This window comes from Candidatus Poriferisocius sp. (genome assembly GCF_965208355.1).
Classification (GTDB): domain Bacteria; phylum Actinomycetota; class Acidimicrobiia; order Acidimicrobiales; family Bin134; genus Poriferisocius.
On the sequence record NZ_CBDBOM010000002.1, the window covers coordinates 1 to 57,671 of the forward strand.

The 57,671-nt window shown below is 64.8% G+C and carries 44 protein-coding genes and 1 tRNA gene (1 of these 45 running past the window's edge); 22 read left to right on the plus strand and 23 right to left on the minus strand.

Going from position 1 to position 57,671, the window contains the following annotated elements:
• Positions 1-552, minus strand: a 552-nt coding sequence (locus ACOGXH_RS00110) for a YncE family protein (protein ID WP_419927086.1), incomplete at its 3' end; no start/stop codon positions are given.
• Positions 553-929: 377 nt separating this feature from the next.
• Complete coding sequence (locus tag ACOGXH_RS00115; RefSeq protein ID WP_419927087.1) at positions 930-1,121, minus strand: hypothetical protein; 192 nt, start codon at positions 1,119-1,121, stop codon at positions 930-932.
• On the opposite strand from ACOGXH_RS00115, the gene ACOGXH_RS00120 reads away from it, so the two are divergent.
• Together ACOGXH_RS00120 and ACOGXH_RS00125 are read left to right on the plus strand one after the other, a co-directional pair.
• Complete coding sequence (locus tag ACOGXH_RS00120) at positions 1,120-1,653, plus strand: transposase (protein ID WP_419927088.1); 534 nt, start codon at positions 1,120-1,122, stop codon at positions 1,651-1,653. The two genes, ACOGXH_RS00115 and ACOGXH_RS00120, sit on opposite strands and share 2 nt — an antisense overlap.
• Before the next feature lie 95 nt (positions 1,654-1,748).
• On the plus strand, positions 1,749-2,477 hold the full coding sequence (locus ACOGXH_RS00125; protein WP_419927089.1) for a hypothetical protein: 729 nt from the start codon (positions 1,749-1,751) through the stop codon (positions 2,475-2,477).
• 131 nt (positions 2,478-2,608) lie between these two features.
• On the opposite strand, the gene ACOGXH_RS00130 is transcribed toward ACOGXH_RS00125, so the two are convergent.
• From ACOGXH_RS00130 to ACOGXH_RS00150, 5 genes are all read right to left on the minus strand, one after another.
• Entirely contained in the window at positions 2,609-5,767 is a 3,159-nt protein-coding gene (locus tag ACOGXH_RS00130) for a cadherin-like beta sandwich domain-containing protein (RefSeq protein ID WP_419927090.1), read from the minus strand.
• 356 nt (positions 5,768-6,123) lie between these two features.
• Positions 6,124-6,969, minus strand: coding sequence for an ATP-binding protein (locus ACOGXH_RS00135; RefSeq protein ID WP_419927091.1), 846 nt, complete (start codon positions 6,967-6,969; stop codon positions 6,124-6,126).
• Positions 6,914-11,863 carry a cadherin-like beta sandwich domain-containing protein gene (locus tag ACOGXH_RS00140; protein ID WP_419927092.1) on the minus strand — a complete coding sequence of 1,650 codons (4,950 nt, stop codon included), beginning with the start codon at positions 11,861-11,863 and terminating at the stop codon, positions 6,914-6,916. Before ACOGXH_RS00140 ends, ACOGXH_RS00135 begins: the two co-directional genes overlap by 56 nt.
• Before the next feature lie 309 nt (positions 11,864-12,172).
• Entirely contained in the window at positions 12,173-13,117 is a 945-nt protein-coding gene (locus ACOGXH_RS00145; RefSeq protein WP_419927093.1) for an ATP-grasp domain-containing protein, read from the minus strand.
• The gene (locus tag ACOGXH_RS00150; RefSeq protein WP_419927094.1) at positions 13,084-13,401 is read right to left on the minus strand and encodes a hypothetical protein; all 318 of its coding nucleotides are present in this window, start codon (positions 13,399-13,401) and stop codon (positions 13,084-13,086) included. The genes ACOGXH_RS00145 and ACOGXH_RS00150 overlap by 34 nt, the downstream gene beginning before the upstream one ends.
• An 840-nt stretch (positions 13,402-14,241) precedes the next feature.
• Here ACOGXH_RS00150 and ACOGXH_RS00155 point away from each other — a divergent pair.
• From ACOGXH_RS00155 to ACOGXH_RS00175, 5 genes are all read left to right on the plus strand, one after another.
• Positions 14,242-14,931: a hypothetical protein gene (locus ACOGXH_RS00155; protein ID WP_419927095.1), complete on the plus strand. Its 690-nt coding sequence runs from the start codon at positions 14,242-14,244 to the stop codon at positions 14,929-14,931.
• Positions 14,928-15,365, plus strand: a complete 438-nt coding sequence (locus tag ACOGXH_RS00160; RefSeq protein WP_419927096.1) for a helix-turn-helix domain-containing protein — start codon at positions 14,928-14,930, stop codon at positions 15,363-15,365. The genes ACOGXH_RS00155 and ACOGXH_RS00160 overlap by 4 nt, the downstream gene beginning before the upstream one ends.
• A 469-nt stretch (positions 15,366-15,834) precedes the next feature.
• Positions 15,835-16,389 carry a hypothetical protein gene (locus ACOGXH_RS00165; protein WP_419927097.1) on the plus strand — a complete coding sequence of 185 codons (555 nt, stop codon included), beginning with the start codon at positions 15,835-15,837 and terminating at the stop codon, positions 16,387-16,389.
• Positions 16,390-17,013: 624 nt separating this feature from the next.
• On the plus strand, positions 17,014-19,797 hold the full coding sequence (locus ACOGXH_RS00170; protein ID WP_419927098.1) for a PKD domain-containing protein: 2,784 nt from the start codon (positions 17,014-17,016) through the stop codon (positions 19,795-19,797).
• A gap of 613 nt (positions 19,798-20,410) precedes the next feature.
• Positions 20,411-20,746 carry a hypothetical protein gene (locus ACOGXH_RS00175; RefSeq protein ID WP_419927099.1) on the plus strand — a complete coding sequence of 112 codons (336 nt, stop codon included), beginning with the start codon at positions 20,411-20,413 and terminating at the stop codon, positions 20,744-20,746.
• Positions 20,747-21,188: 442 nt separating this feature from the next.
• Here ACOGXH_RS00175 and ACOGXH_RS00180 read toward each other — a convergent pair whose 3' ends face one another.
• Together ACOGXH_RS00180 and ACOGXH_RS00185 are read right to left on the minus strand one after the other, a co-directional pair.
• Entirely contained in the window at positions 21,189-21,464 is a 276-nt protein-coding gene (locus ACOGXH_RS00180) for a hypothetical protein (RefSeq protein ID WP_419927100.1), read from the minus strand.
• 97 nt (positions 21,465-21,561) lie between these two features.
• Positions 21,562-21,918 (minus strand): helix-turn-helix domain-containing protein, encoded by a 357-nt coding sequence (locus tag ACOGXH_RS00185; protein ID WP_419927101.1) that lies wholly within the window; start codon positions 21,916-21,918, stop codon positions 21,562-21,564.
• A gap of 422 nt (positions 21,919-22,340) precedes the next feature.
• Here ACOGXH_RS00185 and ACOGXH_RS00190 point away from each other — a divergent pair, with 422 nt between their 5' ends.
• The 4 genes from ACOGXH_RS00190 (at position 22,341) to ACOGXH_RS00205 (ending at position 27,511) form a co-directional block, all read left to right on the plus strand.
• Positions 22,341-22,535 (plus strand): helix-turn-helix transcriptional regulator, encoded by a 195-nt coding sequence (locus tag ACOGXH_RS00190; RefSeq protein ID WP_419927102.1) that lies wholly within the window; start codon positions 22,341-22,343, stop codon positions 22,533-22,535.
• A gap of 443 nt (positions 22,536-22,978) precedes the next feature.
• The gene (locus ACOGXH_RS00195) at positions 22,979-24,730 is read left to right on the plus strand and encodes a hypothetical protein (RefSeq protein ID WP_419927103.1); all 1,752 of its coding nucleotides are present in this window, start codon (positions 22,979-22,981) and stop codon (positions 24,728-24,730) included.
• A 76-nt stretch (positions 24,731-24,806) separates the two neighbouring features.
• Positions 24,807-25,967, plus strand: a complete 1,161-nt coding sequence (locus ACOGXH_RS00200; protein ID WP_419927104.1) for an AAA family ATPase — start codon at positions 24,807-24,809, stop codon at positions 25,965-25,967.
• Positions 25,964-27,511, plus strand: coding sequence for a DUF2201 family putative metallopeptidase (locus tag ACOGXH_RS00205; protein ID WP_419927105.1), 1,548 nt, complete (start codon positions 25,964-25,966; stop codon positions 27,509-27,511). Before ACOGXH_RS00200 ends, ACOGXH_RS00205 begins: the two co-directional genes overlap by 4 nt.
• Before the next feature lie 173 nt (positions 27,512-27,684).
• Here ACOGXH_RS00205 and ACOGXH_RS00210 read toward each other — a convergent pair.
• The 14 genes from ACOGXH_RS00210 to ACOGXH_RS00275 form a co-directional block, all read right to left on the minus strand.
• A tRNA-Sec gene (locus tag ACOGXH_RS00210) sits at positions 27,685-27,780 on the minus strand.
• A 49-nt stretch (positions 27,781-27,829) separates the two neighbouring features.
• The gene (locus tag ACOGXH_RS00215) at positions 27,830-29,350 is read right to left on the minus strand and encodes an ABC transporter ATP-binding protein (RefSeq protein ID WP_419927106.1); all 1,521 of its coding nucleotides are present in this window, start codon (positions 29,348-29,350) and stop codon (positions 27,830-27,832) included.
• 57 nt (positions 29,351-29,407) lie between these two features.
• Positions 29,408-31,516 (minus strand): BMP family ABC transporter substrate-binding protein, encoded by a 2,109-nt coding sequence (locus tag ACOGXH_RS00220; RefSeq protein ID WP_419927107.1) that lies wholly within the window; start codon positions 31,514-31,516, stop codon positions 29,408-29,410.
• A 219-nt stretch (positions 31,517-31,735) separates the two neighbouring features.
• Entirely contained in the window at positions 31,736-33,934 is a 2,199-nt protein-coding gene (locus ACOGXH_RS00225) for a glycine betaine ABC transporter substrate-binding protein (RefSeq protein ID WP_419927108.1), read from the minus strand.
• A gap of 155 nt (positions 33,935-34,089) precedes the next feature.
• Complete coding sequence (locus ACOGXH_RS00230; RefSeq protein ID WP_419927109.1) at positions 34,090-36,423, minus strand: ABC transporter permease; 2,334 nt, start codon at positions 36,421-36,423, stop codon at positions 34,090-34,092.
• Positions 36,420-37,643 carry a quaternary amine ABC transporter ATP-binding protein gene (locus ACOGXH_RS00235; protein WP_419927110.1) on the minus strand — a complete coding sequence of 408 codons (1,224 nt, stop codon included), beginning with the start codon at positions 37,641-37,643 and terminating at the stop codon, positions 36,420-36,422. Before ACOGXH_RS00235 ends, ACOGXH_RS00230 begins: the two co-directional genes overlap by 4 nt.
• An 84-nt stretch (positions 37,644-37,727) precedes the next feature.
• A complete protein-coding gene (locus ACOGXH_RS00240; protein WP_419927111.1) occupies positions 37,728-38,627 on the minus strand; it encodes a rhomboid family intramembrane serine protease in 900 nt (299 codons plus the stop codon).
• A 2-nt stretch (positions 38,628-38,629) separates the two neighbouring features.
• Complete coding sequence (locus ACOGXH_RS00245) at positions 38,630-40,900, minus strand: arylsulfatase (RefSeq protein ID WP_419927112.1); 2,271 nt, start codon at positions 40,898-40,900, stop codon at positions 38,630-38,632.
• 7 nt (positions 40,901-40,907) lie between these two features.
• The gene (locus ACOGXH_RS00250; RefSeq protein ID WP_419927113.1) at positions 40,908-43,178 is read right to left on the minus strand and encodes an arylsulfatase; all 2,271 of its coding nucleotides are present in this window, start codon (positions 43,176-43,178) and stop codon (positions 40,908-40,910) included.
• Between the two features lie 30 nt (positions 43,179-43,208).
• The gene (locus tag ACOGXH_RS00255; RefSeq protein WP_419927114.1) at positions 43,209-44,873 is read right to left on the minus strand and encodes a flavin-containing monooxygenase; all 1,665 of its coding nucleotides are present in this window, start codon (positions 44,871-44,873) and stop codon (positions 43,209-43,211) included.
• A gap of 35 nt (positions 44,874-44,908) precedes the next feature.
• Positions 44,909-46,162 (minus strand): cytochrome P450, encoded by a 1,254-nt coding sequence (locus ACOGXH_RS00260; protein ID WP_419927115.1) that lies wholly within the window; start codon positions 46,160-46,162, stop codon positions 44,909-44,911.
• Positions 46,163-46,185: 23 nt separating this feature from the next.
• Positions 46,186-47,274, minus strand: a complete 1,089-nt coding sequence (locus tag ACOGXH_RS00265; protein ID WP_419927116.1) for an extracellular solute-binding protein — start codon at positions 47,272-47,274, stop codon at positions 46,186-46,188.
• A 77-nt stretch (positions 47,275-47,351) separates the two neighbouring features.
• Positions 47,352-48,572, minus strand: coding sequence for a cytochrome P450 (locus ACOGXH_RS00270; protein ID WP_419927117.1), 1,221 nt, complete (start codon positions 48,570-48,572; stop codon positions 47,352-47,354).
• 18 nt (positions 48,573-48,590) lie between these two features.
• Positions 48,591-49,376, minus strand: a complete 786-nt coding sequence (locus ACOGXH_RS00275; RefSeq protein WP_419927118.1) for a class I SAM-dependent methyltransferase — start codon at positions 49,374-49,376, stop codon at positions 48,591-48,593.
• Positions 49,377-49,428: 52 nt separating this feature from the next.
• Here ACOGXH_RS00275 and ACOGXH_RS00280 point away from each other — a divergent pair, with 52 nt between their 5' ends.
• The 11 genes from ACOGXH_RS00280 to ACOGXH_RS00330 all read left to right on the plus strand — a co-directional run.
• Positions 49,429-50,670, plus strand: coding sequence for an acyl-CoA dehydrogenase family protein (locus tag ACOGXH_RS00280; protein WP_419927119.1), 1,242 nt, complete (start codon positions 49,429-49,431; stop codon positions 50,668-50,670).
• Positions 50,671-50,743: 73 nt separating this feature from the next.
• On the plus strand, positions 50,744-51,343 hold the full coding sequence (locus ACOGXH_RS00285; RefSeq protein WP_419927120.1) for a sigma-70 family RNA polymerase sigma factor: 600 nt from the start codon (positions 50,744-50,746) through the stop codon (positions 51,341-51,343).
• 17 nt (positions 51,344-51,360) lie between these two features.
• Complete coding sequence (locus tag ACOGXH_RS00290; RefSeq protein WP_419927121.1) at positions 51,361-51,645, plus strand: hypothetical protein; 285 nt, start codon at positions 51,361-51,363, stop codon at positions 51,643-51,645.
• 60 nt (positions 51,646-51,705) lie between these two features.
• The gene (locus ACOGXH_RS00295; protein ID WP_419927122.1) at positions 51,706-51,882 is read left to right on the plus strand and encodes a hypothetical protein; all 177 of its coding nucleotides are present in this window, start codon (positions 51,706-51,708) and stop codon (positions 51,880-51,882) included.
• 18 nt (positions 51,883-51,900) lie between these two features.
• A complete protein-coding gene (locus tag ACOGXH_RS00300) occupies positions 51,901-52,986 on the plus strand; it encodes a zinc-dependent metalloprotease (protein ID WP_419927123.1) in 1,086 nt (361 codons plus the stop codon).
• Positions 52,983-53,906, plus strand: coding sequence for a tRNA lysidine(34) synthetase TilS (tilS, locus tag ACOGXH_RS00305; protein ID WP_419927124.1), 924 nt, complete (start codon positions 52,983-52,985; stop codon positions 53,904-53,906). The genes ACOGXH_RS00300 and tilS overlap by 4 nt, the downstream gene beginning before the upstream one ends.
• Before the next feature lie 4 nt (positions 53,907-53,910).
• A complete protein-coding gene (gene hpt / locus ACOGXH_RS00310; RefSeq protein WP_419927125.1) occupies positions 53,911-54,468 on the plus strand; it encodes a hypoxanthine phosphoribosyltransferase in 558 nt (185 codons plus the stop codon).
• A 106-nt stretch (positions 54,469-54,574) separates the two neighbouring features.
• Positions 54,575-55,279 carry an SAF domain-containing protein gene (locus ACOGXH_RS00315; RefSeq protein WP_419927126.1) on the plus strand — a complete coding sequence of 235 codons (705 nt, stop codon included), beginning with the start codon at positions 54,575-54,577 and terminating at the stop codon, positions 55,277-55,279.
• A complete protein-coding gene (locus ACOGXH_RS00320) occupies positions 55,276-56,022 on the plus strand; it encodes a hypothetical protein (protein WP_419927127.1) in 747 nt (248 codons plus the stop codon). Before ACOGXH_RS00315 ends, ACOGXH_RS00320 begins: the two co-directional genes overlap by 4 nt.
• Entirely contained in the window at positions 56,022-57,326 is a 1,305-nt protein-coding gene (locus tag ACOGXH_RS00325) for a CpaF family protein (protein ID WP_419927128.1), read from the plus strand. The genes ACOGXH_RS00320 and ACOGXH_RS00325 overlap by 1 nt, the downstream gene beginning before the upstream one ends.
• Positions 57,314-57,671 carry the beginning of a type II secretion system F family protein gene (locus ACOGXH_RS00330; RefSeq protein WP_419927129.1) on the plus strand. 530 nt of this gene lie beyond the right edge of the window, so 358 of the gene's 888 nt are visible here — the first part of the coding sequence; the start codon lies at positions 57,314-57,316; its stop codon lies beyond the right edge, outside the window. Before ACOGXH_RS00325 ends, ACOGXH_RS00330 begins: the two co-directional genes overlap by 13 nt.

Consider the following 57,671-nt stretch of genomic DNA (forward strand, 5'->3'; position numbering starts at 1 on the left):
CGACCGGCCCTCCAGCGCGTCGCCGGTCGCCGCGTCGAACGCGGCCAGCCCGCCCCCTGAGGGGTCCACCACCCACAGCGTGTCCCCGTCGGACCACACATCGCGCGGCGAGAAACCCGGCACGACCGTGCGCCCCGCCAACAGCGCGCCCGACACCAGATCGAACGCGAACACCCTCTCGCTGGCCAGATCGCTCACCCACAACACCGACCCGTCCCCGCCGACGCCCATCGGCATCCAAAACCCCACCTCGGCCCCGTCGAGGTCGCGGCCCGCGCGGCGCTCCCCCGCCGCCAGGCCATAGGCCAGCACCGCACCCGCCACCGGATCGGCCACCCACAGCGTCGCACCGTCAGACCACAGCGAATACGGCAGCACATGACCCGCGCCCAGCGAAACATCGCCGCCCGCCACCCGGCCCCACGCCGCGCCGCCGTCGCCCGAGCCGCTCCCAGCCCCCGCCGGCGCCGCCACACCCACCACCAACACCAACACCAACACCGCCGACCACCACCGACGCACCACACCGCGCACCACACCCCGAACAAACACTACGAACCCCCCAGCCAAACCGGACTGACACCATCATGCCAGCCCACAACCACCACCCGCCAACAACACACCCCAACCGGCCCGCCCCACCCGCGACAAAACGCCCCGCAGACCACGCCCGACACACAAAATTCCCGAGTGTCATTGTTGTGGTTGCCGGGGCCCTCGGCCTGGGGGTTACGGTCCGGTCCTGCGCTCGGCGGTGACTCCACAAGGTTTTGGCTTTGTGCCTGTTGTCAGACGTGTCGCGTCGAGTGTGGGGCCGGCAGGTGCGCTCCTGTCTTGAAGGGAACCTGATTTTCTCGACTCGGTTGTGACGAAGCGCCCCTGCCGATCCCGGACCACCGGAGCATCAATTCCAGCAGGAGCACATCATGTCATTTCCAGTCGGGGGCATCGACCCCCATCAGGACACATTCACCGTCGGCATCGTCGACTGCCACGGCGTCGAGACCTGCTGTGAGACGTTCGCGAACACCGCGGCCGGCTACGGCGCGGCGATCGATTTGCTCAATGCCCACCGCACCGAGCGGGTCGGCGTGGAGGGATCGGCCAAGTGGGAAGCGCATGTTGCGATCGCTCTGGCCGCCGCCGGGCGCGACGCGGGCACTTCGCGGGCGTCGAGCCCGGCCGCGCAGCGCCGCACGACGGCAGATCCGCCGCCTCGAGCGCCTCATCGAAGAGCTGTTCGACCGCCACGGCACCACCCTGCGCGACGAGCCGGGCATCGGACCCATCGCAGCAGCCACCCTGGTGTGCGAGGTCGGCGACCCGCGCCGGTTCGACCGCGAGTCCAAGTTCGCCCGCTGGTGCGGCACCGGCGCCGTCGCGCTCTCCTCAGGCGAAGGCAACTCAGACCCCGTCAAACACCGGCTCGACTTCCGGGGCAACCGGCGCATCAACTCAGTGCTCCACATCGCGTCGGTAACCCAGCAGCGCCACCAGCCCCAAGCCGCCGCCTACCTCGCCCGCAAGGCCACAGAAAACAAAACCCGACGAGAAGCCCGACGAGCCCACAAACGACAACTCGCCAACCGAGTCATCCGCCGAATGTGGCGCGACCAAAACACCCGACAACCGCCACTCAAACTCGCCGCTTGACAAGGGAGCCTCTGACAAGCCCAGTCCAGAGCCTGCGCAAGACCCAAGATAGATCGTTTGAGCCGGTACGCGTGAACTAGTACGTTGGACACACGATGCCGTTGCCCGCCAAGAGGACGCTCTCCCGAGTATTTCTGCTTTTGGGAACGATCACGGCAGTGCTGGCTTTCTTGGCCGGTGTTGCTGGCTCCCCGGCCGCAGCTCAGTCGGAACAGCCGTACAGATCCATCACCGAGGGCGAGACAACCAGCTTCAGTCTGCCGACGCCGCCAAGACAAGAGTGCGAGAGCGGCTGGAGCAGAGAGGGCAACAGCTGCATCTTGGATGGAATCGGGGAACGCACTCGGGAGGGCGGCGACGTCATCCGCCACGGCCTCAGGATCAGCGTCGGGGATTGCGGCGGGCCGCTGACCTACAGTCTCAGCTATACCGACAGCCAAGACAGCCGGATTTCGCTGAATGGGCGTCAGATCACCGTCGACACGTCAGCCGGATTCGACCCCGGTACGCCCTATGGCCCCCAGACAATCAGCATTGAGTATTTTGTCGACGGCACTCGAGAAGTGACCTACGAATATGTATCGGGTTCCTCCTCCTCCAGCGGCGCGTACAGCTTTTCGTGCACCAGAGCTGGCTTCGTCAGCGTCCTGGTCGAACCGAGGCAGCGCCAAGGAGTCTCCCAGGCAATCGCTCGCTACTGGCCGAACGACGGCCCCGGGCGCGATACAACTCCGCCTCCAGCGGGATGCCAGATTGTCGTCACCTACCATGCCAACAGCTACTCGATGTCCGGGTGCATCAGCGCGACCGAGAAGGCCACCTAAGAGGCCAACACCGGCGTCGATATCGACAGCCTGCCGGCCTGTCCCTCCGACGAAAGTCGGCCCGCCGCGGGAACCCGCTGCGTGGCAACCAACTGAGTCGAGCACGCACAGGCTGCGAACGCGCAGCCTCGCTAGCTGCTGGGGCCTCCGATGAAGATCTGGGCCGCCTTCGACACCGGCCGCCCATCGGCGGTGCACACCGCATGCTCGCCGTCACAGCCAGAGCCCTCGAACACCGTCACCGACAGCCTCCGGTCATCGCCGACCCTCACCGTGATGTCCCACAGATCGCTGCGACCCTCGACACGCTTGGCCTTGACCACCCGATGCGGGGACTGCACGAACACCCCACCGCCGTCGCGCATCGTCACAAAGCTCACCGCCAACGGCTCGCTGAACCGAACCCGAACCACCAAATCGCTGCCCGCACCCGAATGCGCATCAGGCACCCCCTCAAAACTCGCCGTCAACGGCGGCCCCACCGACTCGGCCCGCTGCTCAGTCTCGGGCTCGTCGGCCCGCTGCTCAGACTCGTCAGACTGCTGCTCATCGGACCCCAGCTCGTCGGCCTGCTGCTGGGCGTACGGCGAAGACGACACCACCGCCGTGACCTCATCAGTCCACGGCGACGCCGACACCTTCCCCCCCAGGCTGAGGAACCGCGCCCGCACCCGCACCTTGTAGGTCGCGCCCTCCTCCAGGCCCTCCAGCGTCACCGAGGACGCATCCGGCGCAGGCCACACGTTGCCCCGATGCGCCTCATCAGCCTGCCAATACGACAGATACCCCAGATCCTCCCGAGCCCACATCACCCGATACTCGAACGGCACCAAACCCGGCGCCGACCACGACACGCCCAACTCCCCCGGCGCACCGCTCGACAACACCACCGAACCGATCTCATCAGGCGCCAACACCCGCTGCTCCAACACCCCCAACGGCCCCCCATCAGACTCCGACTCCCGCTGTCCCTCCACCTCGGACTGCTCCTCGGACTGGGGCATGTTGAACACGTGGACGCGACGTGCGGAACTGGTCGTGAGCAGATGGCTGGCATCGCACCACGCGCCCCGCGGCGAGGTCGCGAGGACTGGGGAGTCCTGCTCGGGGAGTCGTGAACCGTCATCGAGGCTGTATGCGTATGTCTTGGCATCGCTCGTGTCAGTCACCCACAAGACCTCACCATCGGAGCACAGGCCCCACGGCGACGAGTTGCCGGCCTCGTTCAGGCCGTCAAGGTCCTTCGAGGGATCGCGTTGGCCCGTACCGAGCGTGTACGCGAACACCTTGTGGGCATTGGTGATCCACATGGTGGTGCCATCGGACCACATGCCCCTGGCCTCATTGTTCTCGTACGCCAACTCGAAGTCCTGGTCGGCCCGGCGGGTGCCGTCTGCCAGCGAATAGGCGAACACGCTGTCGTCGACCCAGTCGGCAACCCACATGGTGTCGCCGTCTGACCAGATGCCCCGGGGATCCCAGTTCCCGGTGAAGTTCCAGTCTTCGTCGTACGTTCGCAGGTCGACGATGTCCCGCTCGGGCAGCCGGGCCCCGCTGTCGCGGTCGTACGCCAAGATGACGCTGCGACTCTGGTCGACGACCCACACGATCGTGCCGTCGGACCACACGCCGCCGGCATGGGACGATCCCCCAGTGGTGGCGCTGATGTCGTCGAGCATGATGTCGAGGTTCGCCGCCCAGCCGTAGTCGCCGGCTGCGGCTCGATCGACCCTCACGCGGTAGACATGGGTGCGCTGACCGTCGGAGGAGTCCACCGTGACGTCGAACGAGGTGGTGCCGACGTCGAGGTCGATCTGGTAGCCGTCGGCAGCTTCGGCGTCAGGCGTGCTGATGGTGACCGAAGCGCCGAGGTCGGCAGGCGTGGCGGTCACCGTGGTGCGCGACACGCTGTTGTCCACGGTGCCGGCATGGTAGTAGTCGATGCTGTCGAAGACGCCGAGGTCGACATCGGTCAGCTCGAGCGCTGACAGCGTTGCGTCGCTGGACACCGTGGCGTGCTCCGAACGGGACAGCCCAACGGTATACGCGGTGGAAGCGTCGCCGTCGACCACCGAGACGGTTGCCGCGGCTGCGTCGGTGCCGATTGCGATCTGGTGGCCGTCGACGGTGTCGTCGGCGTCGGCGGGGCTGATCGACACCTGGGCGCTGCGCGACGCCGCCGAGGCCCTGAGGGTGACCGACGTGGTGCTCATCGGCAGGTGCAGCGAGTAGTGCCGCCGGCCGGGCCGGAACGAGCCGAAGTCGAACCCTTCGATCTCCAGCGTCGACAGCATCGCTGTCGGCGGCATGTTGTAGGCGTACACCTTGTCGACCCGGAAGTCGGAAACCCACATGGTGTTCCCGTCCGACCACAATCCGGCGGGGAGATAGTTGCCGATACCGGCGAGCGTGGTGGCCAGCGTGTTGAAGTCCTTGGAGGGCAGTCGTTCGCCGGTGGACAGGTCGTAAGCGAAGATCTTGCTGGCATTCCAGTCTGAGACCCACATGGTGTCGCCGTCTGACCAGAAACCCCCCACCGCGGTATTGCCTGCCTCGACAAGGGTCGTGAGGCTCTTGTCAGGGAGATGCTCGCCGGTCACCGCATCGAAGGCGGCGATGCTGTCGAGCCCGCCGTTGTGCAACCAGAAGGTCTCGCCGTCGGTCCACGCCTCGCCCGGCGACGCCGGCGAGTCGAAGGTCAAGCCGGGCAGCGGCGCGGCGGTGGCCGTGTCGAACGCATGAATCTTCTGATTCGAGGGGTCCAGGACCCACAGCGTCGTCCCGCTCACCGTCACTCCATAGGAGGCGCCGACATGCGGATGGGCCTCGGGGCTGATGTCCAGAGCCGGCCGACGTTCGCCGCTCGCCAGGTCGTAGGCGACGACGGTGGCCGAGAGCGGGCCGGCGACCCACATGTGGACTCCGTCGGATGCCACCGAGTACGGGTCTTCGATCTCCCAGCCGAAGAAGTGCTCCTCGGTGGTGTCACGCTCGAACGGGGCATCCGACAGCCGGGTCACCGTCAATGTGTACGTGCTGGGCTCGGCGTCGTCTGAGGGCTGCACCGCGATCTCGACGACGTTCGTGCCGACGGCGAGGGCGACCTCGTGCGCGTCGGTGTCGGGATCGGCGTCAGCAGGGCTGATGGTCACCGTGTCCGAGGGATTTGACGCCTCGGCGGTGACGACCGCCTCAGCGACGGTGGGACCGACCAGCGTCGTGTAGTCAGAGTACTGAGGGCTGCTGACGTGGAAGCCGGTGACGGAAACGCCTCTGCGGACGTGGCTCATCGAAAGCTGCGAGAGGGTCGCGTCGCTGCTCTGTGCCCAGGCAGGCCCCATTGCTGTCGCCAGCAACGCTGACCCCACAAAGCATGCCGCCAGCGCGCACATCGCGCGACGCGGCCGCCGTGGCCCTCGTCCTGCAGCAGAACCGAACAGCTGCCGAACGAAACTGCCGAAACTCGCATTGCTGCGACTGATCATGTTGTTCCCCGATGCCTCAGAGCCGCGATGCGCGCTGCAACCGCTTGAGTCTGCGGCGCGCTCGTGATGGCGATTCCTTGTGCTGGCGCACTGATGTCAGTATATTCTCGTCGGCGACAGGCAGGCCTGTATCAAGACGGCATGGACGTGCACAGCGATACTCAAGCGGTGAGCAGTGCGGCAGGGATGACAGCGATGCCGTCGGGTCGCCAGTACGCCTCGGGCCCGGTGGTAATGACTGCGGCATCGGCGAGCGTGGGTCCGATGCGTTCTGCAAGCCATCGCAGGTGACGGGTGTCGCTGTGGGAGGCGGTCTGGGTGAGTTTCACCTCCAGTGCCACGACGCGACCGCCTGCTCCTTGGACGATCAGGTCGACTTCGTGCTCTCCGCCCTGAGTGCGCAGATGGAACACCTTGGCCTCGTTCGCTTGCGCGTACACGCGCACCGACAAGGTGACCAACGATTGGAACAACGCGTTGAGCAGACTGGCGTCGCGGGGAATGCGCCAGTCGCTGTCACGCCCCTCGAGCAGGGCGTCGGCATCGGTCTCGAGCAGGCGCGCTGCGAGCGACAGTGGCCGCATGCGCACCGTGACAATTCTGCCTGCACCTGAGTGCGTCGGCGCCTGTGCCGGCGCTGCGGAGCCGGTCAGCAAGAACCGAGGCGTACGGGGGTCAGCGTCCACCGCGCGGCGCACGACATCCCACGACTCCGGCAACCTCTGCCACTCGTCGATGAGCACCAGCGGATGGCCCTTGGCAAGACGCGAGGGATCGGCGCGAGCGATGTCGAATTCGGCGATGTCGTCCAAGCGATGCACAGTGGTCGCCCGGCGCAGCGCAGTCTCGGTCTTGCCGACCGCCCGCGGTCCCTCCAACGCGACAGCGGGCAACTCGGCGCACAGTAGCCTTGCCGGGTCACCGTCGCGGCGGTCGCCGTCGGGCGACTGGCTAGCTGCTGGGGCCTTCGATGAAGACTTGGGCCGCCTTCGACACCGGCCGCCCATCGGCGGTGCACACCGCATGCTCGCCGTCACAGCCAGAGCCCTTGAACACCGTCACCGACAGCCTCCGGTCGTCGCCGACCCTGATGGTGATGTCCCACAGATCGCTGCGGCCCTCCACCCGCTTGGCCTTGACCACCCGATGCGGGGACTGCACGAACACCCCACCGCCGTCGCGCATCGTCACATAGCTCACCGCCAACGGCTCGCTGAACCGAACCCGAACCACCAAATCGCTGCCCGCACCCGAATGCGCATCAGGCACCCCCTCAAAACTCGCCGTCAACGCCGGCCCCACAGACCCAGACTCCGGCACATCAGACTCCGACTCCGACCGCTGCTCATCAGACCGCTGCTCGGCGGCCGGCGAAGACGACACCACCGCCGTGACCTCATCGGTCCACGGCGACGCCGACACCCTCCCCCCCTCGGTGAGGAACCGCGCCCGCACCCGCACCTTGTAGGTCGCGCCCTCCTCCAAGCCCGACAGCGTCACCGAGGTGGCGTCGCCGCCAGGCCACGCGTTGCCCCGATGGGCCTCATCGGCCTGCCAATACGACAGATACTCCAGATCCTCCCGAGCCCACATCACCCGATACCCGAACGGCGCCAAACCCGGCGCCGACCACGACACGCTCAACTCCCCCGGCGCACCACTCGACAACACCACCCCGCCGACCTCATCAGCCGCCGACTCCTGAGACTCCTCGGACTGAGACTCCTCGGACTGAGACTCCTCGGACTGCTGTTCCTCTGACTGCTGCTGGGCCGGCTCCTTATGCTTCTCAATGGGGTCGTCCCCGGGCACGAATCGCACATCCGGAGGCGGCGACGCCGCGGCCCGCTCGACGGTGACGGTGTACACCGTGGTTGTGCCGTCGGGCGCCGTCACCGTCGCCGTGATGGTGTTGGCGCCCTCCGCGAGGCCGACCTGGTGGCCCTCGGTGCCGGTATCGGCGTCGGCGGGCGAGACGACGACCTCGGCCTCGTCGTCGAACACCTCATAGGTGAGCGTGGCCGAACTCACCGTGGCGGCCACCGTCGCCGAGTAGTCCCTCGTCCCCTTGTCAAAAGTGCCGAAGTCAACGCCGCTCAGCGCCAGCGACGTCAACAGCGTGCTCACCGGCGCATCCACGGTCACGATGCTGTCGCTGCGGCTGTCGGTCACCCACATGGTGTGACCGTCAGACCACACTCCCTGCGGTTGGGTCAGCTCGCCGTTCGTCCCCCGGACGTCGACATCGCGCTGCGGCTGGCGATCACCAGTAGCAAGCTCATAGGCGTACAGCTTCGAGTCGTAGAAGTCGGGCACCCACATCGTGACCGTGTCGGACCAGAGGTCGCCCGGAGTGTCGTTGCCGTAGTGGTCGGGAGTATCGCGGCCGAAGTTGGCGAGCCGGACGAGGTCTTTCGATCGGATCCAACGCCCGTCGTCGCGGTCCCATGGCCCAGGAGACATGTCGAAAGCAAACAGCCGGTCGAGGTACCTGTCGGTGACCCACATGGTGTCGCCGTCGGACCACAGGCCCCACCCCCACCGAGCCAATGCGATCGCGATGTCGCTATCGGGCAGACGCTCCCCGGTGGCCAGCGAGTATGCGCGAGCGGTCTTGTCTTTGTGGATGATGATCCAGATCGTCTCTCCGTCGGACCACAGCCCGGTCGGCCAGCGGCCACTCTCGAAGTGGTCGAAGTCGCGGTCGGGCAGACGCTCGAGGGTCTCCAAGTCGAAGGCGAGCAGCGTGTCCGACACTCCGTCGACCGCCCAGAGGACCTCGCCGTCGGACCACACACCGCGCAAGCTCACATCAGTGCCCCCGACCCGGACCGCGCCGCGGCGATAGATGTTCACGGAGTACACCGATTTCGTGGACAGATCAGAGGACACCACGGTGATCGTGATGCGGTTGCTGCCCTGTGCGAGGCTCACTTGGTAGCCGTCGGCGTCGGTGTCGGCGTCGGCGGGGCTGATGGTCACTGTCGCGTTGGCGTCGGTCGCAGCAGCGGTGATGGTGGTCTGAGTGACGTCGTTGTCGACTTGGGCGCTGCAGGGGCAATCACCGGGGGTGAACGTGGAGGCGCCGCTGAAGCTGAGCGTGCTGAGCGATGCGTCCGAGGAAAGGGTCGCGACGTTGATTTTGACCACGTTCACGGTGTAGGTCCTGACCTGGGCGCCGAGCGTGACGGTGACGGTGACGGTGTTGGAGCCCAGCGACAGGTTGACCTGGTGGCCGTCAGTGTTGCTGTCGGCGTCGGCGGGGCTGACGGTCACCGTCGCGCCGGATTCCGTGGCGGCTGCGGCGACGGTGGTGGCGCTCACGGTGTTGGCGGCTGCGGCATTGTAGCTGTCGACGCCGCTGCGCAGACCGCCGAAGCTGACGTCGGTGAACGAGAGGCTCGCCAGCCGCGCACGCGCTGCCATCGGGTAGGGGTAGACGATGAGGTCCTCGCTGTCGAGCACCCACATGGTGTCGCCGTCGGACCAGATTGCAGCTGGATCGTCGTTGCCGACTCTGCCCAGCGTGCCTATCTCCAGGCTGGTGTGCCGGTCGGCGTCGTCGATGTCGTAGGCGTAGACCCTGTCGTCTTCGTCGTCGAGGATCCACATAACGTCGCCGTCGGACCACACGTCGCGGGGGTTGCTGTTGCCATGGCGCCTTCCGACACCCCTGATCTTCGTGCTCTGATAGCTGCCGGTGGCGAGGTCGATGATCACCACGCGATTGAAATCGCTGTCGGCGATCCACATGGTGGTCCCGTCGGACCAGATGCCCTCAGGATGAGGATTGGCGATTTCCGCTATGTTGAGCGACGGCCGGTTTGGTCTGGTTCCGTTGCGGTCGTGTGCGGGTCGGCGGTGGCCGGTGGCGGGGTCGTAGGCGTAGAGCCCGCCGTAGAGGCCTTCGAGGGCGTAGAGGTGCTCGCCGTCGCTCCACAGGCCTCCTCCTTCGAATCTGCCGTCGCGCAGGTCGTCGCCGTGGATGTCGTGGGCGTGGGTGAGCGGGAAGTCGCGGTCGGTCTGGCGTGCGCCGGTTTGGAGGTCGTAGGCGTGGACCCAGTCGGGGCCGGCGACCCACAAGACGTCGCCGTCGGACCACATGGAGGCGACGGGCGTGGTGTCGGGGTCGAGGCGGATGACGCCGTCGGTGTAGGCGCGTCCCACGCTGATCGTGTACTGCGCGGTGGCGGACAGGTCGGAGGAGACCACCGTGACGGTGACGGCGGTGGTGGCGCCCGCGGCGAGGCTGACCTGGTGGCCGTCGGTCGCGGTGTCGGCGTCGTCGGGCGCGATGGTGACCGACGCGTGCGGGTCAGCGGGCGTCGCCGCGACGGTGACCGATCCGACCGAGCTGTCCACCGCCGCGGCATAGGAGCGGGTGTCGGCGCTGAAGGCGCCGATCCCGACTGCGTCGTCGGTGTCGGTCTCGGCCACGGTGAGCGCGCTCAGCGACGCGTCGCCGGTGACGGCGGGAGCGTCGACCTGGGTGACGCGCACCGTGTACACCGCCGACGCGGTCAGATCCGACGAGGCCACCGTGACGGTGACGGTGTTGGCGCCCGCGCCGAGCGCTACCTGATGGCCGTCGTCGGGATCGGAGTTCGCGTCCGCGGGCGCGATGGTGACCGACGCGTCCGCGTTCGTGGGAGTGGCGGTCACCGTGGCAGAAGTGACCGTGGACGGCACTACCGCCGCGTAGCGGCGGTCGTAGGGGTCGAACGCGCCGATGTCGACGCCGCTCAGGCTCAAGGCGCCCAGCGACGCGTCGTCGTCGACCGCGCCGAGCGAGGAGCGCTCCACGGCCACGTTGTAGGTCTCGACCAGCGTCCCGTTGGCGACCGTCACCGTGATCGCGTTCGCGCCCGGCGACAAGTCGACCTGGTGGCCCTCGGCGCCGCTGTCGGCGTCGGCGGGCGCGATGACAACCGACGCTCCCGAGCCCGCCGCCTCCGCGGCTACCGTCGTCTGCGTCGTCGCTGACGGCACCCGCACCGAATAGGAGAACCGGCCCGCGGAGAACACCCCGAAGTCCGCGCCGCTCAGCGACAGCGACCGCAGCAGCGCGCTGTCGGGCATCCGGTACGCGAACAGCCTCGACTCGCCGTCGTCGTTCGACTTGCCGCTGTCGGCCACCCACAGCACCGCCCCGTCCGACCACAGCGCCGCCGGACGGCCATTGCCCGCGGCGGCCAACGTGTCGAAATCCCCAGCAGGACGCCGCGCGCCCGTCGCCAGGTCGTACGCGTACACCTTGTCGTCGGCCATGTCGGCCACCCACAGCACCGACCCGTCCGACCACAACCCCGTAGGACGGTCGTTGCCCGCCGCATCCAGCGAGCCCACATCATCATCAGGCCGGCGCTCACCGGTCGCGAGATCGTACGCGTACACCTTGCCATCCCAGTAATCGGCCACCCACAGCACCGAGCCGTCCGACCACAGCCCCCGCGGCCAATCGTTGCCCGCCCCGCCCAGCGTCTCGATGCCCAGATGCGGCAGATGAGCACCGGTGGCCAGATCGTACGCATACACCTTGGAATCGGCGCCGTCGGCCACCCACAACACCGACCCGTCCGACCACATCCCCGTCGGAAACGTGTTGCCCGCCCCCCGCAGCGAATCCACATCATCGCCCGGCCGGCGCACGCCAGTCGCGGCATCGTACGCGAACACCTTGTCCTCCACCAGATCAGCCACCCACAACACCGACCCGTCCGACCACAACGCCCCCGGATACTCATTGCCCGCCCCAGCCAACGAGTCGAACTCCGCATCCACCAACCGGGAAAACGCCGCAAGCCCCTGCGCACCAGCACCACCAAACCCAACCGGCACCAACACCCCAGCCAACACCAACACCGCCGGCCACAACCGCCACCCACAACCGCGAGCAAACATTCCACAACTCCCCGCAAAGCTGAACCGGCACGACTATACCAACCCACAACCGCCATCAACAGCACACCCGAACCAGCCCACCACACCAAACCGCGGACCCTCAGACCACGCCCGACACACAAAATCCCCGACAGACCCGACCACGCCCGACACACAAAATCCCCGAGTGTCATTGTTGTGGTTGCCGGGGCCCTCGGCCTGGTGATTAAAGTTTGCCTATGCCCGCTGGCGGTGTTGCGGCGGGCTGTTGCCCGTGTCTGCTGCGGACGGGGGTGGGCCCCTGTGCGGTGGGTGCTTTCTGTTCGGGGGCTAGCGGTCGGCTCTGCTCTCGATGGCGTCCGCCAGCCTGTCCAGCGGACAGAACCCGAGTTCGTCGTCGAATCCTGTGATCAGGTTCGAGTACGGGTTGAAATCGATGAACACCGGGGCGCCGGTGTCGGCGTCAAGCAGATACTCGGCGCTGGCGAAATCGGCTTCGGCGAGCCCCGCGGCGCAGACCGCGCGCGCCGCCGCGCCGGCGTCTGCCTCCGCCAGCTCCAGGGCGGGCTCGCCGGCGGCGGCGAGCCCGTCGATCGCGCAGTAGTTGAAGACGCCGCCGACGAGGCGCTGGCGTGCGCAGTAGAGCACCTGCGAGTCGAGGATCTCGATCCGGTAGATATAGCCGTCGGCGCTGTCGACCGCCTTTTGGACCACAGCCGTGCCATCAGGGCCGAAGTCCAGCCGCCCCGCGTGGATGGCCTCGTGCAGCTGCCGACGGCTCTCGTAGCGCTGGACTCCGCGTCCGGACCCGCCGGCGTTGGGCTTGAGCACAACGGGAAATCCCAGCCCCCCGGCCGCGGCGGCGGCGCCTGCTCCGCACTGCACGGCTATAGTCTGTGGCGCTTCGGCCCCAGCGCGACAGAACAGCGCCGCCTGGGCCGCCTTGGACGCCCCGATCTGGTAGGCCAGCAGCCCGTTCACAACACAGCACTCGTGCAGCTCCAGCCAAGCGAGAATGTTCCGCGCCGACGACATCGCTGCGGCCGCCGATCCGGGCCGCGACGGCATCGTGTTGATGCGGTTCACCCACACGTCCACCGCCGGCGGGCGGCCCGACACCTCCCACCGGAAATCGCCGACGTCGATCTCGAGCACCTCGTGGCCCCGCTCCACAAGGCGGCTGCGCAGGCCTTGAGACCAGGTCGGATGCTCAAAGATCAACGCGATGACCACCGAAAAGATCATACGAAAACCGCCATCGAAAACAAAAGACACGCAGGCCAAGGCGAACAAGAGCCACCTTCGCCGACCGGATAGCTGACCTCGTAGCCGAGTTCTTCCAGCAGCAGCTGAACGACGTGGTGCTGGAAGCTGGTCTCTATCCAGTTGCCCCTCGCCATGGTCACCTTCACTCCTGTTTCCGGAAGCGCCGGTGCCTTCTGGGATTGCGTCGCGATTGCGATGTTGTTCTCAGGCTGTGCCGTTTCTAGGTCGTGTCCGCTGCCGCCGCTGCATGACAACGCCAACAGCACCGTTTCAGCGACCACTACGAGCTTCATTTTCACAATTGGTCCTTTCTGGAATATGGCGGGGCGAAAGACTCCTGACGTGTAACCGTTTGTGTGTCCACGGGCCAAAGGTGTGTTGGTCTTGTTCGGTCCATTGCGTGGCGCAGGCGACAAGTGTTCGCCCTTCAAGTGTCAGGTGGGGCCGGCTGCAATGCTGTAGATGTTGATCCGGTCTTTGCCGTCGTCGAGGACCTATAGGTTGGTGTCGTTGGAACAGATGCCATTGGGACCGCCGTTGTCGGGGGTCAGATCGATCGGATCGGCCGTGGCGCTGGCAAGGGCCGTGCAGGCGCTTATCCGCCATCTGGGACCGACACCGCGACGATGATCAGGTCGCCTGTTGCAATTGCATCCAGCGCCGTTGCTACGTCGTTGGGGACTTTGAAGTCTGGTGGGACACCGGCACAACCGAGGCCAATGCCAAATCCACCCCAAATTCCTCCGCGAACAACCAAAACCCACCCTCGGGCGTCGACAAGATGCAATACGCCTGGCACTACGTGAACCACTAGCCGCCCCCTGCATTCCCCCGTCCCCGCAGGGCGGGCCTCGGCTAAGGGAAGAATTGGCGATGGTGGCGGGTTGGAGCCCCGGCGTCCGATTCCCAAGAGCGGTAATGCACCGGCGGCGTCAGCGGCCGGTTGCACAAGATTCCCGACAGACCCGGTCCAGAGCAGCTAGCCGGCGGCGCGGGTGATTTCCAAAGTGTAGGTGCGAGCAGTCACCTCATCGTCGTCGGTCAGCTCTACGAGCACGCTGTAGGGATTTCTGCTCAGAAGGCGTGACAGCCTGACATTGGACGGTGTCAGACTTATCGGATATGATAAGGAAGTGGTTGAGTTGAGCGAGACGATGCGACGGGTGCTGGTCTCGGCGGCTCGCCTTCAGTCGGTCGTTCCGGACGCTGTTCTGGTTGGAGGGTCGGCCGCAGCGCTGCACGCGGGCCACCGCGACTCCTTTGACCACGACCATGTGCTCGCAGATCTGGTCGATCGCTACGAGGCGATCCTGAGCGCGGTGGAGGCGACTGAGGGATGGGCGACGTCAGTGCGGGCCTCAAAGCCGCCGTTCACCATCATGGGAAGCCTCGACGGGATTGAGGCAGGGCTTCGGCAGATGCGTCGGATCCGACCGCTTGAGACGATTGAGGTCGCGGTCGGCACCGGCTCCGTGGTCGTCGCACCCACCGAAGCGGAGGCCTTGCGGGTCAAGGCCTTTCTGGTTGTGCAGCGCAACGCGGTGCGCGACTTCATAGACGTTGTGGCCCTGGCCGCCCACATGGGCGACGATGCGGCAGTGGCGGTGCTGTTGGACATCGACGCCTACTACGCCGACCGGTCAAACGAGCCATCTTCAGTTTTGACCTCGCTGGTAATCGCTCTCGCCGATCCCTCGCCGCGCGACACTGATGTTGTCGGCGAGCTCCCGCGCTACAAGGGCCTTGATCGGCGATGGCACCACTGGTCCGATGTGGTGCGCGCCTGCCAGGACATTGCCCTGCGCTTGAGCGGCGCGACATGAGCGCGCTGTATTTCCGCAACGTTGACGCCAGCCCTCGCGACGCCGTTGACACCTGGCCCTTTGAGGCGCTGGCCACAGTATTGGACCGCGGCCTTGTCGACGACTGGCGCCCTGTTTTCGCCGAGATCAGGAGGTCTCCGTGGGGACCGACAGCCCGCCGGGTTGAGCGCTACCTCGAATTCCGCGACCCAGACGGTGTCAACACGCTGTTCACGCTGGCAATCGAAAGGGCCCGCCAAGACCACGAACGCGCCGACCGGGACACGGCGGCTGAGCGCGTAAGGGCCGCCGTCGAGCGGTCCGGGATGACCAAAGCCGAATTCGCGTCGCAGGTCGGCACGAGCGCTTCCCGTCTCAGCACCTATCTGAGCGGCAAAGTCACCCCCTCAGCAGCCATGCTCGTGCGAATCGAACGAACCTCCAATTCACCCTGACCAACCCAGCCAAGCCAAGAATCCGGAGACTTGTCTGTCTTCCGCGGGCGGCGGGCCCACCGGACATCGCCGCCAAGGCGGCCTCCCGGCCAATCCACTTCAAACCCTCGCCTGGCTCCGGATGTGGACCAAGGCCTGGCCGGGCGGGCAGCGACGCCTCCGATGACCCGGGACTCCGCGAAGTGGCGGCTGCGGGCAGCCGTGTCAGGGTCCGGCGGCGCCGCGGCTGTCGGTCGGTCGGAGCCGGTCTGGATGCCTGCGAGGGCGCGGTTCGCCCAGGTTGGGGCCTCGAGTTGCAGGCAGTCGCGCCGAACGGCCCGGACGATTTATCATGGCATGAGAATCCAAGCGCAAAACGATGAGGAAAAGCGAGAACTGCGCCACTTCGACGAGATCCGCCCTATGGCCGTCAACGGCTGATTTGCAGGCGGATACGAATGAGGCCCGGTCAACTGCGAGGAGTAGCAATATGAGCGGAGACGCCCACCAAGCCGTCGCCGTCGCGGCGACATCGTCCAGTCCCGGCGCCCTCTCCGCGTTGCGGGGCGTTTGGAGCAGCCCAATCGGGCGCCGCGTCCGGCGCGGGCGGGGGCTGCTGGCACTGGCGGCCCTGCTGGCACTGGCGGCCCTGCTGGCAACAGCCGCGGCATGCGGTTCCGGAACGAACGCGCCCGCGCCGCCAACAGCCGTCCCGCTGTCACAGGAAGACTCTGAGCGTCAGCTCTGCGTCTCAGAACACGCGCTCATCGTGTGGGCTGGCCAGCGGCTCGAGGAGTCCGCCTACTTGGCCATCGAGCAGTACAACACGGGCGACACCGCCGCCGCGCAGGCCGCATACGACCAGACAGCCCGGGTCGCGGACGGCCTTCCCGAACTCGCCTTCCGGTTCGGCGAGCGCTGCGGGGAATACGCGCCGGGACTGGTCTCTGGAGTGGACGAGGCAGCTCAGTTCGCCAGCGCCCAGTGGCGAAGGCTGCGCGAGGGATGCGAGCAGGGGCCCGCGCTGGAGGGATTCAACTGCTGAACGCCGTCGTCTAAGCCCACCCCTGCTACATCGAGGTCCTATTCATCGGCACGCCCGGCTCGGGGCGGGGTGCGTTCACGATGACCGCCGCCGACGTCGAATGGGCTGCACAGCCAAACCCCGCAATCCGACACGAATATAGAGATACAATATGATCTTCATAGCATTGTACAGCCACATTTGAACCAGATATGAATTTGTCATATATTTTATGGGCTTCTGTTGAGGCGAGGGGCCACGGTGGCGGAATGCCAGCAAGGGCTCTGGTACCGGTCATCCAACCCCAAAAGGCCCACCGTGAAAGAAGTGCGGGACAACCCCCCTGTTCCAACCAAATTGCGAGATCGCCCGGAATGATCGCAGCGAGCCGTGCTCTGACTGGTCTTTTGGGGGCCGCAACGGCACCGGGCCTGCGACCCACAACCGGCGACAGCAGGCCGCGAATTCCCGGGCTCCGAGCGCGGCGGGAGGGGAGCCGCGCTGCGCCCGCCAGCAGGCATATTAACCGTGGCGGCAACGGCCGCATGTGTGCTGCCCGCCATAGACGGCAACACTCCTAGCAGATCGCGGCGCTCTCTGCGGAACACGGCGATGCCAGGACCGAAGCACAGGAAGGCGAACAGCTTGCGCGTACCACTGCTCGCACTCGCCGCCCTGTCGGCGTGGGCGATCCCGGCAGCCGCGCAACAGGCCCAGTGGCCGCCGGTGGCAATCGCCCTCGTGGCTGATGTGACCACCGACCAGCAGACCGGGGTGACCACCGTGACACTGGACGGCTCGAGGAGCTTCGACCCCCAAGGCAGCATCACCCAATACGACTGGGAGGTGATGACCGACGCCTACGCCGGGTTCCCTGTGGCCCAGTCCCCCGCCGACCCCGCCAACAACATCCCCGCAGGGCTCACCGCCGAGTTCAGGCTGACCCGACAGGCCCTGGCAGCCAAACAGGCCTACTCAATCGAGTTCAGGCTGACCGTGACCGACGACGGCACCCCCAAGGCATCCGACAGCGCCACGGTGACAGCCGACATCAACCAAAGCCCGACTGCAGAGATCACGGTGGAGGCCTGGCTGCCGGCTCCCCGCGGCGAGCAGTTCTACGGCTTCGACGACGACGGCGACGGCGAAGTGGACGAGAATAGCGAGCGCTACACCCGACAAGGCGTCATCCACGGGCCCGGAGAGGCAGACAACGCCGACAACGAATGGGACATCCGGGAGGGCTCGCTGCTGGTGGTCGACGGAACGGCCAGCTCCGATCCCGACGGCCCGCTCCCCGACAGCGCGTTCAGCTGGGAGCGCATCTACGCCAGCGACATCCCCACCGTCACCGCCTCGGTGCCCGACGACACCGACAGCCGCAAGACGCTCAGCACCGACGACGACCCTGACACAGCCGGAACCACCGACGACGAGACGATCGCCCCGCTGCCGTTCACCGGCGGCGTCCGGGCCGACCCCTACTACCTATACTACCGGCTGACGGTCACCGACGACCACGGCGCATCAGCCACAGAGGTGGTCAAAATCGTGGTCCGCGACGCCCACGCCGACCCCCAAGTGGAAATCGAACACCCCGAATCAGACCCCGCGGCATCCACCGCCGAGGACCGCAGAGCCGGAATACAGCCCGCCGGAGAGAACCGGTACGTCATCTCAACAGACGCCGCCCACGAAGGGGTGGCCCTCATCGCCGTCGCCACAGGCGACGGGGCGGCCCGCACCCGCCTGCTGGAGCACACCTGGTCGGGAACCGGCATCGAGCCCGGCAGGTCGAACCGGCCAGGGTCGAGGACCACAGCGACATTCACCGCCCCCGAGGGCACAAAGGAGGGCGACGCGTTCACCGCCGCCGTCGAGGTGGTCGACCCCGGCGGGCTCACAGGGTCGGTCGCAGTGGAACTGGTGGTGGCCGACAACTCCCCGCCCACCGCCACCGCCCCCGACGACATCGACACCCCCGACGGCATCGACGGCGGCTACCCGCCCTCCGATCCCCCCACCGGGACGGTGAGCCTGCGGGGCTTCGCATTCGACCCCGACGGGGACCCGCTCGCATACCGATGGATGCAGGTGCGCACACCGTCGGGAGCCCCCCTGGACGTGACCTACAGAGGCCCCCGGCTGTCGCTGAGCGGGGCGACCACCCCCACAGCGTCGTTCAGACTGCCAGAGGTGACCACCGGCACCCAGATAGTCTTGTATGTGCAGTTCACCGCCGCCGACCGATGGGGAGTGGAAGCCTCCGACACCGTGCAGATAACAATCCGCGACGGCGACGACGACCTGAAGGCCCTCGCCGGCACAGACCAAACAGCCCAACCCGGCGAAATCGTCGTCCTGAGGGGCAACTTCAGCTCCGGGCTGGTCCGCGCTGACGCCATCAGCGCGGTTACATACAGCTGGGCCTACACCGGCATCGACACCCACCCCCGCACCGAGCACCGCCCCCCGATCACCGACGCCGAGGCCGCCGAGGGATTCGCCTACGGCAAGTGGTTCCCCAACGCCGACGGCACCTACGACTCCGCCGCCGGCGGCCGGGTCGGCAACGCCGACTCTCGGTTCCCCTACTTCATCGTCCCCGAACCGGGCGGATTCAACAGCGTCAAACTCACCTTCGAGCTCACCGTGCGAAGCGGCGCCGACACCGACACCGACACCATCGCAATCACAGTGGTCAACACGTTCTTCTCCGGGACCATCGACAGCCCCGACTACTGCGCGAACCTGAGCCTGGGCGGCCCGATTACCCACCCAATGGACCTCGACGGCGACGGTACAGCCGACGTCTGCTCGCTGAACACCACCAGACGCGCCGCCATCGCCCGCCAATACGCCCTCGAAAAACTCGCCACCCTCAACCCCGACGCGCTCACAGACGCCCTCCACGGGCCCCCCGACGACCCCACCACCCCCGACGCCGACGAATCCGACCCCGCAAAAGGCGCCTGCCACACCGCCCCCAAAGACCTCGACGGCGACACGCCCGAAGCACTCGCAGCCGACATCTGCGCCCCCCAAAACGCCGCCCGACGCGACCTGCCCCAGCAGCCCGGACCCGTCGACCCGTCCAGGGCCGCCCGCTTCTACTCCTCTTACATTGACAGCGCCTTCTTCTGCGCCAACTACGGCCTCGGCGGCCCGCGCCTTTATGCCCACGACAGCGACGGCGACGGCACCGCCGACACCTGCGCTCTTCCCTACACCCGCCGCGAGGCCGCCGCCCGCCAAGCCGCCCTGGAGGCGGCGTTCGCCGGCCACCCCCAATACCCCGCCGCCCTGGCCGCCGCGTGCAGGGCGCTCGGCACCCTCGACTTTGGCGACCACCCCGCCGACCTCGCCCAAGACCACTGCAACCCCGACCACGGCCGGCCCAAGGGCCAGCCCCTCCCCACTCCCGGATGACCTTCAGCCCCGACGCGCCCGGCTGGACTGGCGCGGCCCCTTTGAGCCATAACAGCGGCGCCGAAGCCCCTGCGGAGACTAGTGCCCTTCGGCGATCCTTCCCACAGATCGCGCTGGGTGCTTGGCAAGTCTGAAAGCTTTCATTGTCGTGATGTGCTTCCTCGCCCATCGGGAATCGGCCGAGGCCGCCAGCTGCATCAAAGCACCCATGTCTGCCCCCGTGATTCGGGCGTTTGTCGTCCGGTTCGCCCCGGGCACGCAATGCCCGCCGCCGCGGCGCGCATCAGCTCCGCGGCGAGTACCGGAGGGAGGTCTTGTTCGGGGGTTGCGCGAAATCGATTTCCTCTGGTCACAGGGTCGAATGTTCGCAGGTTTGGAGTGTGGATCACGAGAATCTGGAGCGGATTTTCCCCAATTTTGGAGTGGATCGGTGTCTCCCCAGGTCAGCGGCTGCGCGAAGCCATGCGATTCAGGCCCAAAGGCACTGCCGGTAGCTAGCTAGGCGCTATTGGAGCTTATACGGGAAAGTGGCGAACCCCCCCCTGAGCTGGGGTTATTTTGCTCCGCAACACTTATATACATCATAGAGACAGATTAGAGAAAGAAAGGAAAAATGGACGGGCCGAACAAGCTGTCAGCGCGGCGGAAAACTGCAGTCATATACAAGCCCCTCAACAGTCAGACGCTGAACGGAATCGAGGGCGACATCGACCGCTGGGTGGACGATGAAGGGGTGCTCCATGTGTTCTTGGCACCAGAGGGGAAGTTCTACCGTCGTCACAACGGATTGCCCGCCCAGCGGCGGGTGTGTCTTCGGATGCCATCCGATGGATGGCAAACACCCGCTCGCGCCGGTCACGTCGACATGATAGTTGCCGCTGTTGTTGAAGTGCAGAAAAGCAAATGCTTCCCCGGTGCTCGCAGCCCCAACTGCTCCAGCAACCACTAGTCCTGATCCACCAGTGAGCAGGACGGATGCACCGTCGACGGCAACGCTGACAGCTGCTCGGGGCCAGGTACCAATGTCGGCGGACTGGAATTCGGGTGATGTCCATGGGCCGAATCGGGCGGACAGGACCACTGCTCGTATCCGGGGTGGGCCTCACCTGTTGTTGGACCTCTGCGGTGCAGTGGTGGTGAACGGTGTCGTGGGTGCCGCTGCCGTCCCTGTGGGGGCGGGGATGCGCTAGCGGCAAGTGGGGTATGTCGGCTCCGTGACATACCACGTCGGCGCGCAGTGTTCTGTGCTCGCTCCAGTGGGCAGTGCACCGCCGGTTCGTTCCCATAACTGTGGCTGACATCAAGGCCGACTTGAAAGAGCTTCTGCGGCGCTCGGCAGATGTCTAGCTATGTCTATAAGTCCCTTCCTCTTACTACGTCGATGACTCCGATCACGGCCCCTGCTGTCCAGGGAACCCTCCTACGTCAGCGCACAGTCCCGACATGTGTCCCATCGCCTCGGCGGTGTCGGCCTCGGACCCGAACGCGGTGCGGGCCGCCGCAGCAGCGGAGGCCAAGAACGCGGTCTCGGCGTTGTCGGGGTCGTGGTCTGCTCTTGCGTCGCCCGCTAGAGAGCCGAGCGCTGCGTGGAGGGCATCCAGAGCGCCGGCCGGTTCGTCGATGGCCGGGTTGAGTTGGGTGGTGACGTGTGGGGGGAGGCGAGTCATCGTGCAGCAACGGGAATTCGATTGTCGGTGGCAATTGCGATTGTTTCCCCTTTAGGTCGTCGGTCAGCCTGCTGGTGTCCAGGTCACTCGACGCTGTTCATGTCGGATCAGTCTCGGAGCGGCTGGCTCCTTTTGCCCTGCGGTGCTCGCTGCCCCATAGGTCGACGTCGAGAGCGCATTCGAGGCGGGCGATGGAGTCGGCGTCGGGCCAGGTGATGCCATGGATGATGTTAGTGATGGTGGTGGGGGAAACCCCTGAGGCCTGGGAGGCCTCCAATCCGGTGATGCGATGAGGATCGCCCGTGGACTTGTATCTGAGGGCTTCCCTGAGGCGCCGGGCGACCGCCTGCATCAAGTGGGCGGTGGGCGGCGCGTCGTCGCTGAGGCAGGCGTAAGGCCATCCGCCGTCTTCGGCCCAGTGGTTCGGCTTCTTCCTGCCACGCTGTCTGGGCACAGCCAAACCATACCGCTGGAATAGCGGCTGGAGAGACAATGGCCTTGCTCGGATGCCTTCTTTCGCCCAGGTGTTGACTTTTTTTATTTATAAAATATACTGGTGGAGACTTGCAAGCCGGGAGGCCGCACCGGTCTGAGACTTCCCTTCAGTCTCTAGAACCTCTGCATCGGGACGTCCTCTCGGCTGCAAATCGGGGGGCTGGCGTGCTGGCCGGGTTCCGGAAAGGGAGCCCGGCTGCATGCCGGCCCGCAAAGCTCGCCGACAGCGGAGCCCGGACCGGGATGCACGGTGGCCCACGCCGGCCCACTGTCCTCACACCCGGCCGGCTAGGACAGCACCTGTCCTAGGGTGGCCCACGCCGGCCCAGGTGCAATCGGAGCCGGCGATCGAGAAGAGAAGCAAGGGAACAGGAGGAATCAATGGAAGCTGAAGTTCAGATCCTGCGAATCGGCCAGGTGCTGTGCATGACGGGCCTGTCGAAGACGACGCTGTGGAGGCGTGTGCGTGCCGGAGAATTCCCCGCTCCGGTGCGCCTAGGCGGGCCTCGCAGCCGGGCTGTGGGTTGGCGGCGTGCTGATGTGGAGCGTTGGATCGGCTTGCTGGACGCTGCGTAAGCGCTGAGGCCGCCAGGTGTGGGACCACCCCTGGCGGCCTCCTCTCAATCGGTGTGTCAATTGATCGAGGAGAATCAACTCTATCTCTACCTAAGACTAAGGCGCCCTTTGGCGAGGGGACCGGGAATTCAAGATGGCGCGTGGAACTGCAATCTCATCGCTGCCGCTCACCACAGCCGTTCCACGACGACTTCCGCGCCCAGACCGCAGCCGGCTCACCGGGGCGACCGTTCCCGAATGCTGAAATCGCAAGACCGAAAACGAGAGGATCCGCATGGCTTTGCAACCGACAACTCCGCTGACTGCGTGCTCCCGGGCAATCCGAAGGATGTGGCCTCTCCGCCAAGATCTTCGCCGCTCCTATCCCAAAACCAGACTGCGGCTCCTAAGGTGCGGGAGACCGCTGTTCGCATTCGGCACCGGAAAGCGGGGCAGTTGCGGCCATGGAGGGTGAAGCAGCGCCCCGCAAAGCGGATCGCCGGGTTTTGGTGTGCGATGGAGTGCGGGCCGTGTTCGCCCGCCGGACGGACGGCCTGTGGGGCTTGGCGAACGAGGCGGAGTTGGCGGTGTTGGAGGGTTTGGGCGGGCCGTCGGAGCCGATTAGCCGCCTTCGGGGGATGGGGGCGGCGCTGGAGGCCGGTGTGGCGGGTCCGGGTGACATCGCCGAGCTTGGCCGCTGCCTTCGGCGTGTGGCGGCGAGCACAGAGGTGTTCGAGGCGAGGGTGCCCCCGCATCTGGCAGCAGCGGTTACGGTCGCGTGCGCGTGGTGGGACCACTACGCAGCGGCGGAGTGGCTGGGCTGGGCGGTGTCGGCGCGCCTGGAGAGCAACCTGTCGGCCGAGGCGGGGGTGGGGCCGGGCTGGCTGGGCTGGGAGATCAATGCGGGGCTTCGGCCGAGAAGGGCTTGGTGGAACGGGTGTGGGTGGCTGGCGGGCCTCGGCGAAGGGTTTTGGGAGCGGCTGGCCTGCCACCGCGACGAGGCCGTGCGCCTGTCGGCCGAGGCCAGCGACCCCGACACCTCCCCGGCCCGGTTGAAAGAGATGGCGAAATGGACGCTTTGGGAGGTCGCCGATCTAGTGTGCTCGCATCCGCGCACCCCGGCAGGGGCGTTGAAGCACCTGTGCCGGTTTCACACCCAGCATCGGCCCGTGTACCGCACAGCGCAGAACGCCTCGGCCGACCCAGCGGTGCTGCGGTGGCTGTTCAGGGGCCGGTATCGGGGGAACTCCGGGCTGGTCGGGGATCGGGTCCTGTGGCTGTTGGCGGTGAACCCGAACACGCCCCGCGACGTTTTGGGGCGGCTGTCGCGCTCTAAGGACAGCGGCGTGTTGAGCTGGGTGGCCTGCCACCCCAACGCCGGTCGCCGCACACTTGAGCGCCTCGCCGGGCACCCGCAATGGATTGTGCGCCGCCCCATCGCCTGGAACCCGTCCGCCCCCGACCGGCTCATCGCATGGCTCGCCGCCGACAGGCACCGCGGAGTCCGTGCCGTGGTCGCGGAGCGCCGCGGCCTGCCCGGAGATGTGCTTGAGCAGCTGGCCGCCGACCGCAGCCTTGTGGTGCGCGCCGCCGCGGCGGCCAACCTCCAGTTGTGCGAACACATGGTGCGGCGGCTGGCCGAAGACCCCCATCCCAGGGTGCGCGCCTCCATCGCCCGCCGGGCTGACGCGCCTGAAGATGTGCTGGCCGCTTTGACTGAGGACGCCGATCCCGCCGTCCGGAAGGCCTTGGGGAACAACCCGTCCGCCTCGCCCGAAGCGGTCGCTTGCCTGGCCGAAGACTCCGACCTCGGGGTGCGAAGGGCGGTATGCGCGCGCCCCGAGGTTCCCGAGGACACCATCGGGCGGTTCGCCTGTTCCGAGGACGACTGGCTGCGATGGGGCGCGGCAGCGAACACCTCCACCCCGCCCGACGTGCTCGAAGCGCTGGTCGGCGACTCCGACAGCCAAGTCAAAGACGCCGCGGCCCGCAACCCGAACATCGACGAGGCCGTGCTGGAGCGCCTCGCAGCGCACCGCGACAAGTACATCCGCCACTCGGTGGTCGAGAACCCGTCGGTGCCCGACCGGCTCCTCGAACAACTTTGCGAGGACGAATGCGCAGTCGTGTTCTCAGCAGCCGCCTACACCCTCCGCGAACGCCGCGCCCAAAACGCTGCCCGCGAAAGAGCGGAACCGCTGGTACCTGTCGCATGACACGACGCAGAACGCTGTTGCCCGCAGCAGCGGGGCCAGGACACGAACGACAACCAGATGAGGAAAGGAACAGGACATGAGCGACGAGCAAGACGAGCAACTGCCCGCAGGCGAGCTGATCGCCGAATCCCAACAGGCGGTGCTGGCCGCGATGCAGGTGCTCCTGGCAGCGAAAGTCCCGGTGCTTTTGTGGGGCGATCCAGGAACGGGCAAGACCGAGACAATCGAGCGGTACGCGGCCACAGCCGGGTGGCCAACGACGACCGTGATCGTCTCGCTGCACGAGCCGACCGACTTCGGCGGACTGCCCGTCCGCACAGACGAAGGGGTGGTGTTCGAGCCACCCGCCTGGGCGCGCCGCGTGGCTGAGAGCCGGGAACCGCAGTTGGTGTTCTTCGACGAGGTCAACACCGCTCCGCCCGGCGTGCAGAACGCGCTGATGCGGGTCATTCTCGAAGGCCGGGTCGGCCAACTCGAGCTGGGCCAGGACGTGCGGTTCGTGGCGGCGGCAAACCCGCCCGAGCACAACATCGGCGCGTGGGACCTGTCCGCCCCCGTCGCCAGCCGCTTCGCCCACTTGCGCTGGCCCGTCTCATTGGACGAGTGGAAGCGCGGCTACCTGTCGGGCTGGCCCGACACCGGCCCGCTCGACATTTCCACTGACGCAGCGCCGGACCCCATAGCAGTCGCCGAGCACAAAGCCACCCAGGCCGCGTTCCTCACAGCCAGGCCCGATTTGCTGTCCGCCCCTCCTCGCCAGGGGATCCCCGTGGGGGGGTTCCCCTCGCCGCGCACCTGGGAGCGCACAGCCCGCTGTTTGGCCATCGCCCACGAAGCAGCGGCCGATGAGGAGACCGAGCTGCTGGTCGCCGCCTCGCTTTTGGGAACCGGGGCCGCGGCCGAGTACCTGGCCTATGAGCACAATCTGGATCTGCCGGACACCGATCAACTCCTCGCCGCCCCGGCCCTATTCGCCTCTTTGGAGCGCTCCGACCAGCGGCACGCCGCGCTCAGCGCGATCGTTGCCCGCGCCGCCGCCCAACCCAGCACAAGGCTGTGGAAGAAGGCTTTCAAGGTGTGCATCGCCGCGGCGCGCCAGGGAGTGCCCGACATCGCCGCAGCCGCGGCCATGCGCCTCGTCGAAATCAAACCCGCCGGAGTGGGTCTGCCCCCCGGATACGAGGTGTTCGCCGAAATCGCGGCTCAAATCCCCGCCGATGGTGACCTCGCAGCATGACCGCCCAATCCCCGACTCCTCATCTCGGCCCCCAACTCGGACGGAGCGGCACGGACACGGAGGGCCGCCAGAAAGTGGCAGCGGCGAGGCTGTGGATCGCCCGGCACCGCCCCTACTATTCGGCCGCGCTGTTCTCCTGCCCGCTGCTGTTCACCGACCAGGCCGACACGTTCGCCATCGACGAAAAATGGCGCATTCACGTCAATCCGTCCGTCGCCGCCTCCCTCAGCGTCGAAGAGGCCGCCGGCTCGCTCGCGCACGAGCTGAACCACGCCCTTCGCGGCCATCTCGAGCGGGGCCGCCGCGCCGGTGTTCCCATCGAACTGCACACGGTCTGGAACCTCGCGGCGGACTGCGAGATCAACAACGACCTTCGCGCCGACGACTTCCCCCTGCCACTCAAAGTCGTCTATCCGGAGGACTACAGCCTGCCGCCATCAAAGATCACCGAGACCTACTACCGGCTCCTCCTCCAAAGCGCCGAAACCATCGAAATCCCCGCCATCTGCTGCCACTCGGCCACCACCGGCCACGACATGCCGCACCCCCAGCCCGGCCTCAGCGCAGCCAGAAGACAACACCTTCGCCGCACGACCGCCCACGCGATCCTAGACCACCAACACCAGCACGGCTGGGGGTCGACCCCCGGTGGACTCACCCGGTGGGCCGAACACACCGCCGTCCCGACCGCCGACTGGCGGCGCATCCTCGCCGCCGAACTGCGACGCGGCATCCAACGCCAACCCGGAACAGGCCACTGGACCTACACCCGCCCGCCACGCCGCCCCCAAAACGGCCCCATCATCGCACCCGGAACCAACCAGCCCGCAGCCGATATCGCCGTTATTATCGACACCTCCGCCTCAATGCGCGGAACGGACCTCCAACAAGCCCTCGCCGAGACTCAAGCCGTCCTAAAGCACACCGGCGGCCAGCACCCCATCACAGTCCACACCCACGACACCAAAACCCACACCACACAACACATCATCAACGCCAACAGAATCGAACTCGCCGGAGGAGGCGGCACCGACATGGCCGCCGCCATCCACACAGCCGCAGCCATACAACCCCAGCCCGCCGTGGTCATCGTCATCACCGACGGCTACACCCCCTGGCCCCCCACCAGACCACCCGGCAGCAACGCCACCGTCATCGCCGTCCTCACAAAACCACAAACTGTCCAACACGTCCCCGACTGGATCACTATCATCACCGCAACCGCCCCCGGCCCATTGGCCCTCGATTGCCAGAAGGCAGGTTCAAGACGCTCAGGCCAAGCTCTGCCCCCTCAGAGAGGTTTATCTCAACGCGCCCTTCGGGCCATTAGCGCCGTTCAAGTCCCGCCATGGCGCAAGCGCCTGACTCAACAGGGCTCGGGCATCGGCCGAATTTCTTCGGAAACCTCCCGCACCAGCGCAGCGTCATTGCAAGAGCGCCAAGCCATCTGCAGATTTGGTGCCCCAAGGCACGCCGAAGCGAGAATCTCTCCATTTGCCGGTCAACTCGATGAGCCGAGCCGCCTGCCGGAACTTGACCACTAGCCTGAGCCTAGGGCCTGGCGTGGGTGCTATGGCCGACCAGTGGTGCCATTCATAACCCTGGTCACCGCGGCGCGAGCGCGCCCACAGATTTCTCATGGCATAACAACAGTGGTAACAGAAGTGGTAACAGAAAGCCAACAGACATATATAAGTCCAGGTCACAAGCCTTTACGTGGCGGAGGTGGACGGGAATCGAACCCGCCGGACGGGGATCGCCCGTCCCACCCGCTTTGAAGGCGGGGGAGCCCACCAGGTACTCAGACACCTCCCAGGAAGAGGTCAGCCTACTGCCGTTTGACCTGAACAGCCCAGGCTTGCCTATCCCGCTATCGCCGCGCCCTCTGGCTCGCCCACGCCGCTCATAAGCAGGCCCACCTGCTCGACAGTGGCATCGGCCCGGTCCATTCGGCCCATTACCGAACCTTCGTACATCACCACCAACCGATCGGACAGGGCCATCACCTCGTCCAAGTCTTCGCTGATCAACAAGATGGCCTTGCCCTGCGTTCGCTGGGTGAGCAGCTGCTCGTGGATGTATTCGGCTGCGCCGATATCGATGCCCCGAGTGGGCTGGGCCACCAGCAGCATCTCGGCATCGCCGCTGAACTCCCGGGCGATCACCACCTTCTGGATGTTGCCCCCCGACAGCTTGCGGGTGAGGGTGCTGGTGTTTGGCGTGCGAATCGAATAATCGCCCACCAGTTGCTTGCCGCGGGTCTCAATGGAGTTGAGGCTCAACAGCCCGTATCGCGCGTACGGCGGCTGGTCATAGTCGGCCAAGATCAGGTTCTCGGCCACGGTGAAGTCGCCGATGCTGCCGTACTTCATGCGCTCTTCGGGCACATAGGCCAAGCCCATCGACCGCACCTGCTTGGGAGTGGGGGTCTTTACCGGTTGGCCGTCGATGAACACTTCGCCCGACTCAATCTCCCGCAACCCGACGATGGCCTCGGCCAGCTCTCGCTGCCCGTTGCCCGACACTCCCACGATGCCGACGATCTCGCCGGCCCGCACGTCGATGTTCACATCGCGCACCGCCAGCTCCTCCCGGTCGCCCCGGATCCGGAGGTTTCTCACCTCCAGTTTGGGATCGCCCGGTTCCTGTTCAGCGAGGGTGCGGGTGAACTCCACCGGGCGTCCCACCATCATCATGGCCAGCGACTCCCTGCTGGACTCCGCAGGAGTGGTGCGCCCGGAGACTTTGCCGTCACGTAGCACGGTGATTTCGTCGGATATCTCCATCACCTCGTTCAGCTTGTGGGAAATGAACACCAGTCCTCTCCCATCGGAGCTGAGCTGTCGGAGGGTTACGAATAAGTCGGAGACCTCGGGCGGGGTCAACACCGCAGTGGGCTCGTCCAACACCAGCAGCCTCACGTTTCGGTACAGCGCTTTTACGATTTCGGCCCGCTGCCGCTCTCCCACCGCCATCTGCCAGATATAGGCATCGGGATCGACATGCAGTCCGAACTCCTCAGACACCTCTCGGATTCGCCGACGAATCGGCTGGAGGTTGGTAAGGCTAAGCGGTGTGCCCAGCCCCAAGGCCACGTTCTCGGCCACGGTGAGGGTGTCTACCAACATGAAGTGCTGGTGGATCATTCCGATGCCGGTATGAATCGCCACTGATGGCGAGTCGATGTTCACTGGGGAGCCGTCGAAGGTGATCGACCCCTCGTCGGGTTGGTAGAGCCCGTAGAGGATCTTTACCAACGTGCTCTTGCCGGCCCCGTTTTCTCCCAGAAGGGTATGAACCTGACCCGGCAGCACCGTGAAGTCAACGTCTTCGTTGGCCACCACGCCGGGGAAGCGCTTGGTAATACCGCGCATCTCCAGCATCGGTGCTGGCCTCGGCGCTGCCGAGTCAGTATTCATACTTTGCTTATAGTCTGAGCGTTACTGCCCAGTGGAGATTGACCCGTCGGACAGACCGGCGATGGTGTCCTCGGCTGAGGCCAGCACGTCGGCGGGGATGTCCATGGCGTCGTTGAACTGGATCTCCAGTCCTCCGCCATCGAAGGTCATGATGAAGGTAGTGCCACCCAAGGTGCCGCCCTTAACCTGATCGACCACTTCAGAGAGGATGACCTCCCAGCGGTACACCTGCGAGGCCACCACGATGTCGTCACCGAGTGCGGTCTGGTTGGCCTGGGTGCCGAACCACAGCACGCCGTTCTCCTGGGCCACTCCGGTGGCGCCCACCACCATCTGGGCCGAACCGGTCAGCACGTCGGCGCCGGCGGAGATGTGCGATTGGGCAGCTTCCGCGGCCAGCGCTACGTCGGCAAATGAACCGGTGTAGACGATGTTGACCTCGACGTCGGGATTCTGAGCCGTGGCTCCTGCGGCGAACCCGTCGACATAGAGCTTGGCGTCGCCCACCTCGATCGGACCGATCACGCCGATCACGTTGCTCTCTGTGAGCTGAGCGGCCACTACGCCGTTGACGTAGCCACCGAGATCGGAGCGAACCGAGTAGGAGTTCACGTTGGGAAGACCGAAGGTGTCCACCGCGGTGCCCCAGGCAAACGATACGTCGGGGAAGTCCGGGGCGATCTCCTGTAGCGGTCCGCCGTACTGGGAACCGTGGGCGATAACCAGGTCGTAGCCCTCTTCGGCATAGCCCCGAATGGCTGCGGCAGCGTCCTCCACAATGAAGGTGCCGTCGGTGATGGCAAATTCACTGATGTCCCCTGAAGCCACGAGAGCGTTCACCGCGTCGAACATGCTCTGCGTGAACGCCAGGTCGTTGCTCGCGCTTGGTGCCACCACCGCAACGCGGAAGGGCGCCGGGGGCGGCGGCGGGGGTGCAGGCGTGTATTCGGTGGCGGCTCTGGCTTCGGCGAGCCAGGCGTCGACGGCGTCGCGGTTGGCGGCGATCCAGTCGGCGGCGTGGCGGTTCACGTCGTCGGTGGTGTTCTCGCCGCCGTCGTAGAGCACGTTCTGAAGCGCCACGTCGACCACGCTGATCTGCACCAGCTCAAACAGCCTCGCTGCCGCCGGATTGGCCACCAGGAAGTCGTTGTTGGCCGTCACCTTGATGTCCGCGGAGTTGCGGTACAAGAAGCACGGATCGTTCGTGCACACATCGGTGCCCAGCGCGGCCGGAGCGGTGACCGCGAACCCCGGGTTGTCGGTGGACCCGTCGTGCACCTTGTCGGCCTCATGGGCCAGCCACATCACGTTGACACCCGGGATGAGCTGGGTGACATAGCCGCTGGGCGTCCAGGTGTAGCCAATGAACGGAGTGTCGGACTCGGTCCGAGACACCATCTCAGCCACCAGCGAGTCGTAGCCTCCGGCCTCCAACTGCTCCACCCGGCCGCTGTAGCCGGCCAACTCGATCGTCTCGTCCAGAGCCACCTTGCAGCCCCAGCCCTCGATGCAGGCCAAGACCTGGAGGACGCCGTCACCGGGATTCGGATCCACAGACTCGTAGAGCTCGAACAAGGCGTCGTCGTTCATGATCTGATCGAACGTGGTGATCCCATGCTCGTCAACCAGCGACTTGTTGGTCAAAAGCCCCTCAAGACCCCCGGCGTTGATCTGCTGGCCCACCACCGACACATGCTGATTGACCAAGGACCCGTCGGGCATCTCCCCGTTGAGGAACGGATCGTGGTTCGGATACCACGAGTTCACCCAGAAGTCGAACGCCCCCTCGGCCATGGCCACATACGCGTTCGCCGGCGCCAACTCCAAATCAGCAGGCTCGCTCACCTCATAGCCCAGCTCCTCCAACAGGTGGTGATAGATAGCCGCCTGCATATAGCCCGTCGTCCAGTTCGCCCGAGCCTGAGTAACGCTGACACCCTCACCCGGCATCGCATCAGCCGGAGCCTCCTCAGCCGGCGCAGCCGGAGCCTCCTCAGCCGGCGCAGCCGGAGCCTCCTCAGCCGGCGCAGCCCCCGGCTCGTCGTCGTCATCATTGCCGCAAGCCGCAGCAACCAGCCCAAAGACCAGAAAAATGGCTAGCAAAGCTCGCCACAGGTTTCGCTCTCTCATCAGTTACCCTCCATTTGAAGTCAAGCTTGGCCCGCTCAAACGCGCGCCAACCCGCCTAGGGGCCACACCCTAAACCAAACCAGGCTTGAACGCTAGAGACTCCAATAAGAATGTTCCAGACTGATACGGGGTCCGCTCCACGTTATGAGGGGCGGGGCCGAAGCCCCGCCCCTCATTCGTCCTTCAAGCCCTAAGGCCTGATTTCGAGCATTTGAGACGTCAGCCTGCTGCCCGGGCCTCTGCGAGCCAGCCGTCGACGAGGTCGCGGTTGGCGGCGATCCATTCGGCGGCGTGGCGGTTCACGTCGTCGGTGGTGTTCTCGCCGCCGTCGTAGAGCACGTTCTGCAACGCCACGTCGACCACGCTGATCTCCACCAGTTCCAGCAGCCTCGCCGCCGCTGAATTCTCGGCCAAGAAATCGTTGTTGGCCGTGACCTTGATGTCGGCGGAGTTGCGGAACAGGTAACACGGATCGTTCGTGCACACATCGGTACTGAGCGAAGCGGGAGCATCGACCGCGAAGCCCGGATTGTCGGTCGAGCCGTCGTGCACCTTGTCGGCGTCGTGGGCCAGCCACATCGCGTTGACACCCGGGATGAGCTGGGTGACATAGCCGCTGGGCGTCCAGGTGTAGGCAATGAACGGCGTGCCGGACTCGGCCCGGGACACCGCCTCGGCGATCACCGCGTCGTAGCCGCCGGCCTCCAACTGCTCCGCTCGGTCGGCGTAGCCAGCCAACTCGAGCGTCTCAGCCAAAGCCACATAACAGCCCCAGCCCTCGATGCACCCAAGGATCTGGAGGACGCCGTCACCGGGATTCGGGTCGGTCGACTCGTACAGCTCGAACAAGGCGTCGTCGTTCATGATCTGATCGAACGTCGTGATCCCATGCTCATCGACCAAGGACTTGTTGGTCATCAGCCCCTCAAGACCGCCGGCAAGCATCTCCTGGCCCACCACCGACACATGCTCGTTGACCAAGGACCCGTCGGGCATCTCCCCGTTGAGGAACGGATCGTGGTTCGGATACCACGAGTTCACCCAGAAGTCGAATGCCCTCTCAGCCATGGCCACATACGCGTTCGCCGGCGCCAACTCCAGATCAGCAGGCTCGCTCACCTCATAGCCCAGTTCCTCCAACAATTGGCGGTAGATGGCAGCCTGCATATAGCCCGTCGTCCAGTTCGCCCGAGCCTGAGTAACGCTGACACCCTCACCCGGCGTCATGTTCATCTCATCAGCCGCCGGGGCTGCGGGTGCAGGCGTGTATTCGGTGGCGGCTCTGGCTTCGGCGAGCCAGGCGTCGACGGCGTCGCGGTTGGCGGCGATCCAGTCGGCGGCGTGGCGGTTCACGTCGTCGGTGGTGTTCTCGCCGCCGTCGTAGAGCACGTTCTGAAGCGCCACGTCGACCACGCTGATCTGCACCAGCTCAAACAGCCTCGCTGCCGCCGGATTGGCCACCAGGAAGTCGTTGTTGGCCGTCACCTTGATGTCCGCGGAGTTGCGGTACAAGAAGCACGGATCGTTCGTGCACACATCGGTGCCCAGCGCGGCCGGAGCGGTGACCGCGAACCCCGGGTTGTCGGTGGACCCGTCGTGCACCTTGTCGGCCTCATGGGCCAGCCACATCACGTTGACACCCGGGATGAGCTGGGTGACATAGCCGCTGGGCGTCCAGGTGTAGCCAATGAACGGAGTGTCGGACTCGGTCCGAGACACCATCTCAGCCACCAGCGAGTCGTAGCCTCCGGCCTCCAACTGCTCCACCCGGCCGCTGTAGCCGGCCAACTCGATCGTCTCGTCCAGAGCCACCTTGCAGCCCCAGCCCTCGATGCAGGCCAAGACCTGGAGGACGCCGTCACCGGGATTCGGATCCACAGACTCGTAGAGCTCGAACAAGGCGTCGTCGTTCATGATCTGATCGAACGTGGTGATCCCATGCTCGTCAACCAGCGACTTGTTGGTCAAAAGCCCCTCAAGACCCCCGGCGTTGATCTGCTGGCCCACCACCGACACATGCTGATTGACCAAGGACCCGTCGGGCATCTCCCCGTTGAGGAACGGATCGTGGTTCGGATACCACGAGTTCACCCAGAAGTCGAACGCCCCCTCGGCCATGGCCACATACGCGTTCGCCGGCGCCAACTCCAAATCAGCAGGCTCGCTCACCTCATAGCCCAGCTCCTCCAACAGGTGGTGATAGATAGCCGCCTGCATATAGCCCGTCGTCCAGTTCGCCCGAGCCTGAGTAACGCTGACACCCTCACCCGGCGTCATATTCACCTCATCGGCCGCGGGGGCATCATCGGCCGCCGGCGCATCATCGGCCGCGGGGGCATCATCGGCCGCCGGCGCATCATCAGCAGCCGGCGCAACCCCCGGATCATCGTCATCATTTCCGCAAGCCGCAGCAACCAATGCGAGAATTGCAACTAGCGCGAGCCAAAACTTCCAATGCTTCCTAATAAGCATGCTTCCCTCCAAAATTTTCTTCTCCCGCCAACGGAGAAACGCCTGAAGCTGGCAGTTAGAACGCTAGTCCAATGGCCCCAAGGGCACAAGAGCCGTCTTTCTTACTCGATAGCGGCCGCTTCTCCCTCAGGCACCGCTTCGGATTCGTCGACGGCGACGTACTCCTGAGTTCGGTCGAACTCCGAAAGCACATTTGCGGTACTGGAAATGAGAAGAACCCCAGCAATCAGGCAGAGGAAGGAGCCAGCGCCGGTGTCTAACTGGGCGTCAGCCACCCTGACCGACGAAGCGATCCAAACGGTCGGAATCACCAAGAGCGCCACGCCCGTACTGGCAACGATTGCATTCCAGCGCCACCGCCGGCGATATTCGCTCCCAAACACACCAGATGCAGGCAAGGCAAAGCCGAGACCCAGGGCAGCGAGCCCAATGGCCAGATAGCCATACCTGGTACCGGTGTCAACAAAACCGTCGGTAATGACTTTGCCGGTCTGCTTGGCCTCGTTGGCGATCCTGCTGATGTCTTGGGCCAGCTCAGCGGAACGGGATGGATCATCCCGGGCCTCTTGGCGCAAAGCCTCGATCTGCGCCTCCGCGACCGGATCGGGAATAATGCCTGCCCCAACACGGACATCGAAGAGCCAGGCCGAGAACCCGCAGATCACAGCCAAGGCTACGACAACAGCTGCTACACCGATCTGACCGCGTGAAACTCCGGCCCGCAGTGGTCTGAGCGCGGTGTACGGCGCCCGCCTGAGCCAAATCACCGCGCCAACTACGGCAATCGCGCCGCCCACCGCCGCTATCCACGGACCGATGCCTTCGCTATAAGAGGCATTGGCCCTCGCAGCCGGCGCCCATAGGTAGGCGACGGCTGCGGCCAACGATCCGAAGGTCAATGCCAACATGCCGTTGGACCTGAAAAGGCGGGGTCCTCGACCCGGTCGTCTCAGGTTGTTCACCGCAGCCGCGATGACCAAGAGCGCAAATCCGAAGACGGCTATGCCATAAAACGACCCCCCGGACGCACTGAGGCCGTTGAAGTCGCGCCCCTCCAGAGAATTTGAAAGCCGGGCAATCTCGTCGTCTAGGTCGGCAACGGCGGCGGCGGCCTCCTCGTCTTCGAGACCCTCCGATCCGGCGGCGGCCAGCACAGCCACCCGCTGGTTCTCCAGTCGCTCGACTGCGGCTGCGTTTTCGGCTGGCGGGCTAACGCTGGCTGCTTGCAGCTCGACCTCACCGGGCGATCCCACCGGGTCGACCTCTACATACTCCCAGCGTCCCGTGTCCACCAGGCGGGAGTAGCCGGAGATCTTCCCCGAGTCGTGCCCCCAAGGCAGGAAGACCGCAATGACAGCAATGATCGCCCCAGCAGCTGCGATTGTCAGGCCGCGGCGCTCGGCTGTGGACAGCGGAGTGGGTTGGCTACGGGTCTTGGCCACCGCGCCGATGACCGCTGCTTGCGGCAACAGCGACTCGGGGTCCTGGCGATGGGCCCAGGCCCGGCGAACCCGCGTGAACAGGTTCTCGGGATCGCTGTCTTCGGATTGCGAAATGCGATCCAGCACCAAAGCCACGATGTACAGAGCCAGACCGGCAGAGGCGCCTCCTGCGACATCGAGATTCTGGACGGACCGAAAAACCAGCAGACCGAGCCCGCCAGCCCCCATGATGGCGGCGATTCCCAACATCGAGATCGACAACAGCAGCGTCTGATTTAGCCCAGTCATGATGGCGGGTCGGGCCAAAGGCAGCTGTACGTCAGACAGCACCCGCCACTCCGGTGCCCCGTAGGCCCGACTTGCCTCCACCACATCCTCAGGCACTTGTCGAATGCCGAGATTGGTCAGGCGTATCAGCGGCGGCACCGCAAACACCATGGTGACCATCGTGGCCGGTACAAGGCCGAGGCTGAAGAAGAAAATGACCGGCAACATGTAGACAAACGGGTGAACTACCTGCATGGCGTCCAACACAGGGCGAACCGAATTCCATACGCCGTCGATGCGCCCGCTGAGAATGCCAACGGGAATGCCGATAATGGCGCAGAGCACGACAGCGACAACGATCATGCCCACAGTGAGGGCGGTCTCCTCCCAATACTCGCCGCCCAGTAGGCCACAGAGCGCCAAAAGACCGGCAACGAATCCGCCTACCTTGACGTTGCGGAGCAGGGTTCCGAAGGCGAATGCCAGTGCGCAAACGCCGATCCACGGCATGTCGGTGATCTGCCACCAGGGATAGTGGCCGGGGCCATCAACGAAGTTGCGGAACAGAAAATCGAAGGGCCACTCGATGATGTTGAGCAGCCAGTCGAGGTTGAGCTTGATCCAATCGACCATCTGGTCGACCCATTCCCCGAAGGGAACCTCCCACTGGTCGAGAACCTTGTTGTCGGCGATGCCGGGAGACTCCGACTGGGCCAGAAGACTCACAGGAACACCTCCCTCTCGAAACCTTCGATGAGGTTCTCGACCCGGCCCATCTCCTCCATGATGTGACGGGGGTCTAGGTTTCCGACCAGCGTCCCTGATTCATCGCACACTGCGATGGAAAGGCCGCGTCCGCAGGCGGCATATACCTCGTTGAGCCGGTCGTTTGGGCTACAGCGCTCGAAATCGGTACGAAGTGCAGCGGCCAGATCGGTGGTTCCCATACTCGCGGCCCGAGCTGCATCTTCGACGCAGAGCAGGTGGGTGGGTGCCCCCGCGGCATCCAGAACGAACGCGCCAATGCGGTCGCCCATGGCACCAAGGGCCTCGGCGATGGTGGCGCTGGCGGCAACTGGCGCCGGCCGTTGCATTACCTCGTGTACCTGGATGACGCGGCCCTGGTCGACGTCCTGCACGAACTCGGCCACATACCCAGTGGCAGGCTCGGTGAGAATTTCCTCGGGCGTGCCGATCTGCACAACGGCCCCGTCTTTCATAATGCACACCCGGTCACCGATGCGCAGGGCCTCATTGAGATCGTGGGTGATGAACAGAATGGTCTTCTGAAGCTCACTCTGAATCTCCAGCAATTCGTCCTGCATCTGACGACGAATCAACGGGTCAAGAGCGCTGAAGGCTTCGTCCATCAGCAGTATTTCGGGGTCCGACGCCAGTGCTCGGGCCAAGCCGACCCGCTGCTGCATACCACCGGACAGTTCCGACGGCATGTTCTGCGAATAGGCGTCGAGGCCAACCAACGCCAACGCCCGCATGGCCGCATCGCTGCGGGCGGTCTTGTCTACGCCCTGGACCTTGAGGCCGTAACTCACGTTGTCGATGACGTTGCGATGAGGGAACAGTGCGAAGTGCTGGAAGACCATCCCCATTTGGCTCCTGCGGAATGCTTGGAGCTCTGAGCCCTCAAGGGTTTGCACGTCGGTGCCCTCAACCGTGACGGTGCCGGCGGTGATGTCGTGAAGCTTGTTGACAGTGCGAATAGCGGTGGACTTGCCCGACCCCGACAGGCCCATCACTACGAATATCTCACCCCTGGGCACCGAAAAAGACACGTCGTGGAGGCCGACTACGTGCCCAGTCTCGGCCTGCACCTCGTCTTTGCCCATCCCCGAGCTAGCTAACTCGAACGCCCTTCCTCGGGGTTGGGGGCCGAAGATCTTGTAGACGCTGTCCAGCACGATGATGTCATCGCCCACCTGTGCCATCAGGACTCCTCCCACCAACTGATGCTCTGCAACCGTAGTACGTCCCGGCTGGCAGTGCCGTCGGCCTCGGACTCCCCTATCGGGTCAGCGTCGGCGGCGCAGGCGGCGGGCGTGGGCTTCGAGTTGCTTGCGCTGTTTGCGGGTCAGGCTTTCCAGACCTTGGCTGGCTACCTGGTCAAGCAGAGCATCCATCTCGGGGGTGACCGACTCGTCGCGGGTCGGGACTGCCCGCAGATGGTCTCCCCTTCGGGACCGTCGACGAGACCTCGAAGGGCGAGTACTGACCGAAGACTGACCGGAACTCGACGCTAGGGACAGCTTTGGAATCCACGTGAGATTGGTGGCGTAGCCGAACGCCCGAATGCCGAGCAGCGCCACGGCCACCGTGCAGGCCAGCACAATTAGGGCGTATTCGTCACGGTCACTAAGCGCCTGCAACACATCGAGCCCTACGATCACTACCGCGATAACCCAACCGGGAATACCAGGCCAGAACCGGGCCTGGGAGTACTGGGCGGCGAATGCCACCAACACGCCAACCTCTACCATTCTCAAGCCGGCAATACCGCCGGACATACCCGTGATCGCTTCTATGGCTGTGACCAGCACCGCGGGAATGACAGTGAGAGCCACGAGGAAGAAGGCGAACCGCCAACGGCCGAGAAGAGCCTCCAGCTGGGAACCCAGCATGTAGAAGATGGCAAACAGAATGATCGTCCAGAAACTGATTTCGTTGGGAATGGGCCAGGTGATCAGTCTCCAGACTTCTCCTTCCAGAACGCTGCCTAGGGGCATGCCTCGAAAAGTGAGATCTTCTGATAGCAACACCAAATTCCGGTAAATGGGTCCGTATCGGCCCTCAGCTGCTGTGACAATCATCGAAATGATGCCCAGGCCGACTACGAACGCGGTGGTGGAGACCGGAAACGTTCCGATGCGGAACCAGGGGTCGTCGCTGTAGCCGAAGCGTCGCGAGGGATACATGGCTATTGGTGGCGCATGGCGTGGGCCAGCTCGGCGTCGAAATCGAAGGGGGGCAGCGGGCCGGTCTCGATGACCAATGATGCCAGGCCCTCGGGGGCTTCAAATGGCGGCTCATAGTCGTCGCACACCGGGAAGGGCCGGCCATAGCCCACGGTCAGAAAGACTCCATCGGAGGACCAACTGGTAGGCAGGGACACCGGTTGCGCACCCAGACCGATCTCAGCCTCGTCAGCAGTGAGCGTTACCTTGAACAAACCATCCTCGGTCGGGGTCAACTCCGCGCCCACAAAGCGCGCTCCAGCTGGGATAGGGGCAACGGCCCGGTGTTCCCGGCCATGAACCACCGCCACCCAGCGGAACTCGCCGTCGGCCAAAAACATCGTCCAGCCGGAAATCCAGTCGCCCTGTTCGCAGATGATGCCCGCGGCGTCCCGGGGCAAGCCATCGGGGAATGCGGCCACGGCTCGGTAGCCGCCGAACTGCAACGGACCGGTGGTTTCATGCACCTTGTCACCGGGTACCAATTCGTATCGCGACCGCAGCGACATCCAGGGGGCATACATGTGGGCGATGCGGTTGTTCTGGGTGTCGTCGAGGGGGAGCACTCCATTGCGGACGGCTTCGGCGTCCCACAACTCGATTATCTCAGCCAGCTTCTCGGGGTGCTGGTCGGCCAGATTTTGACACTCAATGGGATCGGCCACCGTGTCAAACAGCTCCCACTCGTCTTCAGCGAAGTCATGACTGCCCACGATGGCGTCTCTATCAGCGGCGGTGAACTGGTTGACGTGGTTGGTGACCGCCTTCCAACCCTGGTGGTACATGGCCCGGCTGCCCCAGCACTCGTAGTACTGGCTGGTACGGGCGGCGTCGGGATCGTCGTCAGCGACGATTTGCCGCATGCTGGTGCCGTCGAAAGACATCTGCTCCACCCCGTCGAACACGGTCGGGGGCTGCACCCCGGCCAGATCCAGGATTGTGGGCATCACATCGGTCACGTGGGAGTACTGATGTCGCAGTTCGCCCGGCGTAGCGATCCCGGCCGGCCACGACAAGATCAAGGGGTCGCGCACCCCCCCTTCGAAGGTGTACCGCTTCCATCGGCGGAATGGGGTGTTGCCGGCCAGGGCCCACCCCCAGGGATAGTGCCCATAGGAGCGGAAACCGCCGAGGTCGTCGTAGTGGACCAGCTCCTGCTCTAGGTCGCCTGCTCCCTCGCTGATGTAGTGGCGAATCTGGTTCCAGGTGCCGTCGGGCCCGCCTTCGGGCGAGGCGCCATTGTCGGAAATCAAGGCCAACACGGTGTTTTCGGCCTCACCCGTCGACTCCAAGTGGCCGAGTACTCGGCCGATGTGGTGGTCGACGTGGCTCACGACTCCGGCGTACACCTCCATCATGCGGGCATACAGCCGCTGGCGGACGGAATCGACCTCATCCCAGGGCTCGACCCATTCAGGCCGCTTCGATAGTGCGACATCGCGGGCAACAATTCCCATCTCCTTTTGACGGGCCAGCACTTCTTCTCGCCACACATCCCAACCTTGGTCGAATTGTCCGGCGTAGCGATCGATCCACTCCGGGGGCGCGTGATGGGGGGCGTGGGGGGTGCCGGTGGCGTACCACATCATGAACGGCCGAAGGGGATCGGCCAGACGCAGGTTGCGCAGGTAGCTGATGGCTTGGTCGGCTAGGTCGCCATCGAGGTGGTATCCCTCCTCGGGGGTGGCCGGGGGCTCGATATAGGTCTGGTCACGGATGAGCTTGGGGGTCCACTGGCTGGTCTCCGCGTCAATGAACCCGTAGTAGTGGTCGAACCCGACCCCGGTCGGCCATGTGTGATAGGGCCCGGCGGCCCGCTGGTCCCGTGGCGTGAGGTGCCACTTTCCCACCGCGAAGGTGGCCCACCCCTCAGCTCCCAAGTATTGGGCCAGCGTCCCGGCAGAGTCCGGGATTTGCCCTACATAGCCGGGAAAGTTGACGGGTAGGTCGGTGACCATCCCAATCCCCACCCGATGGTGATTGCGCCCGGTGAGCAGGCAGGCCCGGGTGGGAGAGCAGATCGCGGTGGTGTGGAAGTTGGTGAACCGCAGCCCCCGGGCCGCCAAGCGGTCGAGGTTGGGCGTGTCGATGTCGGAGCCGTAGCACCCCAGTTGGGCAAAGCCGAGGTCGTCCAACACGATGACCAGCACATTGGGGGCTTCGGGATCGTAGGGCCGCGGCACCGGCGGTGACGTTGATTCGGCCAGGGTGAGCCCGATGCGATGTGCGGTCATGGGACGGCTATTGGTGGCGCATGGCGTTGGCCATCTCGGCGTCGAAATCGAAGGGGGGCAGCGGGCTGGTCTCGATGACCAATGAGGCCAGACCCTGGGGAGCCCCAAACGTCGGCTCGTAGTCGTCACACACTGGGAAGGGACGGCCAAAGCCCACGGTGAGAAAGGCCCCATCGGGAGACCAGTTCGTGGGCAGGGGCAACGGCTGAGCCCCCGAGCCGATTTCGGCTTCGTCGGCAACCAGCCTCACCGTGAACAGGCCGTTGTCGGTCGGGTCCAACACTGCGCCCACAAACCGGGCTCCAGTTGGCGCCGGGGCAACAGCCCGGTATTCCCGTGCATACACCACCGCCACCCAGCGGAGCTCGCCGTCGGCCAGGAACATCGCCCAGCCGGAAGTCCAGTCGCCCTGCTCGCAGATGACGCCGGTAGCACCCTCGGGCAAGCCATCGGGGAACGCGGCTACGGCTCGGTAGCCGCCGAATTGCATCGGACCTGAGGTTTCGTGCACCTGGTCGCCGGGGACCAGCTCGTAACGCGACCGCAGCGACATCCAGGGGGCGTAGATGTGGGCGATCTTGTTGGCCGACGTGTCGTCAATGGGTAGCACCCCATTGCGGTCAGCTTCGGCATTCCACAACTCGACCATCTCAGCAACCTTCTCCGGATGCTGGTCGGCGAGGTCGTTCGATTCGGTGGGATCGGCCACGGTGTCGAACAGCTCCCACCGGTCTTCGTAGAAGTCATGGCTGCCAATGATGTTGTTCTTGTCAGCGGCGGTGAGCTGGTTGACGTGGTTGGTGACCGCCTTCCAACCCTGGTGGTACATAGCACGGCTGCCCCAGCACTCGTAGTACTGGCTGGCGCGGTGGTCGGGGGAGCCAGCATCGTCGAGCACGGGCCGCATGCTGACGCCGTCGAACGACATTTGCTCCACCCCGCCGAACACGGTCGGGGGCTGCACCCCGGCCAGATCCAGGATCGTGGGCATCACGTCGGTCACGTGGCAGTACTGGTGGCGCAACTCCTCGCGAGCAGCGATCCCGGCTGGCCACGACAAGATGAAGGGGTCGCGCACTCCCCCTTCGAAGGTGTAGCGCTTCCACCGGCGGAAGGGGGTGTTGCCGGCCAGGGCCCAACCCCAGGGATAGTGCCCCGCGGAGCGGAACCCGCCGAGCTCGTCGTAGTGGGCCAGCTCCAGCTCTAAGTCGTCTTCAGCGTCGCTGATGACGTGACGGAGATGGTTCCAGCTGCCGTTGGGACCCCCTTCGCCCGAGGCGCCATTGTCGGAGATGAGGGCGACCACGGTGTTGTCGGCGTCGCCCGACTGCTCGAGATAGTCCAGAAGTCGTCCCATGTGATGGTCGGCGTGGCTCAAGAAACCGGCGTACACCTCCATCATGCGGGCATACAGCCGTTGGCGTTCGGTGTCGATTTCATCCCAGGGCTCGACCCACTCCGGTCGAGCCGAAAGCTCCACATCAGCAGGGATGACCCCCATCTCTTTCTGGCGGGCCAGCACCTCTTCTCGCCACACATCCCAGCCTTGGTCGAACTGCCCGGCGTAGCGGTCTATCCACTCCGGGGGCGCTTGGTGGGGGGCGTGGGGGGTGCCAGTGGCGAACCACATCATGAACGGCCGATTGGGATCAGCCAGTCGCAGGTTGCGCAGGTAGTCGATGGCTTGGTCGGCCAAGTCGCCGTCGAGGTGGTATCCCTCCTCCGGGGTGGCCGGGGGCTCGATATAGGCCTGGTCGCGAATGAGCTGGGGGGTCCAGTTGTTGGTCTGCCCGTTGAGGAATCCGTAGTAGTGGTCGAATCCAACCCCGGTTGGCCAGGTGTGATACGGCCCCGCGGCCCGCTGATCGCGGGGTGTGAGGTGCCACTTCCCCACCGCGAAGGTGGCCCATCCCTCAGCACCCAGGTACTGGGCCAGCGTCCCGGCAGAGTCGGGAATTTGTCCTGTATAGCCGGAGAAGTTGATGGGCATGTCGGTGAGCATGCCCACTCCCACCCGATGGTGATTGCGCCCGGTGAGCAGGCAGGCCCGGGTGGGAGAGCAGATCGCGGTGGTGTGGAAGTTGGTGAACCGCAGCCCCCGAGCCGCCAACCGGTCCAAGTTGGGGGTGTCGATGTCGGAGCCGTAGCACCCGAGCTGGGAGAAGCCGAGGTCGTCCATCACGATGACCAGCACGTTGGGGGCGTCGGGGTCGTAAGGCCGCGGCACTGGCGGCGAGGTTGACTCGGCCAGGGTGAGCCCAATGCGGTGTTCCGTCATGGGATCAGAAGATAGGCGATTGTTAGCCCACTAAGACGAGACGAGATCGAACCCCTCGTAGCCCGCGGCGGCTACTTGATCGCACTTCGCGGCGTAGTCGGGGAAGCCGGGCAGGGGCATGAACACTCGGGTCTTGCCGGGGATGTTGGCCCCCAGGTACCAGGAGTTGCAGGTGGGGTAAAGCGTGTAGCTGGCCACCAGGTTCACGTGGTCCACCCAGGCTTCGGTGGCCTCCTCGGTGGCCTCGATGTGGCGGTGTCCGTTGGCCCGCATGTGGCTGATGCAGTCGCCGATCCAGTCCACATGCTGCTCTATGCACACGATCATGTTGGCCAGCACGGAAGGGCTGCCCGGGCCGGTGATGGTGAACATGTTGGGGAAGCCGGGGACCCCCAGGCCCAAATAGGTGCGGGGCCCGGCGTACCACTGCTCGGCTAGGGGGAGCCCCCCGCGGCCCTGGATATCGATGCGGAGCAACGAGCCGGTCATGGCGTCGTAACCGGTGGCGAACACGATCACATCCAGGTCGTATTCGGTGCCGTCGGCGGTGCGCAGGCCGCCGGGGGTGATCTCGTCAATGGTGTTCTCGCTGATGTCCACCAAGGTGACGTTGTCGCGGTTGAACGTCACGAAGTAGTCGGTGTCGAGCACCAGCCGCTTGCAACCGATGTAAGTGGTGGGGATGAGCCGCTCCGCTATCTCGGGATCCTTCACCGTCTCGCGGATCTTGGCCTTGACGAAGTCGGCGGCCACATGGTTGGCCTCGGGGGTGCGGGCAATATCGCTGTAGGCGCCGAGGAAGGCGAAGCCGCCGATCTCCCAGCGGGTGTCGAACTCCTTGAACGCCTCCTCCACCTCGACATCGAGAACTGAACCTTCGTTCCAGTCAAAGCGGGCGCCCAGCGCACCTTGCTGGGACTTGTTCTTCTCGCGGAGCCTGCGATAGTCGGCCTTGACCTCGGCTTGCTCGACCGGGTCAAGAGGGTGGTTGCGGGCCGGTATGGCGTATTGCGGCGTGCGCTGGAACACAGTGAGATGCTCGGCGGTCTCAGCAATCACTGGAATGGCCTGAATCCCCGAGGAGCCGGTGCCGATCACACCGACCCGCTTGCCGGTGAAGTCGATGCCCTCTTTGGGATAGCGGCCGGTGTGGCACACCTCGCCTTCGAAGGTGTCGGTGCCCTCGATGTCGGGAACATTGGAGGACGACAGACAACCCACCGCGGTGATCAGGTACTCGGCGGTCACCAGATCGGCGTCGGGACCGGCGGGGGCGTGGTTGTGGTCGATGTGATCCACCGCTGGGGCGCTGCTAATGAGCCAGCGACCGGATTCGTCGTCGAAGGCCGCCTTGGTGACCTTGGTGTTGAACTGGATGTCCCGATAGAGGTCGTAGCGCTTGGCCACGTGCTGGGCGTAGCGGAGGATTTCGGGCTGACCCGGATAGCGCTCGGTCCACTCCCACTCCTGCTCCAGTTCAGGATCGAAGCTGTAGCAGTACTCCAGGCTCTCCACATCGCAGCGGGCGCCGGGATAGCGGTTCCAGTACCAGGTGCCGCCCACATCGTCGCCGGTCTCATAAGCCTTGGCGGTCAGCCCCAGTTGGCGAAGCTTGTAGAGCATGTAGATGCCGGCGAATCCGGCGCCGATCACCACGGCGTCGTAGTGGACAGGATTCTGGTCGTTGGTGCTCATGGTCGTTGGGGAGTGGTTCGGGTGGGGAACGGCAATCAGGCGGCGGGGCGCAGCTTGTATCGCACCGGCAGCTTCTTGGCGCCAACGATCAGGTTGGACTCGGTGCGAACGATGGGGCCAGCCGGTTCGATCTCGACCACCCGCTCGGCCAACTGCTTGATGAGGGCCTGGGTGCTGGCTCGGGCCAGGTGCGCCCCCAGGCAGTAATGCTCGGCCCAGCCGAACCCCAGATGGCGATTGGGATGACGTCCGATGTCGAAGTCGTTGGGGCGGTCGAACACCGTCTCATCCCGATTGCCCGAGGCGTAGAACATGACCACGAAGTCGCCTTCTTTCACCGGCTGACCGGCCACGGTGGCATCAGCCATGGCGGTGCGCTTCATGTAGTTGACCGGGGTGGACCACCGAACCACTTCTTCCACCGCATCTTTGATTAGTTCCGGGTTTTCCCTCAGCCGCTGAAGCTGGTCGGGATTGGCCAAGAACGCCTCTAGTGCCCCCGACAGTCCATTGCGAGTGGTGTCGTGCCCGGCTGTGAACACGATGAGGTAGTAGCCAAAGGTCTCGATCTCGGGCAGGGCCTCGCCGGTGGGCAGATGGGCATTGGCCAACATGGTGGCCAAGTCCTCTTGGGGATTGGCCTGGCGGTCTTTGATGATGCGGTCGAACATGGCGTAGAACTCCAAGCCCACTTCCAGGCTGGCCTCGTAGCGGCTGTCGGCCTTCCGCTGGTAGTCGGGATCGTCGCCCGACAGCAGCTGCTGGGTTAGAACCAGCAGGCGCTCCTCATCGGTTTGGTCGATGCCCAGAATGGTGGATAACACCCGCAGCGGATGGCGCTGGGCGATGACATCCACGAAATCGCACTCCCCTTCGTCGCCCAGGCTGTCGAGCAGGGCCTTGGCGCTGTCGTGGACGATCTGGTCGAGCTGGCCTATGCCCCGGGGGGTGAAGAACCCGCTGGCCACCTTGCGGTAGAGCCGATGCTCAGGCGGATCCATGCTGATGATGGTCCGCATTTGGCTGATGATGCTGCCGTGCTTCTCCAAATCGGCAACCTGCTGGTCACTGCGCAACGCGATGCTGTCGGCCTCGTTGCTGAACAACTCGGGCTGCATGGAGACTTCGATGATGTCGGCATGGCGGGTTACGGCCCAGAAGTTCTGGTAGCCGTCGGGCTCGCACCAATGCACGGGGGAGTTCTGGCGCATCCAGGCCATCAATTCGTGGGGATGCCCGTTGGCGCCGTAGCGCTTGGGGGAGATGAGATCTAGGGGGTCGACGTCCACAAATGGAACGTTAGTGCAACCCCTTACTGACTCAATATTCCGCTGCTTTGGATGATTTCTTCGGTGGCCTCGAAACCTCCGCCAAGGGCGTCGAAATCGACCGAGCCGATCGATAGAGCCGAGAGCGGGGGGAGTACCGGGTTGGGTTCGACACCGCCAGCAAGGGGGTATTCGAACGTGTTTCTCGTGAAGAAGTGCTGCACGGAGGGCGAAAGCAGGTAGGAGATGAGGCTCTGGGCCGCTTCTCGGTCAGACACGTTGGTAGTCATGGTGGCGGCGGTGATGATGAGCAGTGAGCCGATGTCCTCATCGGAGAGGTCGTAGTTGGCCGCTAGATGCTCCTGACCGGCCGCTTCGGCATCGGCGGCCAATCGGTAGTTGTAGTAGTGGTTCACGAGGCCCACGTCGATCTCGCCCCGGGCGGCGGCCTCCACGATGGCCACGTTGTTGGGGTAATAGCGGGCGTCGTTGTCCACCATGTCGCTCAACCACTGGGTGGCCACGTCGCTGCCGTACTGGTCTCGGAACACGGTGAACCAGTCCACGAACGATCCGTTGGTGGCTGGAATGGCCACCCGTCCCCTCCACTTTGGATCGGTGAGCTCGAACACCGAGGTTGGTAGCTCCGAGGGTGGCACGATTTCGACGTTGTGGACCAAGACCCGCTTCCGGCCGGAGAAGCCGATCCAGGTGCCGTTGTCTCCTCGATGGTCATCGTCGACTAGATCCAGCACGCTGCTGTCCATTGCGGTGAGATGGCCATTCGCCTCCAGGAAGCCCACCGGCCCGGGAGAGCGGGAGATGAAGACGTCGGCTTCGGTGCGGTCGCCCTCGGTGTCAATCAGAAGGGCCAAGTCGGTGGACGAGCCCCAGCGAACCCGGACTGATGTCCCGCTTTCGCAGGCGAATGCGTCGTACACGGGCTTCATCAGGTTCTCGCTCCGACCGGAGTACACGGTGACCGACGACCCGTTGTCGTCGGCGCACTTGCCGTCATAGACGGTGGCGGCAACGCCTTCGAGTTTCGTGCCGCCATCGCCGCCGCAGGCCGCAGCCAAAAGGGCCAACGCGATCAACGCGCCAGCCAGCCCAGTACGGGAAATCTTGTTCATGAGCGCAGAACCCTAGGGTGGCTGCGTCAGTCTGTCAAGTTAGCCTAACAAATATCGTATAGACGGCAAAATGGCTTCTAGGCAGCCGGTTTGACCGCCTTCCAGCGCAGAGGAAGCTCGACATAGCCGTCGACGAGGGTGGAGTGCAGGCGGGGCAAGGTGCGGGGATCGTCCACCCCCAGCTCCAACCCCTCGAATCGGCTGACGATGGCCTCGAACATCATGTTGGCCTCCAAGCGGGCCAGCGACGCCCCCAAGCAGAAGTGGGGACCGCCCGCGCCGAAAGCCACGTGCTGGCTGGCATCACGGGTCACGTCCAGCGAATCGGGGTCTTCAAAGGCCCGCTCATCCCGATTGGCCGAGGAGTACCAAATCACCACGGGCTCGCCGGCCTTTATCTCCTGCTCCCCCACCACGATGTCGTAGCTGGGTCGGCGCACGAACTGCATCACCGGAGTGGTGAAGCGCAACAGCTCTTCAACAGCGTTGGGGATGAGAGTCAGGTCGTCGCGGAGCATCTGTAGTTGGTCGGGGTTTCGGATCAACTCCATCGTGCCGGTGGTGATGAGATTGCGGGTGGTCTCCGAGCCAGCATTTTGCAAGAGCATGAAGAACACATCGATCTGCATCTGATCTAGCGATTCCCCGTCGACCTCGGCTTCCATGAGCACGCTGATGAGATCGTCGTGGGGCTCTTTTTTGCGGATCTCGCACATTTGGTCGGCATAGGCGAACATCTGCGCCCCAGCTTCGACCATCTCCTCCATGGTGTACTTTTCGTCGAAGCCAAACGTCATCTCGGTCCAGTGGAAGATCTGGTGGCGGTCTTCCTCGGGTACGCCCACCAAGTCGGCGATCACCTGCAACGGCAGTTCCACCGCAATCTCGCTGACCATCTCGCAACCGGTCTTGTGTGCGACCTGGTCGATCAGTCGGTCGACTTGGGCCTGGATCCGCTCCTCCAAGTCCCGCACGCGGCGAGGCGTGAAGCCCCGGTTGACCAGCTTGCGCATCTTGGTGTGATCGGGCGGGTCGAGGCTGATGAGAAACTGCGAGTTGGAACCGTCGTCAACCACCGGCGCCGAATCTCCGGCCAGAAACGGATTGGGTTGGTTCTTGAAGCAATCCGAATCGCGGGAAACCCGTTGCACATCGGCGTGGCGGGCAACGTTCCAAAAGCCGCCCCACACAGGGTGCTCGCACCAGAACACCGGCTCGGTGTCCCGCTTGTGGCGGAAGTAGTCATGGGGGAATCCGCTTTTGAAGGTGGCGGGGTTCCAAAGTTCCAGGGTTTCCATCTCTGCCTCCTCAGTTCTCTAGTTCGAGGGCTTCCGGCCGACCACGGCGATCGAGACTGTGCTCATCATGACAAATCCCGGCGCTCGAACCTGAGCCAAGGCCGTTTCGCCGTCTTCGGCACTCACTAGGCCGGCTTCCACCAGCCGGGGTATGGCCCGCTCCAAAGCCATGAACCACCACTCCCCTCCCGGCTCGCCGGGTCGCATGGCCCACACATCGCCGATGATGTCGATGTCGGCTGCCCCCAAGTCGCGAAAGCGACCGGTCAGCCGCACGCCATAGTCGGCGTCGCGCCACTCGGTCGTCGTCCCCATCGACACGAAGCGGTGGACGGTGGCATAGGGCTCGGGCAGAGACTGCTCGGCAAAGGAAGCGAAGGCGCCGTCTTCGGCCACCAGCCAGCCGCCGGGAACCAGGGCGTCCCACAGCTTCTCGATCACCTGGTCGCGCTCGGGAAGATGCTGGAGAACGGCCCGGGCGTGGACAAGGTCGAACGCGGATTCGGGTGCCGGGTCGCTGGTCACATCGTGCTGTTCTACCACCACATTGGGCAGCACTGGGCGGTGGAATTGGAGGTCGACATCGGTGGACCACACCGTGCCGTCGGGTCCAACTCGCTTGCCCAGCCATGCCGATACTGAACCCGCCCCGGCCCCCACCTCCCAGCACCGCCACCCCGGACTCAGCCCCGTGCCGTCCAGGATGCGTCGGGTGCGAGGGTCGCGGGCTTCAGACAGCATCTCGAGGCGATTGCGCTCAATCTCCACCTCTTCGTCGCGAACTCCGTATCGATCCTCAGCCATGTGTGCTCCCCTCTGCTCCCCTTCTCTAGGCGCAGTACCGTATCGTCGCAGCGTGGGCGAGCACTCAGAGGACACCCCGAAGCAAGCGGAATTCCGAGCGGAGGTGCGGGATTGGCTGGAAGCCCGAGCCCCTCTACGGGAGGACGGCGACGGCTGGTCGACCCGCACGACCCACCCTGATGCCGCGGCCGAGAAGGCCCACATGGACCGGTGTCGGGCGTGGCAGCGGGAGCTGTTCGACAGCGGCTGGGCGGCCATCGACTGGCCTGTCGACCATGGCGGCCGGGGCGGCGAGCGCTGGCAGCGGCAGATCTTCCAGCAAGAGGCCGCCCAGTTCGACGTGACCAGCGGGTTTCTCGCCGCGGGCATCGCCCTGGCCGGGCCGGCCATCGGCCATTTCGGGACCGAGGAGCAAAAGGCCCGCCACTTGAAGCCCATGCTGCGAGGCGATGTGGTGTGGTGCCAGCTGTTCAGCGAGCCGGGTGCCGGGTCGGATCTGGCCAACTTGGCCACCAGGGCCGAACGAGACGGCGACGAGTTCGTGGTGAACGGCCAGAAGGTGTGGAACTCCTCAGCCCATTTGTCGGACTGGGGAATCCTGTTGACCCGCACCGACCCCGACGCCCCCAAGCACAAGGGAATCACGTTCTTTTTGGTCGACATGGCCACGCCCGGCGTGGACCCCCGACCCATTCGCACCATCAACGGGTCGGCCCACTTCAACGAGGTGTTCTTGAGCGACGTGCGGATCCCAGCAGAGAACGTGCTGGGCGATGTGAACAATGGATGGGCGGTAGCCCGTCTGGTGCTGGCCAACGAGTCCACCATGATCGGCGGCGGTATGGATCGGGCCGACAGCACGGCCAACCTGATCGCATTGGCTCAGCGGTGGGGCACGGCCCAGGATCCGATGGTTCGCCAAGGGCTGGCCCAGGCCTACACCAAGGAGAAACTGCTGGATTGGATGGGCCGGCGACTGCAAGAAGACGTGCGCCGGAGCCGTCAGCCCAGCTTCGATGGCTCGGCGTTGAAGGTGTACTGGTCGGAGAGCCGCCGGGACCGGGGCAACCTCGGTGTGGGGATGCTCGGGGGATATGGAGTGGCCGGCGACCACGCCGACACCGGGGTGTGGGCCAACGAGGCGCTGAACCGGTTCTGGGGGTCGATCGGCGGAGGCACCGACGAGGTCCACCGCAACAACATGGCCGAGCGGGTGCTCGGCTTGCCCCCCGAGCCCCGGGTGGACAAGCACGTCCCGTGGCGGGAGCAGGTGGGCGGAACCGGCTCAAGATGACCTCTTGAATTCACCTCTTGTTCATCTCGGTCGCGATCGCACTTGCCGATTGCGGAAGTAAACTGGCCCCAACATGGCTGACCAAGCCACTTTCGCCGACCAGGCCATGGTCTACATGGACCAGCTCTATTCGGCGGCCCGGCGGATGACCCGGAATGCGGCCGACGCCGAAGATCTGGTGCAGGAAACCTACCTGCGGGCCTACCGGGGATTCGGCAACTTCCAGGAGGGCACCAACCTGCGGGCCTGGCTGTTCCGGATCCTCACCAATGCATTCATCAACTCCTATCGGAGCAAGCAGCGCAAGCCGCAGTCGGTGGACCTGGCCGGGGTCGAGGACCTCTACCTGCACCAGCGGCTGGGAGGCGACACCAAAGCCGCCCTAGGGGCCAGCGCCGAGGACGTGCTGATGGAGACGATCACCGAATCGGAGATCATCGACGCCCTGGAGTCGTTGCCCGAGGAGTACCGGATTGCCGTCCTATTGGCTGATGTGGAGGGCTTCGCCTACAAGGAGATCGCCGAAATTTTGGACGTGCCCATCGGCACGGTCATGAGCAGGCTGCATCGGGGAAGAAAAACACTGCAAAAGCGGTTGTTAGAGTTCGGAAAGACAAGGGGCTGGGTGGATCCACCCGACCCCGACCGGGCGCCGGCTCCGGCTGGCATCTGATTATCGGAGGCACTGCGATGACGAGGGATGAGCCTTGCTTGGGGGTTCCCAATCAATGCGACCTCTCGCGCCAGCTCATCGCCCAGGCCCTGGACGGCCAGCCCAGCGTGGAGGACGTCAGCCGAGTACGCATCGAATTGGCCAGCTGCCTTCCCTGCGTTCAGATCCTCGATGTGGAGGTGCAGTTCAAACTGGCCATGGGTCAGGCCTGCCGTGAGTCGGCCCCCGCCTCCCTTCAAATCCGCATTACCGAGACCCTCCAACGGGTGGTGCTCGACGACCTGGACATCCAAGATTTTTGAGCAAGCTCAGCCGGGTTGCCCGGCATGGAGTCTCCCCAAGCAGACCACTAGGGTGGACGCATGGATTTGATCGCCGCCGTGGTGTGGCACTGGTGGATCGCCCTGCTGCTGGTAATCGGGACAGTTCCCTTGGTGATCGCCACCATTGTCGGCTACTTCACCAAGGTGGTCGGCCCCCGCTACAACAGTCGGCACCAGCGGGAAACCAGATCACAGAGTGCCGACGACACCGACTAGTAGCAGCGGAAATCGCCGGTGGTTGTTGCAGCCGATCCAGTCGATTGGCGGCTGGCTGAGCGAGTAGCCAAAAGAGTCGGCGGCCACGAGCCGTTCCTCGACTCGTACCACTACCGCGGCCTCTCCCCTGAGCTGACCGAGCTGACCGCTCAAGCCGAAGAGCTGGTGGCCGCGGAAACGGGTTTGAAGTCGATGTCGGGGGCGGCCCGGGCCCAGGTCACCACCAGGGCCGGTTGGGTGGCCGCCAATGTGGCCTCCTTCCAGCGGTTGCTGCGCCCTGTTACCGACAAGATGGCCGAACGGGTATCGCATTCGTGGTTCGCCCCGGTGGCCCAGCGGGTGAGCGGCACCGAGATGGGGGCAGTGCTGGGGTGGATGTCCACCCGGGTGCTGGGCCAGTACGACCTGCTCATCATCGAAGACGACCGGCCCGAAGACCAGGACATGGTCTATTACGTGGGGCCCAACGTGATGGCTCTCGAGCACAAGCACGGATTCGACCCCCGCCAGTTCCGGCTGTGGCTGGCATTGCACGAGACCACCCACCGGGCGCAGTTCACCGGCATCGAGTGGCTCCGCCCCTACTTCCTGGGCCTGGTGCAAGACGCCCTCGATGCGGCCGAACCCGACTTGGAGCACTTCAAGCAGGTGGCCAAGCAGGTGCTGGACGCCCGCCGACGGGGCGAGGACCCGCTGGCCGACGGAGGCCTCCCGGCACTTCTGGCCACCCCCGAGCAGAAGGTGGTGCTGGATCGCATCGGCGGCATGATGAGTCTGCTCGAGGGCCACGGCGACATCACCATGGACCGGGCCGGCGCCAACCGCATCCCCGATGCCACCCGGTTTGCCCGAGTGCTACGCCACCGCCGCAACTCGGCCAAAGGGGTATCCAAGATGGTGCAGCGCATCATCGGCATCGAGGCCAAGCTGAACCAGTACGCCGCCGGCGAGGCGTTCATCGAGACGGTGGAGGCCCGGGGCGGGCCCGAGCTCTTGAACCGAGTGTGGGAGTCGTCCGACAGGCTGCCTACCATGACCGAGATCCGCAACCCCCAGCAATGGATCGACCGGGTCAACGGCACCCCCGCCGAAGCGGCCGTTTGAGCGAGGAGATCTCCTCCGAATCGGCCCCCGAGCGTGCGGCCGTCGAATTCCCCGAACTGCTGGCGCGCTGCACCTTCCCTCCCGCGGGCACCGCGGTGGACTGCGCGGTGTCGGGCGGGCCGGACTCGCTGGCCCTGCTGGTGCTGGCCTCAGAAGCGGGCTGCGCGGTGACCGCCTGGCATGTGGACCACGGGCTGCGACCGGGCTCGGCCGCCGAAGCCGAGGTGGTGGCCCAGGCGGCCGCGCGCTGGGGGGCAGCCTTCGAGGCCCGAACAGCGCATTGCGAGCCTGGACCCAACCTGGAGGCCCGAGCCCGCCAAGCCCGCTACGGGGTGCTTCCCGCAGGCGTGCTCACCGGCCACACCGCCGACGACCAGGCCGAGACGGTGCTGTTGAACCTCATGCGGGGTGCAGGATTGGACGGCTTGGCCGGCATCGACCCGACTCGCCGACCGCTGTTGGGACTGCGCCGCCACGAGACCCAGGCGCTGTGTGAGGCCCAAGGGCTGGAGCCGGTGCAAGACCCGTCGAACCTCGACCCCGCTCATCGCCGCAACCGCATCCGCCACGAGCTTCTGCCCCTGCTCTGCGACATTGCCGAGCGCGATGTGGTGCCGATCATCGCCCGAGGGGCCAGTCTGACGGCCGGAGTGCGCGACCTGCTCAACGAGCTGGCCGCCGCTATCGACCCCACCGACGCCAAGGCGGTGGCCGAGGCCCCCGAGCCCCTGGCTCAGATTGCACTGCGGCGGTGGATCCAGCGCGAGACCGACGCCGACCACCCGCCCGACGCCGCTGCCATCGAGCGGGTCATGGCTGTAGTTCGAAATGAAGCTCGATCCACTGAAATTGGCGGAGGCTGGCGGGTCACCCGATCTTCCCAACGGCTCGGCCTGAACAAGTGGACGACACTAGGTTGACCCCGTGTCCACCGCGGCAGACAGTGGCAACGGCGACCCCGGCCCGATCCTCATCTCCAACGAGGAGCTGACCGCCTGCATCACCGACCTCGGCACCCGCATCACCGCTGACTACCAGGGCCGAGCTCCCCTGCTGGTGGGGGTGCTCAAGGGCGCTTTCATGTTCATGGCCGATCTGGCCCGGGCCATCGAACTGCCGGTGGAGTTCGACTTCATGGCGGTGTCTTCCTACGGCAGCTCCACCCGCACCAGCGGAGTGGTGCGGATCGTCAAAGACCTCGATCTGGATTTGGCCGGGCGCGACGTGATCCTGGTGGAGGACATCATCGACAGCGGCCTGACCCTCAACTACCTCCGCAAGAACCTGGCCGCCCGCAACCCGGCCAGCCTGGAAGTGTGTGCCCTGCTGGTGCGCAAGGGCCGCCAGTACGAAGACCTCGACCTGCGCTACGTGGGCTTCGAGATCCCGCCCGACTTCGTAGTGGGCTACGGCCTCGACGTGGGCGAGCGCTACCGCCAACTCCCCCACATCTGCCAATATCAGCCGAACAGCAATCCATAGAATTAGTTGAAATACACCTTGCTTTACTGAACGGGGTGTGGCAGATTGAGGCCATCGGAGCAACTCGACGGCTCCCCTCCCGACATATCGGTAACAGCCCATGCGGATGGCAAGCGAGGATCGTCGGCGTCAGCTTCCCTGGGTGATACTCGGACTGACCGTCACCCTCACCTCAGCGATCATCTTCGCCCTATGGGCATCGTCGCTCAGCAACCGCACCGCGGTAGCAGTGGCCAGTCGAGACATCCCCACTGGCTCGACGGTTGAGATCAACGACCTGCGGGCCGTGGAAATGGCCAGTGGGCAAGGCGCGGGCTTCGTGCCGATGGCCGATTTGGACTCCGTGGTTGGGCGCATTGTTCGGACCGCAATTCCCAAAGGGACAATCCTCCACCCTGGGCTCTTGTCATCGAGTTCGCCAATCGATGGGAACATGGCCATAGTCGGTGCAGTTCTCCATCCCGGTGAATACCCGATCGCCCAACTCGGACCCGGTCAACAGGTCGGAGCGGTGACCATCAGCCAACACCATGGTCACTACGAAGCGACGGAGCGCAACCAGACAAGCCTGACCGTCTTGCCAGACGTCGTAAGCACGACCATTCGAGCCACAGTGGTTGAAGTAAGCGAAGTGCTGGACTCAGGCCAAGATGCCCTGTTCGTGTCGCTCCTGGTCCCCGCGGACGATGCTGTGCCCATTAGCAACTCAGCTGCCAACCGCGAACTGCGGCTCATTCTCCTGCCCGAGGAATCTCCTCCAACAGCCGGCCCCCCAACCCGCCAGCAAACAGCCACCGGAGCAGTTCCATGAGCATCATCGCAGTGGGAAGCGCAAAAGCCAGCCCAGGCGTGACCAGCTTGTCGGTTGGACTCGGACAGTCGTGGGAACCGACCACCGGTCGACCAGCCGTCTTGGTTGAAGCGGATGGAGACGGCGGAACATTGGCCGCTCGATTCGGGCTGGCTTCCACACCTTCATTGGTGGAGCTTTCGGGTACTGCTCGACACGAATTGACAATCAGTCGGTTGCAAGCCAGCTGCCAGCCGCTGGCCGGACAGTTGCCTGCTCTGGTTGCTCCCGGATGTGGCGAAACCACAACACGGATTCTCTCCCATCTGGCAAAGCGATTGTCAGACGGCCTTGGGCATCTAGACGAAATCGACGCGGTGATCGACGTCGGTCGGGTGCGGCTTGACTCCCCAGCCGCCGAACTCATCAAAGGCTGCGACCTGCTCCTCCTTGTCGTTCAACCTCGATTCGAGCAGCTCGTCCCCCTGGTTCACCAGGCCCGAAGGGTTCTCTCATTGGAAATCCCAACCGCTTTGGTCTGTGTTGGTGACAGGCCTTACCCGCCGACGGAGATGGCAAAGGCTTCTCAGCTCAATCTATTGGGGGTAATGGCGCACGAACCGCGAGTGACCGAAGCGCTCGTCGGCGGGTTTCCCGCCACCCAGCGTCATCGCCGCTTGTTGCTGTGGCGAACACTTACCGAACTCGTTCATCGAATTCACTCCCGCATGGAAGCTGCGGCCGGCAATCGGGAGGCGGCATAGTGGCACTTCCCCTCATCGACCGCGTGCTCTCCATGGTCACCCACGAGCTCGAGCAAACCGAGACAACCCGGCTCGGCAACCGTCTAGAGCAAAAGGCACTGGCCAGGCAATTCATACTTGAAGCACTTGACGTCGTAGCTGCCGATAGAGCCAGAGCGTTTCTTCCCCCCCTCGATCAAGCTGAAGAGTCTCGAATAGCCGCCGAGGTTATGTCCACACTGTTCGGACTCGGGCCCATCGATCGATTGCTAGCTGACGAAACAGTCGAAAACGTAAGTGTGAACGGATGTGACACCGTCTGGGTCCATCATGCCGGGGGCGAAAAGCGTCGAGTGGGGGCCATCGCCGACTCGGATAGCGAACTGGTCGCTCTCATACGCAGGGCGGCGGCCCGTCTGGGCCGCAACGAACGACGGTTTGATATCGCCAACCCCTTTCTTGACTTGCGACTACCCGACGGATCCCGCCTGAATGCGGTAATGGCGGTATCGGAGCGTCCGGCGGTATCGATTCGCCGACATCGCCACGAGCACGTCACCTTGGCCGATCTTTGCGAACTGGGCACCTTCGACGAGACCCTCAGGGATTTCCTGAGCGCAGCGGTGAGTGCCCGAATGAGCATCATTGTTTGCGGTGGAACCAACGCAGGAAAGACGACGCTGTTACGAGCTCTCTTAAACGCCTGCGACGCCGACGAGCGATTGATCACCATAGAAGATCGACTCGAGCTGGGTCTGGCTGCAGACCCCGATCGGCATCGCGACGTGATCGAAATGGAAACCCGAACAGCGAACATCGAGGGAACTGGTGAGATCACCATGCAGCAGCTGGTTCGCAACGCATTGGCCATGTCGCCTGACCGGTTGATTGTGGGAGAGGTGCGGGGTCCCGAGGTGGCGGACATGCTGTCGGCACTTTCCACGGGCAACGACGGATCGATGTGCACAATCCACGCCAACTCCTCCCAGGCAGCATTCAGCAAGATCGCCACCTACGCCCTGCGATCCACCGAGCACATCCCGGTCGAGGCTACCAACCGTATGATCGCGGAGAGCATCGACTTCGTCGTCCATGTAGGCAGGGCTCGCGACGGCCAACGTCAAGTGAGGTCCGTTCGCGAGGTCACCGGAGCTTCGTCGGGCGAAGTGAACAGCATCGAGGTATTCACGGCCAACGGTTCAGACACAGCCCGGCCATGTGCCGAATTACAGCATTCCACCCAACAGCGGTTGGCCAGTGCTGGGTTCGACCATTCTTCATTGGAGTGGGAGCCAGCCCACGAGGATCTCACATGTCCACACTGATCGGGGCGCTAATGGGGTCCGCCTTGGGTGCTGGGGTGTTCACCACATTTGTGGCATTGCGCGGCTTCCATTCGAGGCCGGGTACACGCTCCCGGATTTTGGGAAACTGGTTCCACGGAACGCTCACGCCAGCGGCGGTTCGCCTAGCCATTGCCTTAGCCGGGGCCATAGCGGCAATCGCGTTCACCGGATGGCTGGTCGCCGGATTCGTCGTGGGCATTGCTCTATTCGTCTCGCCAACGGTGCTACGGGCGAAGTCAAGTCGCAACCGGGAAATTGATCGCCTGAACGCCCTGGCCACCTGGGTAGAGATGTTGAGGGACACAATCAGCGCGGCATCGGGTT

Bases quoted from the DNA above. Each gene is read 5' to 3' on its own strand.
- ACOGXH_RS00120 (WP_419927088.1), top strand. From the start codon at position 1,120: ATGTTGCGATCGCTCTGGCCGCCGCCGGGCGCGACGCGGGCACTTCGC.
- ACOGXH_RS00115 (WP_419927087.1), bottom strand. From the start codon at position 1,121: ATGCGCTTCCCACTTGGCCGATCCCTCCACGCCGACCCGCTCGGTGCG.
- ACOGXH_RS00125 (WP_419927089.1), top strand. From the start codon at position 1,749: ATGCCGTTGCCCGCCAAGAGGACGCTCTCCCGAGTATTTCTGCTTTTG.
- ACOGXH_RS00130 (WP_419927090.1), bottom strand. From the start codon at position 5,767: ATGAGCCACGTCCGCAGAGGCGTTTCCGTCACCGGCTTCCACGTCAGC.
- ACOGXH_RS00135 (WP_419927091.1), bottom strand. From the start codon at position 6,969: ATGGGCGGCCGGTGTCGAAGGCGGCCCAAGTCTTCATCGAAGGCCCCA.
- ACOGXH_RS00140 (WP_419927092.1), bottom strand. From the start codon at position 11,863: ATGTTTGCTCGCGGTTGTGGGTGGCGGTTGTGGCCGGCGGTGTTGGTG.
- ACOGXH_RS00150 (WP_419927094.1), bottom strand. From the start codon at position 13,401: ATGAAGCTCGTAGTGGTCGCTGAAACGGTGCTGTTGGCGTTGTCATGC.
- ACOGXH_RS00160 (WP_419927096.1), top strand. From the start codon at position 14,928: ATGAGCGCGCTGTATTTCCGCAACGTTGACGCCAGCCCTCGCGACGCC.
- ACOGXH_RS00165 (WP_419927097.1), top strand. From the start codon at position 15,835: ATGAGCGGAGACGCCCACCAAGCCGTCGCCGTCGCGGCGACATCGTCC.
- ACOGXH_RS00175 (WP_419927099.1), top strand. From the start codon at position 20,411: ATGGACGGGCCGAACAAGCTGTCAGCGCGGCGGAAAACTGCAGTCATA.
- ACOGXH_RS00180 (WP_419927100.1), bottom strand. From the start codon at position 21,464: ATGACTCGCCTCCCCCCACACGTCACCACCCAACTCAACCCGGCCATC.
- ACOGXH_RS00190 (WP_419927102.1), top strand. From the start codon at position 22,341: ATGGAAGCTGAAGTTCAGATCCTGCGAATCGGCCAGGTGCTGTGCATG.
- ACOGXH_RS00195 (WP_419927103.1), top strand. From the start codon at position 22,979: ATGGAGGGTGAAGCAGCGCCCCGCAAAGCGGATCGCCGGGTTTTGGTG.
- ACOGXH_RS00200 (WP_419927104.1), top strand. From the start codon at position 24,807: ATGAGCGACGAGCAAGACGAGCAACTGCCCGCAGGCGAGCTGATCGCC.
- ACOGXH_RS00205 (WP_419927105.1), top strand. From the start codon at position 25,964: ATGACCGCCCAATCCCCGACTCCTCATCTCGGCCCCCAACTCGGACGG.
- ACOGXH_RS00215 (WP_419927106.1), bottom strand. From the start codon at position 29,350: ATGCTGGAGATGCGCGGTATTACCAAGCGCTTCCCCGGCGTGGTGGCC.
- ACOGXH_RS00220 (WP_419927107.1), bottom strand. From the start codon at position 31,516: ATGAGAGAGCGAAACCTGTGGCGAGCTTTGCTAGCCATTTTTCTGGTC.
- ACOGXH_RS00235 (WP_419927110.1), bottom strand. From the start codon at position 37,643: ATGGCACAGGTGGGCGATGACATCATCGTGCTGGACAGCGTCTACAAG.
- ACOGXH_RS00240 (WP_419927111.1), bottom strand. From the start codon at position 38,627: ATGTATCCCTCGCGACGCTTCGGCTACAGCGACGACCCCTGGTTCCGC.
- ACOGXH_RS00245 (WP_419927112.1), bottom strand. From the start codon at position 40,900: ATGACCGCACATCGCATCGGGCTCACCCTGGCCGAATCAACGTCACCG.
- ACOGXH_RS00250 (WP_419927113.1), bottom strand. From the start codon at position 43,178: ATGACGGAACACCGCATTGGGCTCACCCTGGCCGAGTCAACCTCGCCG.
- ACOGXH_RS00255 (WP_419927114.1), bottom strand. From the start codon at position 44,873: ATGAGCACCAACGACCAGAATCCTGTCCACTACGACGCCGTGGTGATC.
- ACOGXH_RS00265 (WP_419927116.1), bottom strand. From the start codon at position 47,274: ATGAACAAGATTTCCCGTACTGGGCTGGCTGGCGCGTTGATCGCGTTG.
- ACOGXH_RS00270 (WP_419927117.1), bottom strand. From the start codon at position 48,572: ATGGAAACCCTGGAACTTTGGAACCCCGCCACCTTCAAAAGCGGATTC.
- ACOGXH_RS00275 (WP_419927118.1), bottom strand. From the start codon at position 49,376: ATGGCTGAGGATCGATACGGAGTTCGCGACGAAGAGGTGGAGATTGAG.
- ACOGXH_RS00285 (WP_419927120.1), top strand. From the start codon at position 50,744: ATGGCTGACCAAGCCACTTTCGCCGACCAGGCCATGGTCTACATGGAC.
- ACOGXH_RS00290 (WP_419927121.1), top strand. From the start codon at position 51,361: ATGACGAGGGATGAGCCTTGCTTGGGGGTTCCCAATCAATGCGACCTC.
- ACOGXH_RS00295 (WP_419927122.1), top strand. From the start codon at position 51,706: ATGGATTTGATCGCCGCCGTGGTGTGGCACTGGTGGATCGCCCTGCTG.
- ACOGXH_RS00315 (WP_419927126.1), top strand. From the start codon at position 54,575: ATGGCAAGCGAGGATCGTCGGCGTCAGCTTCCCTGGGTGATACTCGGA.
- ACOGXH_RS00320 (WP_419927127.1), top strand. From the start codon at position 55,276: ATGAGCATCATCGCAGTGGGAAGCGCAAAAGCCAGCCCAGGCGTGACC.